This is a genomic window from Flavobacterium flavipallidum (genome assembly GCF_038289905.1).
In the GTDB taxonomy this organism is placed as follows: Bacteria; Bacteroidota; Bacteroidia; order Flavobacteriales; family Flavobacteriaceae; genus Flavobacterium; species Flavobacterium flavipallidum.
The window spans coordinates 1-57,671 of the sequence record NZ_JBBYHU010000019.1 but is presented as its reverse complement, the minus strand read 5'-3'; the positions used below and the strand labels follow the sequence as shown (position 1 = coordinate 57,671).

The window sequence follows — 57,671 nt, the reverse complement described above, 5'->3', positions numbered from 1 at the left end:
TCCACGTCTTGTAATTACTTTTTATGATTACAACAATTCATCTATCGAAAAAAATGTTAGCAATTTAAGCATCTTTGGTGATGGTATGGAAGAAGCTGTTACCTTCAGTGGAAGCACTTTAATCAATGGAAGTACGGTTTCTATCCCTTTAAAAGTAAATGCTGAAACTACCAAATTTCATTTTATTTTGAATTATGGAAGTACCAACGTAATTGTACCTGCAAATGAGGATATCATTACTTTTAATTACACCACTAAAAACATTTATGTTTCCCGTGCCTGTGGTTATAAAACCAATTTCACTTTAAACCCTGATACTTCCGACACGAAACCTTTTGAACACACCGATGCAGCAACTCCAGATCAAAAATGGATACAATATATTGCTGTAGAAAATAGTAATATTGATAACGAAAATGAAACACACCTTGCGATTTATCATTAGTAGCCTGCTGATTTTGTCTTTGTTATCAGCTCATGCTCAAGAAACTACAACAACAAACAAAGACAGCATAACCCAAGGAATTATTCCTAAAAATGCTGCTGTGGCAAAAAAAACTACAGCTGTTACTCCTAAAACGGATACAATCATAACTCCTGTAAAAAAAGACCGCTACGGACTGCGTTTAGGTGTTGATTTATTTAAACTAAGCCGTACTTTTTACGACAAAGATTATAAAGGAATTGAATTAGTGGGTGATTATCGTTGGGATAAAAAACACTTTATTGCTGCCGAAGTTGGTAACGAAAATAAAACTACCGATGACGAACGCTTGAATTTCACCACCAAGGGTTCGTATTTAAAAGTAGGTTTTGATTATAACGGTTACGAAAACTGGCTGGATATGGAAAACATTATTTCTATTGGTCTTCGTTATGGTTTTAGTACTTTCAACCAACAATTAAATACTTTCAAAATTTACAATCCTAATCAGTATTTTGGAGAAATTCCACCTTTAACTTCTGGACAAAAATACAATGGTTTAACAGCCAGCTGGATAGAAGTTGTTGCCGGAATGAAAGCGAAAGTTTTTAATAATGTATTTGTAGGTTTCAGTCTTCGCTTCAACCGTTTAATCAGTAACAAACAACCAAGTGGTTTCGAGAATCTTTATATTCCGGGATTCAACCGTACTTATAACGGTGATTTTGGTGTTGGGTTCAATTATACTGTCACGTATTTCATTCCTATGTTTAAGAAAGTGGCAAAACCAACAACTTCTAAAAAAACAGAGAAAAAATAAAAATAATAGTCTTCAAAATAATATTTGAATACACTAATTGATATTCAAAATTTATATAGAAGATTTACAAAAAAACAGCAACTTTTCAACTGTTGTTATCCTAAAAAAGAAAATGTTATCAATACTTTTTATTCGTACTGATAACATTTTCAAAACTAATACTATTTTAAAAGAATTTTTTAAATATACTGATTGATTATATTTTCAAAAAGTTCTTGTTTACCACTTTGTAATTGTAGTTCTCCGTTTTCCTGAGCGATTTTGTACAAATCCTCTAAACCTAATTTTCCATTTTCGAAATCTTTACCTTTTCCTGAATCGAATGAACTGTATCTTTGAGTTCTTAATTGATCATAAGGAGAAGAAGCAATGATTTTATCAGCTGTTAGTAAGGCTCTTGCAAAAGTATCAGCACCACCAATGTGCGCTAAGAAAACATCTTCCATATCAGTTGAGTTTCTTCTGATTTTAGCATCAAAATTAACTCCACCACCTTGCAATCCTCCGGCTTTCAAGAATACCAACATCGCTTCGGTAATTTCCTGAATGTTGTTTGGAAATTGGTCTGTATCCCAACCGTTTTGGTAATCACCACGATTCGCATCTAAACTTCCTAACATTCCTGCATTTGCGGCTACTTCAATTTCGTGTTGGAAAGTATGTTGTGCTAATGTCGCGTGGTTTACTTCGATATTGATTTTGAAATCATCTTGTAAACCATATTTATTTAAAAATCCAATAGCTGTAGCCGAATCAAAATCGTATTGATGTTTCATTGGCTCCATTGGTTTTGGCTCAATGAAGAAATTTCCTTTGAATCCTTGAGCGCGAGCGTAATCTCTTGCTTTTACTAAAAATTGTCCCATGTGGTCTAATTCACGCCCCATATCAGTATTCAATAAAGACATATAACCTTCACGACCTCCCCAGAACACATAATTTTCACCACCTAAAGCAATTGTTGCATCCAAAGCTAATTTTACCTGTCCTCCGGCTCTTGCCACAACATTAAAATCAGGATTAGTAGCAGCACCATTCATATAACGTGGGTTAGAAAAACAGTTAGCTGTTCCCCAAAGTAATTTTGTCCCTGAAGCAGCTTGTTTCTCTTTTAAATACTCTGTAATAGTAGCTAATCTTTTTTCAGATTCAGCGAAAGTAGCCCCTTCTTGTACCAAATCGTAATCATGGAAACAATAGTAATCAAATCCCATTTTAGTGATAAATTCAAAAGCTGCATCCGCTTTGTCTTTAGCTGCCTGAATTGGGTCATTAGCTAAATCCCAAGCAAAATTTTGCGTTCCAGGTCCAAATGGATCAGAACCTTGTCCACAGAAAGTATGCCAGTAAGCAATTGAAAATTTAAACCAGTCTTTCATGGTTCTCCCTGCTACTACTTGATCTGGGTTGTAGTATTTAAATGCTAAAGGATTGTCTGATTCCTTTCCTTCAAATTTAATTTCGCCGATACCTTTAAAGTATTCTTTATTACCTATTAAAGCCATTTTATTAATTTTTAAATTTATTTATTATTTATAATCTGTTCTAATTCTTTTTTCCAATTTTGGTATGCTAACAAGTAAGGTGTTTTATTTTGCAAAGGCAAATAAGTCATCACATGATCATTTTCCATAATAGTATCACCAAACTTTTTGTAATCACCATCCTGTAAACCTACCGCTCTGGCAGCTCCTACTGCTCCTGTAGTGTTGTAAATTTCAATTTCGTGACCAATTAAAGTCGCCACGGTATTTGAAAAGATTTCAGAGCGGAATAAGTTGTCATTTCCGGCACGAATTACATTGATTTGGGTATTATCCCCTTTCATGATTTCCATTCCGTACACAAAGGCAAAAGCAATTCCTTCTAAGGCTGCGCGATAAAAATGACCTTGTCCGTGTTTATTCAAATTCACATGTAAAAAATGACTGCCTATCGTCTTGTTATTAAACATACGCTCAGCTCCGTTTCCAAAAGGAATAACAATTACGCCATCTGAACCTACTGCTACTTCTTCTGCTTTTTGATTCATATTTTCATAAGAATCTGTACCACAAAGGTTGCGTAACCAACGGTATTGAATCCCTGAACCATTGATACAAAGTAGTTTCCCTACTGTTGGCTTATCTACTGTATAATTTACGTGTACAAAGCTGTTAACACGTGATGTTTCTTTTGATTTTAACTGATCTGTAACGGCATACAACACTCCTGATGTTCCACCTGTCGCAGCCACTTCACCCGGTTTCAGGATATTCAATGATAAGGCATTATTAGGTTGATCACCGGCACGATACACCACCGGAATTCCAACAGGAAGTCCTGATTCCTTAGCTCCTTTTTCATCTAAAAAGCATTGATTGGTAAAATTCTCTACAATGTCTGGTGTCAAAGAATAATCTATACCGTAGTATCTCAAAAGCCATTGAGCAACTTCGTTTTCTTTATAATCCCAAAGCATTCCTTCAGACAAACCGTTTTTGGTTGTATTGATGACTCCGGTTAATTTAAATGCAATAAAATCACCCGGAAGCATGTATTTATGAATTTTAGCATATAACTCTGGTTCGTTATCTTTAACCCAAACCAATTTAGATGCGGTAAAATTCCCCGGAGAATTCAATAAATGCGTAGCACATTGCTCTTCTCCGATTTCTTCAAAAGCATGATCTCCAATTTCAACAGCACGACTATCACACCAAATAATTGAATTACGCAAAGATTTACCCTCTTGATCCACTACCACTAAACCATGCATCTGATAAGAAATCCCAACTCCCTGAATTTTGGATGCATCAATATTAGCTTCTTTTATCGCTCTTTTAGTAGCTGTACAGCAGTACTCCCACCACATTTCGGGATCTTGTTCTGCCCAATCTTTATGATAGGCAATGATTTCCATTTCATTTGCAGGCTCATGAAGACTGATTATTTTTTTCCCTGTTACTGCTTCAACAATAGCAACTTTTACAGAAGAACTTCCGATGTCGTATCCGATATAATACATATTTATAATGATTCTCTTATGGTTATTCCTAAACTTTAAAATGGTTCCGGCAAGACTTTTATTCCATACTGTTCTGTTCCGGTATGCAAACATAATTTATTTTTTTTACTTTAAAAAGGAACTACTTCTTTTTATTGAAAAAATTATATAAAAAAGGGATTTTTTAGCAAGCTTAAATCTAAAACAGAAAAAATAACTCACAGAAAATCAAGGAATAAACTAATTAAAACAAATATAAAAGAAAAAATAATTTGAAAATTAGGTATTAAATTCTCTCAAAATAGTGTACACCAATTCTTTTGTAGGCTTTTGGCTTGCTAATTTTGCTCTGACAATTTCAAAAGTAACTTTAAAATCACAGCCTGCTTTATAATCGCTACAGCCATAAGCGGTATTTCCTTTTAAAATACTTCCTTTTTGACATTTTGGACAAGCCAATTCATCAGATGTTGTTTTTGGTGTTGTTTTCTTAGGTTCCAATACCAATTTGAAATTTTCGTCAAAACGGAGCAAACCTTCCACAATGCCACCATCGGTTTTAAAATCTTTTAAATTGACTGTAGAGCCTTTTTGAAGCAATCGTAAGTATTGATTCTCTGATATTTTTTTATCTGCAAAAGTAAATGGCAATACAAAATCACAACCTGCTTTGTAATCACCACAACCATAAGCTGATTTTCCTTTTATAAGCGTTGCCTTTTGGCATTTCGGACAAGACTCGGCTGTAATTCCTGCTGCTTTCTTCTTTTCTGTTTTTACAGCTTCTTTTTGAATACTTTCGGTGTGAGAAATATTAGCATGAATCCTTTCACTTCGTACTTCATACACCAGAGCATCCACCATACGTTTCATATTATTTATAAATGCAGTAGCTGTAAAAGTTCCTTTTTCAATATCTTTCAGTTGTTTTTCCCAAACTCCTGTCAATTCAGCCGACTTCAATAAATCATTTTGAATAGTATCAATAAGCTGAATTCCTGTTGGTGTAGGCAATACCTGTTTTTTATTTCGAACGATATACTGACGTTTATAAAGTGTTTCAATAATATTCGCTCTTGTAGACGGACGCCCAATACCATTTTCTTTCATCAATTCGCGTAAATCTTCGTCGTCAACCTGTTTTCCTGCAGTTTCCATGGCACGTAGCAAAGTTGCCTCGGTAAACTGATTAGGTGCTTTAGTTTCTTTTTGCAAAAAAGAAGGTTCGTGGGGTCCTTTTTCACCCACAACAAAACTCGGCAACAAATCAGCTTCTTTTTCTTTAGCATTCGGATCTTCAAAAACAACGCGGAATCCTTTTTTCAGAATTTCTTTTCCGGTAGTTTTAAAAGTTACATCGGCTGCTTTCCCTATTACTGTCGTATTGGCAACCAAACAATCATCATAAAAAACAGCAATAAAACGTTTTACAATAATATCATACACCTGCTGCTGATTGTACGGCAGATTATTTTGAACCCCCGTTGGAATAATCGCATGGTGATCGGTTACTTTTTTATCATTGAAAACCTTAGGCGATTTTTTGATTTTCTTCCCCAAAAGTGGTTCTGTCAACGCCGCATAATTCGTTAGGTTTTGAAGAATTCCGGGAACTTTTGGATAAATATCGCTAGGCAAAAATGTAGTATCGACTCTGGGATAAGTCACTACTTTTTGTTCGTATAAAGTTTGAACAATTTTCAGCGTCTCCTCTGCTGAAAATCCAAACTTGGTATTGCAATATACCTGCAAGCCCGTTAAATCAAACAACTTAGGAGCATATTCGTTACCATTCTTTTTTTCGACAGCAACAATTTCAAACTCACTTTCTTTTACTTTATTGGCTAGAATTTCACCGTCTTCCTTTTTTAGAAAACGGCCTTCTTCATAACTAAAAAGTGTTTCTCTGTATAAAGTTTGTAATTCCCAATATGGTTGTGGTACAAAATTTTCGATTTCTTTAAATCGATCTACCACCATAGCCAATGTTGGGGTTTGTACCCTCCCTATTGACAAAACCTGTTTGTAACCACCATGTTTTACCGTGTACAAACGCGTAGCATTCATACCCAATAACCAATCACCAATGGCTCTGGAAAAACCGGCATAGTATAAATTATCGTAATTGGTGGATGGTTTTAAGTTTTCAAAACCTTCTTTAATTGCTTCGGTTGTTAATGACGAAATCCACAACCGTTTTACCTCACCTTTGTAATTGGCTTCATTCATTACCCAGCGCTGAATGAGTTCTCCCTCCTGCCCGGCATCCCCGCAATTGATAACCAATTCGGCTTTGTCAAACAGACTTTTTACAATTTTAAATTGCTTTTGGATTCCGGAATTTTCCACCACTTTGGTTTCAAATTTTTCCGGAAGCATTGGCAGATTGTTTAAATCCCAACTTTTCCAATAGGGCCTGTAATCATTAGGTTCTTTTAAGGTACACAAATGTCCAAAGGTATAGGTTACCGCATAACCATTACCTTCATAATAGCCATCATGCTTGGTATTAGCACCCAAAACGGCTGCTATTTCACGTGCTACACTTGGTTTTTCGGCAATACAGACCTTCATTTTCCTCCTTCTAATTTAAGGGCGCAAATTAGGGATTTTGAAATTGGTACTAAAAAGAAATTATAAGCAGTTATGAACCAAAATCGATAAGCAAATTCATACTTCTGTAACTGGTTCATTTCAAAAACTTATACAACTTCACAACTTGGAAAATGGAAAATCGGAAAATTACAGGAATTAGCAATGAAACAAAGTTCATTAGCTTTTTTGTGCAAATGCATAGCTTCTTCCATTTTATCTATTTGTCTGATTACAACTTTAGGATACAATCGAATGGCTGTAATTCGACCGGAACCATCATGCAAAACCTCTAAATCAGCTTCGGCATTATCCTGATACGAAATGACTTCGATTCCATTTTGAGAACAAACATATAAATAAGACATCATGTGACAGGAAACAACGGCACTTAACATCAAGTCTTCCGGATTAAGTAAAGCGGGATCACCTTTGAATGCTTTGGCCGCCGAAACATTAAGGTTTTCTTTCCCTTCGATGGCAATTTGATGGCTTTTTTGATATCGTATCGGGGTTGAATCCCAACCTAATTTTGCTTTGAATAAATGTTTAAATGCCATAGCTAATCTTTAAAAATCAAATATAACCAAATTAACATTTGTGGACTTAATGAAAAATTAGGATTGTATAAACAGGGAAAGTGTAGCGCCTTCTTTATATTTGCATTAGCTCTAAAATCATTTCCTCAAATTATCAAAAAAACAAAAATGAAAAAACACATAAGTCTCGGAATTGTATCCTTACTTTTATTTTCTTGCAGTGCTATTAAGAAAGATGCTTCGGCAAATCAACTACAGGAAAAATATTGGAAATTAATTGAAATCAGAGGTCAAAAAGTCACGGCCGAAAATTATTTAAAAGAACCTTATTTTATTATAAAGACAAAAGACAACAGAATCGTTGGTAACGGTGGTTGTAATTCTTTTTCAGGAACCTATGAATTACAAAAAGAAACTGGCAGGATTTCAATTTCACCATTAGTAGCTACTAAAATGGCTTGTATCAAACCTACAGTTGAAAACGAGTTTTTTAAAGTGCTGGAAACCGTAGATAATTACACGCTAAAATACGACACCTTACAATTAAATAAAGCCCGAATGGCTCCGATGGCGAAATTTGTAGCTGTCTATTTAAAATAATTTACTATGCTAAACTGGAACGACCTTATAAAATTTGCCACTCTTGGCAATCCAACTCCTCCTAAAAGAGTAGAGAAAACGGCAAAAGAATGGGAAGCAGTATTAACTCCCGAAGAATTCTACGTAACGCGTCAACATGGAACCGAAAGAGCTCACAGTTCTGAAATGTGCAATTTATTTGAAGCCGGAAAATATGCCTGCATATGTTGTAAAACACCTCTTTTTGATGCTACAACTAAATTTCAAAGCGGCACAGGCTGGCCTTCATTTACTCAACCGATTGAAATTGAAAATGTAGCCTATCGTAAAGACACTAGTTACGGAATGATTCGTATTGAATGTTTATGTAACATCTGTGATGCACATCTTGGACATGTTTTCCCTGATGGACCAGCTCCAAGCGGTTTGCGCTATTGCATCAATGCTGTTTCTTTGGAAAAAATAAAAGAATAATACTTTTTTGAACCATTAAGAGATTAAGAAAAATAAAGAATTAACCCGTTGGGTGAAATTAGTTTTTGATGGTGATTTTTCGTCAGTTCGAGTGATTTTTGGTAGAAAATCGTATCGAGAACAAGAAAAATTTTATTAAAAACGGTTCTCGATACATTTTTTGTTTCGTTTCACTACGCAAAAAACACTCGAACTGACGTTTTTAATTATTTCACCCAATGGGTTAAAGAATTAAATTTTTCATATAGTGCTAAAAAATAAACCCGACAGGTTTCAAAAATCTGTCGGGTTTACTATTTTAAAAGATTCACTAAGCTTAATTTCCTTAGTCTCTTAATGGTTTAATAAAAAAATTAATCCATCAAAAACACCGTTAATCCTCTTGCACCGTGCGCTCCAAGAACTAATGATTGTTCAATATCCGCAGTTTTAGAAGGTCCGGCTATAAAAGTTCCAAAACCATAATCTAAATCTCCTATACGCTCATAAGCCTGTTGCATTGTAGGAACAATATCATTTTTATTGACAATAATAGCCAAATATTGAGGAATAAATGGAGAAACTCTCTGCCCTAAAATAGCATCAGTAACCCAAAGTCCAGAATTTTCAGCAACACCTAAATGGGCTTTTATAACTGCCAATTCTACATTTTGTAAACTATGCGGATCATCATTTGTCCATTCGGTCTCAGCAATATCAGCTAATTCCGGAATAGTTGTAATCATTCTTTTTTCAGTTGGATAATGAGCCGCTATATACCCTTTCACTTCGTCTAAACTGCTCACTTCTTCACAAAAACCACCAATACCTTTTAGAACCGTTTTATAGGTTTCAATAACGTCAAATTTTTCTAATCCTAAAACACTTAGATCAGGCAATTCATTGACTGAAGAAGGTTGATTGTTTTTTATCTTATTTAAAATACTATCTCTACTGCTCATTATTTCTTGTCTTTAGCTTCTTTTTGCCTTTTAGCATACCATTCTCTAAATGATTCTTCAGGAGCCGCTGGCATTTCCCTTTGGTTGTACCAGGCATTCATACTATTGTTTACCATAAAGGGTAAATTCTTAACTACAAATCGACCTGCTTTTCCAGCAATTTTAAACACGGTTGGATTCGCTAATACAGCCGACATTCCTTTCATAGCAACGGTTTTAGAAGTAGGTGTATAACCTTCTTTCACCAAAACCTGACGCCATTTGTACAACTGATCGTGAATATCAATTTTTACCGGACACACATTCGTACAAGAACCACAAAGCGTACTTGCAAAAGGCAAATCGGCATTCTTTTTCATGTCTAAATTTGGTGCCAAAATAGAACCAATAGGACCTGCCACCGCATTGTGATAACTATGTCCACCACTTCTTCTGTAAACCGGACAAGTATTCATACAAGCCCCACAACGGATACATTTTAGTGAATTTCTAAATTCTTCACGTCCTAATTGGGTACTTCTGCCATTATCGACAATGACAATGTGCATTTCCTGACCTTTTCTTGGTTTCTTAAAGTGACTGGAAAAAGTAGTAATTGGTTGTCCTGTAGCACTTCTGGCTAAAAGTCTCAAGAATACACCCAAATGTTTACGCTCAGGAACTAATTTTTCAAATCCCATGCAGGCAATATGAACATCGGCAAGATGTGCTCCCATATCGGCATTTCCTTCATTAGTACAAACCACAAATTCACCGGTTTCTGCAACTGCAAAATTTACCCCGGTTAAAGCTACTTTTCTGGTTAAGAAAGTATCTCTTAATTCTTTTCGGGCTGCCTCTGTTAAATATTGCGGATCGTTATTTCCTTTTTCTGTTCCAAGATGTTCATTAAAAGTATTACTTACATCTTCTTTTTTAAGGTGAATTGCAGGCAATACGATATGACTTGGTGGTTCTTTTCTTAATTGAACAATAAATTCTCCTAAATCAGAATCAATTACTTCAATTCCATTATCGGCTAAATATTCATTCAAATGACATTCTTCGGTAAGCATGGATTTGGATTTTACCATTTGGGTAACCCCATGCTTAGCAATGATAGAATGTACTATTTTATTGTGTTCGTCTCCATCGGCAGCCCAATGAACGATGATTCCGTTTTCTTTTGCTTTGGCTTCAAATTCCTGCAAATAATGATGCATGTTTGAGAGCACATTGAATTTTATATTAGACGCTGTCTCTCTCAATGCCTCCCATTCCGGAATATTGTGCGCTGCTCTATCTCTTTTTGAACGAACAAACCAAAGCGTTTCATCATGCCAGTTTACACGTTCAACGTCTTTATTAAAAACCGACGCTGCATGACTATGATCTATTGTATTTTCTTTCATATATGTGAAAGTTTATTTTTATTATCAAAAATTAAATCGACTAAGATTTCTATGCATTTGTTAGAAACAAATTTATTAATCGTAGCGATTTATTTTGAGTTTAATATTTCTGCAATATGAATTACTTTAATATTGCTTTTTTGTCTTTTTAAAATTCCTTCTAAATGCATTAAGCATGACATATCACCTCCTGTTATATAATCAACCTGATGGGATGCATGATCTCTCACTCTGTCTTGTCCCATTTTTACAGAAACTGCTTCTTCAGTTACACAAAAAGTACCTCCAAAACCGCAACATTCGTCTTTTCTGCTAAGTGAAACTAAATCCAAACCTTTTATTTTACTTAATAATTGTTCCGGTTTAGAAAAAGGAGCTGCATTTAATTCACTCATTTGCGACAATTTCAATCCTCTTTGACCGTGACAACTTTGATGCATTCCTACCTTATAAGGAAAATTTCCTTCAATTGATTCTACTTTTAATACATCGGTTAAAAATTCCGTCAACTCATACACATTATTTCTGATATGTGTAGCAGCAGCTTCATTCTCTTTAGAATGAAGGTGATCCTTCACATGCAGGGTACAACTACCTGATGGACAAACGATATAATCAAATTCAGAAAAGTTAGCCACAAAATTAGTATCACATCCGCCAGTTAAATGCGCATAACCGCTATTGGCCATTGGCTGACCACAGCAAGTTTGATCCATTGGAAAACTAACTTCACATCCCAATTTCTCTAATAATTCTAAACTAGCAATACCTACCTGAGGATAAAACTGGTCCACATAGCAAGGTATAAAAAGTCCAACTTTCATATGCAAATATTTTTTTAGGGATCTGTAAATCTTATTACTTCATTTAATATTTTGAAAAAATTAAAAGCGTTGTTCTTTTACAGATATTTTTTATTGTTTAACACTATAATTAAAATTGCCTATCAATATTCTTTGTTGTTGAATGATGATAGGCAAATTTAGTATTAATGTTTGTAAAATTTTAAATCAATTAGGTCATTCTGAATTGGTTTTGTATTCCAATTATCATGAATGGCTAAAGCGGCACCCAGCGAACTCGCCTGTGCCATTGAGGCTGCATAAACTTCCATTGTTGGGTAAGCTTCGGCTAGCAAATTCATGTAAATCGAATTTTTACTAAAACCTCCATCAACAAAAACTTTCTTTACAGGACTATTGTGAATTACTAAATTAGTAGAAACAATTTGCTGAGCAATTAAATCCAACATTAACTGATGGTAAGCTTCATCGTAATTTTCAAAATCTGAAAGTACTCTTTCATTGAAAGGACAATCTTTTAGAATAGCACTATCACCCTTAGTATACTGTTTGAATTTAGTTCTCAGTTTAGTAATAATGTCTTTATCATAAAGAACGTGTTTGTATGAATCAATTGGAGCATCAAAATGTTTTGCCAATTTTACAGACTGAATTTCGTGTTCATTTCCTGCAAACAAACGCGAAGCCTTAACGGGTTTACCTTTATAATGTAAGAAACACAGGCAGTCATTTTGTAATTCGTCAAAAGTTAACTTTTTAGCATTAAAAGGATTCATGGTAATCACCCAAGTACCTGTTGACAACAATACAAATGGATCTTCAAAGTTGATAATATAAGGAATCAATGCCGAAGAACTGTCGTGTAACCCAATCCCAACTGAGATGTCACCTTCTATATAAATAGCATCTTCAGAATTATGAATTGGAGGCAATTTTTCTGTTATCCCTTCCTTTTTAATCCATTTATGGTATTTCATTCTGTTAAAATTCCACAAATTTGTATGACAACCAATGCTGGTAATATCCGTAAATCCTTCTTTGGTTAAAAGAAAACTCATGTATTGCGGCAAATGCAAACAGTGTTTTACTTTATCGAAAACTTCCGGGTTTTCATTTTTCAAACGGTAAATTTGCATTCCTGAATTCAAACTTCCTAAAACCGGAGAAGCCGTTTTCACTGCGAAAACTTCTTCTCCTTTATATTTAGAATAAAACTCATTTTTAAGACTTTCAGGATATGGTTTTAGATAATTGTACAATGGAGTCAAAGGATTTCCTTCTTCATCAACATATACAAAACTTGCACCATAAGTACTAAAATTAACAGCTTTCAAGTTAAATTGAGTTTGAGATTTCATCTGTTCCCAACAACCTAAAAACCATTCCTTTAGCGCTACAATATCTTCGCATGGAAAACCGTCTTCATCAACTGTTTCAGGAAGGTTTACTGAATTTTCCCAAACAATTTGATAGCTTTCATTAAACAAAAAAGCTTTTTTATTGGTTTTTCCAATGTCGAAAATGGCTACTGCATTCATTAAATATCCTTTTATTATAATCCTGTTGCTACAGTTTTCAATCCTCTTGCTCCAATTAAAGCATCACGTACTCCTAACTCACGGTATAAAGCAACTGGATTAAGAGCTGCACCAGCACGTAAACGAGCCTCAGCAACTAATGCACGAACATCTGTACGGAAAGCATTTTGTAAAATTTCCTGAGCTTTAACTACGTCATTTTCTTCTTGTGCAATTTCCAATGCTTTTCTATCAACAGAAAGAGCCTGAACATAAGCAATCATGATCGCTTCTACAGATTGTAATAAATCTTCCATTGGATCTTTTACGTTGTGAGAAGCATCGATCATCCAACCTAAATCAGTTGCATGGTTCATTCCTCTTGCATCCATTCCTTCAACTAATTCATTGAAGATTAAGAATAATTGGTAAGGTTTTAAAGCTCCGGCAGTTAAATCGTCATCTCCGTATTTAGAGTCGTTAAAGTGGAAACCTCCTAATTTATCTTCCATCAACAAGATAGAAACAATTTGCTCAATATTAGCATTTGGAAGGTGGTGACCTAAATCAACTAAAGTTTTAGCTCTGTCTCCTAATTTTTTCACATAAGAATAAGATTGTCCCCAATCAGCTACAGTAGTAGAATAGAAATTAGGCTCAGCACATTTGTACTCTAAAAATAATTTCCAGTTAGCAGGCATAGCCTCATAAATTTCCTGTAAACTTTCTAAAGTATTCTCATAAGCTTTACGGAAGTTTAATTGTCCAGGGAAGCAAGATCCATCAGCTAACCAAACTGTTAATGAGTCAGAACCTAACTCAACACCTTGCTGTATTACATCAATATTGTGTTGCACCGCTTGTTTACGGATTGCTTTGTTTACGTTTTGTAAAGAACCAAATTTATAAGAATAAGCACTATCAGCCTGATCTTGGAAAGTATTAGAATTAACAGCGTCAAACTTTAAACCGTGTTGTGCTGCTAACGCTTTGATTGCATTACGATCTGTTGGGATGTCCCATGGAATGTGTAATGAAATTGCTCCAGAAGCTTTGTTTAAAGCGTGTAACAAACCTACATCTTCGATTTTTTCTTCTAAAGAACGAGGTTCACCTCCACCTGGGAAACGTCCAAAACGAGTTCCTCCTGTTCCTAATGCCCAAGATGGGATAGCAATTTGGAAATCGATTAATTTATTAATGATGTTTTCGCTTTCTGCAATTTCAGAAGCAGTGAAAACCAATTTATTTTTATGAGCTGTATAAAGCCCCTCATTATGAGCTGCAATTTTATTAGAATCTAATATCATGATAATTATATTTTTTAAGGTAAATAGAAAACTTCTTTAAGCGACACACTTACAGGAGAATTATCCGGATTAGCATCCATTATATCACCCATGTATTTCCACCATTTTTGCATCTCAGGATGTTGAGGCAATTCGTCTAAACGACTTGGATCTTCAATTTTTAAAACACCAAAAAGGGCATGTGTATCTTCGTCAAAAAAAATAGAGTAATCTTCTACTCCTACGCTTTTTAACAAATCGGCTAATTCCGGCCATAATTCATCATGTCTTTTTTGATATTCCTGAACCTGACCTTGATGCAACTGCATTTTAAATGCTACTTTTTTCATAAGCGGAAATTATTGTGGTAGACTCAAACAATTTTTGAAAACCCTAAATTGTTATGAATAATTGTTTTTAAAATAGAAGGAAAAAAATTAAAAAATCAGTAATCAGATTAAGAAAAATCTAACGCCCGAAACAAATCGGACGTTAGATAAATCAATCTAAAAACTAACATCTAAAACTATCTATAAAAGCCCATAGCAACACCACCATCAACATTTAATGCATTTCCTGTAGATTTGCTTAACAAACCTCCTACGAAAGCATAACATGCATTAGCGATATCGTCTGGCAATATAATTTCATTTAATAAAGTACGCTTAGCGTAGTAAGCTGGCAATTCAGCTACAGTAATTCCGTAAGCTTTAGCACGACCTTCAGCCCATCCACCTGACCAAATGTTTGAATCAGAGATTACAGCATCTGGGTTTACAGTATTTACACGGATTTTATCAGCACCTAATTCAGCTGCCATCAAACGAGTCAAGTGAGCCTGAGCCGCTTTAGCCGATCCGTAACCAGGGTTGTTTGGTCCTGCAACAACTGCATTTTTAGAAACGATGTTTACAATATCACCACCGAATCCTTGTTTACGCATTACTTCGATTCCAGCTTTAGAAACAATAAATTGTCCTTTAACCAAGATATCGTATAATCTGTCCCATTCTTCTAATGAGTGCTCAGCAATTGATTTAGAAATACTGATACCAGCATTGTTTACTACAATATCAACTCCTCCAAATGCTAAACAAGCAGCATCTAAAGCTAAAGCTGTACTAGCATCATCAGTTACGTTTAATAAAGTACTAGAAACGGCATCTCTTCCGAAAGTTTTCGTAAAATCAGCAGTTGCACCTTGTAAACGCTCTTCGTTAATATCATTGATAACAACACAAGCACCTTCTTCAGCAAATTTCTTAGCAATAGCTTTTCCAATACCACCGGCAGAACCAGTAATTAAAGCAACTCTTCCAGATAATGCTTTTGGTTTTGGCATACGTTGTAATTTAGCTTCTTCTAACAACCAGTACTCGATATCAAATGCTTCTTGGTGAGGCAACGAAGTATATTCAGAAACTGCTTCAGCACCTTTCATTACGTTAACTGCATTGATATAATATTCAGAAGCTAAACGAGCCATTGTTTTATCTTTTGCAAAAGTAAACATACCTACACCTGGGTATAAAATAACCACTGGGTTTGGATCACGCATTGCTGGTGAGTTTGATTTTTTACAAGCATCGTAATAATCAGAGTACATTTGACGGTAAGCTTCAAAAGCAGGAGTTAACTTCGCTTTGATAGCATCAACGTCTGATAAATCTTCGTTTGGTGCTAATTCAATTACAAGAGGACTGATTTTAGTTCTCAAGAAGTGATCAGGACAAGAAGTTCCAAGAGGAGCTAATTTTTCTAAATCATTTGAGTTGATGAATTCTAAAACTCTTGCGTCATCAGTATAGTGACCAATCATTTTACGCTCAGAAGAACAGAAACCTCTCAAGATTGGAGCCACTTTAGCTGCTTGTACTTTACGAGCATCAGCCTCTAAACTTTCGATTTTTTGACCTCCAAAAACTGGACGTGTTTTCCCGTAGTTAGACTCTAAATATTCAGCACATTTTTCAATTACTTCAAGAGTGTTTACATAACTTTCGTAAGCGGTATCTCCCCAAGTAAATAAACCGTGAGAACCTAACATGATTCCGCGTAATTTTTTTCCGTTTTTCTCAGCTTCTTCTAAACAAGCTCTCAATTGAAGCCCTAAGTCGAAACCTGGACGTTGCCATCCAACCCATCCAATCTCACCATTGAATAATTCTTCAGTGATTTTTGCACCGTCCTTAGCAGCAGCAATAGCGATAGCAGCATCAGGGTGTAAGTGATCGATGTGAGCAAATGGTAAGAAACCGTGTAATGGCGTATCGATAGAAGGCGCTTTTGAAGCTAAATCAAAGATACAGTGGTTGAATAATTCTACCATTTCATCTTCAAATTCGATTCCTCTGTAAACGTTTTCTAAGTTGCGTAATCTTTCTAAATAAAGAGCAGCACAACCTGATTTTGTTAATGTTCCAATGTCACCACCAGAACCTTTAATCCACATTACCTCAGTCGCAGCTCCAGTTAATGGATCTTTATCGGTAATTTTTACAGATGTGTTTCCTCCTCCATAGTTCGTTAATCTCAAATCTGCTCCTAATAAATTAGAGCGATAAATAAATAGTGCTACTTCATCTCCTGCTAATTCAGCAGCCTTAGCATCATCCCAAAGGTAACTTACGTGTTTAAAAGTCATTGTATTTGTATTAGACATTGTTATATAAATTTTTAAATTGTTATTTTATATTTATAAAGAGTTTCCAAAACCTACCAAAACGATTGATAAAAACATCAAAGCGATACCAACAAAGAAAACTTTATATGTTTTATCTGAAACGCCTTTCCATTCTTTCAAATAAAATCCCCAGAAATTAGCAGTCAATATGATTGTTGACATATGTAAAATCCAAGAACTTGCTCCATTTCCTAACTTACTTTCTCCCATTCCGTAGAAGAAAAATTGTAAAAACCACATGGTTCCTGCAATACCAGAGAACAAAACATTTTTAGCAATTGGTGTACTTTTATTAGTATAATCTCCAAAAGTTTTATTTTTAAAGTTAAGATACATACACCAAATAAAGTTTACCGTTAAACCGCCCCAAAGAATTACGATATAAGTCACATTATTTTGAAATAACGGATTAAATCCTTGAGCAACTGCTTCATCAGCCATTGGCTTTCCTGCTTCAATTCCGAAATTGAAGAAAGAACTTAAAATACCTGAAATAATCGCAATGATAAGCCCTTTTACTAAATTAAAATCTTTGTCTTTATCTTCATGACCTACAGCAAAATCTTTTTCTTTAAGCGTACCTGCTTTTCCTAAAAAAGCAATACCTATTATACAAACCAAAACTCCAATCAAAACCATTTGGCCTCCTGTGTTTTGTAACATATCTGTAAAAGACACTTTTCCTTCAGTAGGATAAAAATTATAATAAATTGAAGGCACTAATGCTCCAAAAGCAGAGCAAAACCCTAAGGTTATTGAATTCCCTAAAGACATTCCCAGATAACGAACACCTAAACCGTAAGTCAATCCACCAATACCCCAAATCAATCCCATTGTATAAGTAACTGTTTTAATAGAAGAATCAGTATTACTTATAATATCTGCAAAACCAGGAATAGTTAAATAAGCAGCAATAGGCGGAACAATTAACCATGAAAAAAATCCTCCTACAATCCAGTAGCTTTCCCAAGCCCAACCTTTTACTTTCTTAAAAGGCATATAAAAACTTCCGGAAGAAAAACCTCCAATTGAGTGAAAAAGAATACCAAGAATTGATTCCATAAATAAATTTGAGTTAAAGGTTAATTAATAGAAGTGTAAAATAAAAAAAAAGGAAATTTAAAACTGTCCTGTACAGTCCTTGTATTAACACTATTTATGCTTTTTTTACACATTTATTACAGATTAAATACTAATTGTTAAAATTAAACATGAAAAATACTGCACATTTTCAAGAGAAAACAGCAACATAAACAAAAAACATTATCGATAAATTACAAAGACCCTCTGAGTATCAATTTAAAAGGATTTTCAATATGCTCTTTTGAGTTATTTAACACCAAATTAGCCGCCGTAATACCCATTGTTTTAAAATCGGTAGAAATTGTGGTGAGTCCGCTCATGATATAGTTTTTCAATGGCGTTTCATTATAAGAAATCAAACCTACCTGCTCCCCGAGTTTTAGGTTTAAACTAATAATTTTATCTAAAATCTTCACTAAATCTTCTTCCATCAAATTAATATAAACCTCACCTTCATTCACCTTTTCTTCATCAAGATTGTGAACTATCTTAAAGTTAAAAGCATAGTTGTAGCAAAAATTCTCAAAGCCTTTTTCTATCTCTTTTGGAAAATAACTATTGGCAGGAAAAACTAATTTTAAAGTATGGTATTTACTTAATGGTTCTAAAGCTTTGGATAAAGCATTATAGATATCCTGTTCAAAATTTTCGTAGACTGCAGCAAATTCACCAGTAATACCTCGAAGTTTTTTCCCCACCAAGACTAATTTGTCTTTAGGTATTTCATCAATTAATTTTCTAAATGCATCTGATTTTTCTATAAAGTGAGGAATGATAACATAATGAGTATATTCACTTTTTTGTTGTTGCAATAACTTTTTAAACAAAGCATAATCATTATTATAAACATAAAAATCAATCGCTGCCTTATCTCCTAATGTTTCAACAAAAGCATCATATATTATTTTTTTATGTGCGCTCAATTTATTGAACATCAAAAAAATCTTTATATCCTGCGAAACATCTGTATTTGCTATAAAATATCCTTTACCATGAAAAGCTTCTAAAATCCCCATCTTTCTTAGGATATTATAACCTTTTTCGATAGTAACTCTCGAAATTTCATATTGAAAACTGAGTTCATTAATTGACGGCATTGCATCACCTTTTTTCAAAACGCCCTGCTTTATAGCATTCAATATAGCATTAACCAGCTGTTGGTACTTGGGCGTTGCTGAAAACTCATCAATGGTAAGACTATCTATCTTAGAAGTTTTTTTCATTAATTCTAAAACTAAAATTAGAAAACAGACTTCAAATATAGTGAATATAAAAAATTCTAATTCTTATTTTTTTTTACCTAAAATCAATACTTCCTTTTTAGCCATTCTTCAGGAACTGGAATAATACAAATATTCATGCTCTTGTTATCTTCACTCAGCATAGCCGATTGTATCTGGATTTTAGTACCATCAGGACTCATCGTAGGATGCGGATGATCGGCCGCAGTAGTTTTATGACCAGTAGAAAGCAATAGCATCTCGTGAGTGTGACGATCGATCAGATAAACACTTCGCGAAAAATCATCCCCCACTGCCCATCGACCATCTGGTGAACCACTTACATGCCACAAACCGCTTCCTTTATCAGTTTGACCTTCTATTCTCATTTCTCTTGTACGCAAATTCACGATAGCCAGTCCTGTAGGTTTTTCTCTGGTTCCCGAAGCTCCCCAGGCAGCTTCCTGACCGGGATTAGCTCCGCCAACCGCTGTACCAGTAGTATCAGCAACCTGAATTTTACGATGTCCCATAATTGCCATAGCCACTTCATCTTTGCTAATTACGGCTTCGTGAGTTACCCATTCGTATTCCGATTCAGGATATAACGGGCGAAGACCTGTTCCGTCACTCATAACTCTCCAAGTGCGTTGTGGCGATTTCCCTCCCGTTTCCCAGCAAAAAACAATTTCGCCTGGCATCCATGGATTCGTTTGTATATGCCCTATTTGAAATGGAACAGAAATTACATATTTAATTTCGCCTGTATGTACATTCATTGCTGCAATTCCTGCTGGTCCTGCTCCCATATTTCTGGGACCGTAATTTTTTTCCAGTTTTGTATCAGCAGGCAAATGCCTTGCGGCCTCTTCTTTTCCTACTCTAAAATAAGCCCAGTTTTCATCTCCATCCAAAGCCAAATCTCCTCCTGCACCCATTTCAGGTTTTGTTGAGCCACAAACTCGCTGATAATAATTGGCTTTTTTCAATTTTCCCTTCTTACTATCAGCAAATAATTTTGCTAAATCGACCTCTACAACTTGCATCGATGTAGGCCTGTTTTTCAAATTATTATCTTTTTTCTTGACGATACTATCCAACGGTTTTCTCATAAAGAAAAGTTTCATACAATTGCGCGCCACATTTAGCATTCCGGTATAGCCACCTTCTGTTACCTGAACCATTTCGCCTGTTTTTTCATGTACAGCCATTGCTTCACCTTTAGCTCTATTAGATCGAAAAATAAGCCATTCTCCATCCGATGTCCATTGATTATGTGTTTGATAAATTTTACTATCGCCCATTGGTTTGCTGGTAAGGAATGTGAGCATCGTTCCTGTAACAGGATCTTTTACTACTTTTTTTTCCGATGGAAAACGCTTTCCTATTTGTGCATTGGCATTAGGCATTAAAAATAAAAAACTACTCAAAATGCTAATAATAGTAAACTGTTTCATATATGATAGTATTAAAAGGTTTTGTTTTTTTCGAGCTTTAGTTTGTTCCTCTTTTATAGGTTGATTATCTTTTTACAAAAAATCCAATACCCATTAGCATTCTAAAAACGAACAAAGTGAACACTAAAAAAAACGGTTTAACAAGCCAATGCTTTTTCTAAGTGACTAATGACAAAATTTATTGATAATTCTATGCAATTTACAAATTGAAGACTAATATTCATCCTGCACCATCCTGTATAAAATATTTCAAATAAAAAAAACCAGTAAAATGATTCTTTACTGGTTTCAATTTTATTAAAAAAACTAAACTTTAATACTTCACGATTTTATTTTCTCCATTTGCTAAAGAAACATTGACTGTATTTTCTTTCGAAGAAAAATCAATCTTTTTAACGGTTAACAATTCTTTATTGCTCCATTTTTCACCTGACTTTTTCCACAACATCAAAGTTGCGTAAATACTATTTTCTTTTTGAGAAGCATTATTTTTAATAAGGTTGATAACCGAACTTTCATTGGCTTCCGGATGTAAACCTTTAGCCTGAACTACTTCTGATTTATCCCAACCTAAAAGCGGAATAGTTGCCAATTGGTATTTTCCGTTATCAATAATGGTAACTTCATATCCTTTTATTTTTCGAACAGTCGTTTTGATTTCACCATTTAATTTTGGCAATGCATAATGTCCTAATCGCATCGAAATTGGTGTAGTACTATTATTTTTATCAACTCTCAAAATTCCGTTTGCCAAAGGAATATCTGCTAAATTAAATTTCACATTTGCATCAGTTTCTAAAACAACATCACGATAGTAAATTCCGTCTTCAAGCTTTTTAAAATTGTATAATCGAAATGCTTCCCATTTATCCGATTTGTTTTTAATGACATAATTCATCGCTACTTCTCCATTTTCGCCATCAGCCTGCCAAAGAAAAGCACTGTTATAAGAAAGTCGGTTATAATTTTCTGTCGAACGAAATTTTTGCCAATCGTCTTTAACCTTTGCATGACACCAGGCTCTTACTTCTGAAGCACCAATATTTGGATAATCGGTAATCAGAATTTCAGAAACGCCTTGGAATTTATTATACACTTTATCTTTTTTGAATTCGTTTTCCCAGGCTCCGTTATTTTCTTTGGCTGTCCAAAACGGATTATCATCAGGAATCAATAAGCCAAAAAAGATTTTCCCCATCCAATACACACTCCCACGACAGCTGTAAATCTGTACGGCAGGTTCGAAAAGTCCATAAACCCCAAGCGTAGGAACATTATCTTTCATAAAATCAGGATGTGTAAAAAATTGCTTAATCACACCGGAAGCTATTCTTCGCATCCAGCCATAATTAACAGAAGAATCTTTTTGAAATCCCATCAATGGAAACGGAATCACAGCACCCACTCTATAACTCATGCTTCTGCCCCAAACAATCATTTCGCCATTTTGACTAAATAAATAGGGATAATTATTGTTTAAATCGGCAAAGTTAGCTTCAAACTTAGCAGCATATTCCGGATAATGTTTCTTTCCAAAATATTCTGACCACATCATACCATACATCTGAAAAGCCCACATGCTGTAATAATCATAAGCCGGACTGTCGTTGTACCAACCGTTTCCTCGATAATCTTTTAGTGATTTTTCTAAATATTCAACCAATAATTTTTCGTTTACCGCATAACCCTGTTGCTTAAAGAAACTCAATACAAAAATGTTGAAGAATTTCCAGTTTGAATCCACCGTTGGTCCATCTCCATAGCTTAACATACTTTTTGCCAAAGCGTCTTTTTGTTCCTGCGTTAAAGGATTCCACAACACTTCCGGATTGGTCAATAACGAAATAGACAAAGCACCAAATTCCACTAAATTCTGACTTGGACCGCCATTTTTAGACCGCGGAACAATATAGGAAGCACTTTGAGGATTAGTTAATTGCGTAATTTGGTGTCGGTAATAATCGGCAACTTTGATGTTATTGATTACCAAATTTGGATTTTCTTTCAAAAGCGGAGCCGCAATAAACAAAGTCCGGCACAAACCTTCCAACTTTTCTGTTGGCACTTTCCCCTCATCCTGCGGATAACTTTTTCCTTCCTGTTTAGGAAATTTCATAGGATCATCAAGCGAATGAATATAACTAAAAGCTCCTTCTAAAAGATACATAGCAGCATCTTTCCAATGTTGCTTTGTCATTCCGGTTTCAGGACTTAATTTAAAATCGGGATTTTTTATTTCGAAAACAGTATTAGCTGATTTTGATTTTTCGGACTGTGCGAATATTGGTAAACCCAATAAAAGTAACAGAACTAAAAGTTGATGTTTTTTCATATATTAATAGAATTTTATTGATGGTTGTTTCAAAGATAAAAAGTCAATTCAACAAACCGAACTACTCCCTACCAGTTTGTAAATTATGCAAAAAAAGGAAAGCACATAGTATGAATGTACTTTCCTTCTAATTATATTTAATACTCTTTTACTTCACAGGATTAATTCCTTTGTGAGAAGGAACAACTTGTTTAATAGTTCCGTCTGCATTGAATTCTAAATTATCAATACATACTTCACGATGGAAACCTGCTGCGTCTCCCATACTGATTCCGGTAGGGTATGAAAAACGATGATACACAATTTTCCATTCGTCTTTTTTAGGTACTTTTATAACCGAATTGTGCCCGGTTGCATAAATTCCTTCCACTTTATTACCCTGAATAACGATGTTATCTTTTGGCATTTCAAGTGGTCCAAGCGGAGAATTTGAAATAGCATATCTTACTTTATAATTTGGACTTCTGGTATCGTCTTCACTCCAGAAAAAGTAATATTTTCCGTTTCTGTAAATGACATAAGTTCCTTCGCGGAAGCTATTGTTTACTTCGATAATTTTTGTTGTTCCCGGTTTTAATGAAACCATGTCCGAATTCAATTCGGCAACAGCCATGTACATATTCCCCCAGTACAAATAACTTTTACCTGTTTTAGGATCGGTAAAAACGTCGGGATCAATTTCCTGACCGTCTTTTATACCTTCGGGTCTGCTGGCTACAATTGGTTTTCCACTGTCTTTAAAAGGACCTGTAGGATTATCCGAAACCGCAACTCCTACTTTTTGCGCTCCTGTATAATAATAGAAATATTGGTACTTTCCTTTTATTTTTTTCTCCACAATACATGGCGCCCAGGCGTTTCTTCCTGCCCAAGGGACATCTTTTTTAAGGTCTAAAATGGTTCCTTCTTCTTTCCAATCCACTAAATTATCAGATGAAAAAGCTTTGAAATAATAACCGCCCCAACCATCAAATCCGTCCGTTGTTGGGTAGATATAATATTTGCCTGTTTTCTCTGCGTACAAAACTTCAGGATCGGCATGATAACCTTCTAAAACCGGATTATTATTGATTTGAGGATAAGCTGCAGGCTTTCCCCATTTAGCTATTAATCTTTTTAATTCCGTACGGGTGATTGGCAAAATCGTTCCGTGACGCGGGTGAAAATCCATTGAAATATCATTATCAATTACCGTGAAATGTTCTAAATCTTTGGTTTTAGTAAATTGATATTTCCCTTTCATGTACATATCATACATTAAGATATATTCATCCGAATGATTCAATTTGAATACACTTGCTCCCTCAACAGCTTCTTTGGTTTGTTGCAAATAATTATCATTTTCTGTCCAGTTTCCGGATGTCAAATCAGTGGTTGTTGCCACTTTAATTCCCGGCGTATTGGTTTCAGTTTTATAAAAAAGATGATAAACACCGTCTTTTTCGATAATATCTCCATCAATACAAGCATTTTTAGACTTAGGAATAAATAGCACTTTTGGCTCAGAATCTAAAGCTGTAAAATCTTTATTAGCATATGCGTAATAAATAATATCCGGACTTCCTTCATGCATCAAACTAAAGTAAATCATGTATTTACCCGCTTTAGCATCATAAATGGTTTGCGGTGCCCAAACTCTTTTTAAATTTTCATTTCCTGAAAATGTTTTCTGAAAATTTATTTTACTGCTTTGCCAGTTTACCAAATCGGTACTTTTTAACAAAATCATACCACGGTTGCTGCTCCATCCCTTTGACGAAGTCATATCGGTCAAAACCATATAAAAAGTTTTACCATCAGCTCCACGTAAAATATGCGGATCTCGCACACCTCCCGTTTCACTGATAATTTTACTGTCGATTACAGGCTGGTTATTATTCAAATGGTAATAATGATAACCATCGGCGCTTATGGCGTAACGTACTGCTTCTTCTTCAACAGCATTGCCTGTGAAATACACAAATAAATAAGCGGTTAAATCTTTATCAGCAAGTACTGGTGGAACTCCGCTTTTGTTTTGAGCCTTCGAAAGTTGAAATAGTACTAAAAAAAAGACTATGCCTAAATGTAATTTTCTCATTATTTTTTACTTTTTAATTTATACAAAACCGAAGCATGCGCATTTAAGCTAACAGCAACTTCATCTTTAACCGCTCCTATTTTTTTCCCTGTCCACATATCAATAACCTCAGCATTTTTAATACCCAAATCAGCTAAACGTACTACAACTTTATCAGAAGTATTGTCTGAAATATTGAACAGCGCTAAGTAAATGCTTCCGTCTTTTGGATTTTTTGAGGTCACTGCTACTTTTCTGTCTTTTTGAAAAAGTTGTTTAACCTGAGTTCCTTCGCGGTGCATTTTTAAAACTTCAGCATTCGTCAATAATGATAATGTAAAAGCATCGTTACTAGGCATATCTCCTCCAAAAAACAACGGAGATTTGAAAATGGTAAAGAAAGTCATTAAAGTATATTGCTCGTCTTTTGTTAAACGAGACATTCTGTCTTCACCACGTTCTCCTCTTAACGAAATTCTTCCTAACGGAATCATATCGCAATCAGGCCAAGTTCCAGCAGCAATATGCGGATACCATTTTTGAGCAACCTCCATTAAATGGGTGATATGCGGCCATGTATCCCAAACATCATCCACCATACGCCACATATTTGCGTGAGAACTTACGTGAGCAGCTGCCGAAATTGGCGTTTCTCCAGGTGAAGTACTTAAAACTATTTTGCGTCCGCATTTGTCGATTGCTTTTCTAATCAGGTTGATTTCTCCTTCGTGATACGGTCTTGATAAATCATCTATTTTGATAAAATCTATACCCCATTGTGCGTACAATTCGAACAAAGAATCATAATATTCCTGTGCTCCCGGTTTATCGGCAAGAATAGTATAATTGTCTTTCAACCATTCGCATTGTAATTCTGTTGTATAAATTTGGTCGGCAGTGATGCCGTTTGCTCCTTTAATTGGCAATTTTTCTTCCACCGCTTTTTTAGGAATTCCGCGCATAATGTGGATTCCAAATTTCAATCCTTTGCTATGAATATAATCAGCTAATGGTTTGAATCCCTGTCCTTCTTTTGCAGAAGGAAAACGGTTTAGTGCAGGTAAATATCTCCCGTATTTATCCATTACATAACGTGGATCTTTTTGATTGTAGCCTCCCGCCTTATCATTTTCCACAAACCATCTGATATCTACTACGATGTACTCCCAACCTGATTTTTTTAAATTTTTGACCATATAATCAGCATTGGCTTTCACCTCATGTTCTTCAACCGTTGAGCCATAACAATCCCAGCTATTCCATCCCATTGGTGGAGTTTGAGCCCATTGCTTGAATTCATCCTTCTTGAAAGCTGTTTTTTGGGCATTGGTCGAAACCGATACTAAAACAACTCCTAGTGCCAGAGCAATTTTATTCTGTAATTTCATTTTTTGGTTTTTATATGTGTTAATATTACACTTCAAATATAACTAAGTTATTTCACTATAAAAAATAACCTGTTTACTATAAGCAAACAGGTTAATACTTTTAAGAAAACTATTTTATTGATTCTTTTCTACTTAAAAAAAACAACTTATTTCACATTAATAGTGACCTCAACAGTTTTTAACCAAGGGCTTGAAAATTGAACTTTGATTGGTTCATTTTTGCCGTTTGACTGAATATAAGCTAAAATATGTCCGTTAAAAGCACGTTGTGCATTATCGGTATAATCGGTCATGTCGCTGTTATTTCCAGCTTCCAGACCTAATAAAGATGCATCACCACTCACGATTTTACATGTAATTTCATTGTCAGCAATCATTACAGGAATTCCATTTTCATCTACTAATTGTAGCATAATTTCGGCAACTCCTTTGTCTTTGTTAATCACTTTATCGGCAGTTTTTACGACAATAGCCTGCGGTTGTTTTGAAGAAGTGATAACATAACGACTCACTTCTTTATTATTCTTATCTAAACCTACTGCTTCCAGTTTTCCAGATTGAAAAGGAATATCCCAAGAAATAATTCCCACTTCAGAATCATAATTTTTAACTTCTCCAACCACTTTTCCGTCTAGTTCCAAACGGGCTTTTGCAGCATTTGTATAACAAACTACTTTTACTTTTTGACCTTCGTTATAATTCCATAATGGCCATGCATCCATAGAAAGATCTTTCTTGTTTGGATTATTAGAAAGATAAGTTCCAATGTAAATCATTGGTTTCTCTGACCAAAGTGACTGACGGAAATAACCTCTAGGTTTAATTTGTCCGGCAAAATCAACTAAGCCTGAATAGAATCCTCTTGATGGCCAACGACCAGATTCTCCTAAATAATCAATACCAGTCCATAAGAATTGACCAAAAATATGTTCGTTATTTTTTACTGATAACCAAGCTTCATAATCATGACGGTTTTCGCTACCAAAGATGACACGTTTTGGATATTTCTTGTGGTCTGACTGATATTTACTTTCTGTATAATTGTAACCTGTAATATCCAAAGCTCCCGGATATTCGGTTTCATTAGACATCGCTACACCGGCTAAACCTGCCGTTGTAGGACGGGATTTGTCGAATTTTTTCACAGCAGCAACCAAACGTTTTGCAATAGCACCTAAACGCATCGCATCCGGAGCATCTTTTTTATAACCTCCGTAAGCCGCTTGCGAGAATCCTGTATCGCCACCTCCTGCTAAAACAGGGTGCGAATACGGATCATTAGGATAATCTACTTCGTTACCAATACTCCACGCAAAAACAGAAAGGTGATTTCGGTCACGACGCACAAAATCTTCCAAATCTTTCTCAGCCCAATCAGCAAAAATATCAAACGAACCTTCAAATCCAGGTGTTCCAACATTCCATCCTTCTAACCATTTGCGTTTAGGGAATTCCCATTCGTCATAAGCTTCGTTTAAAACTAACAATCCTAATTGGTCACACAATTCATAAAAATCAGGTGCCTGAGGATTATGACTCGTACGCACTGCATTTACTCCAATTTCTTTTAAGGTTTTCAATCTTCCTTCTAAAACTTCGCGAGGAACTGCCGAACCTAATACTCCCGCATCATGGTGCAAACAAACTCCTTTTATTTTCATCCATTTACCATTTAAAGCAAATCCTTTATTAGCATCGAATGTAAAATTGCGGAAACCTGTTTGAGTTGTAGAATGATCGATAACTTTACCGTCTTTCAATACAGTCGTTTTTAAACTGTACAAATTAGGATTTTCTAAATCCCATAACTTAGGATTATTCACTTTTATTTTTGCAGCAATTTTTCCTGACTGATTAGCAGCAATTGCAACAGTATTAGAACTTTTGGCTACTGTTTTCCCATCTTTTGCAATCAATTCGTTAACAACAGTCAAATTTGATTTTTCAGCTGAACCATTTTCTACCTCAACCTCAACATTTAAAGTTCCTGAGTTTTTACTTACTTCAGGATAAGCATACACGCCCCATTGTGCAATATGCACCGGATTAGCATACACTACCCAGACGTTTCTGTAAATTCCGGAACCAGTATACCAACGTGAATCGGCACTCTTGCTATGATCCACACGAACTGCAATCGTATTTTTTTCTCCATATTTAATATAAGGAGTAGCGTCATAAGCAAAAGAAATATATCCGTTAGGACGTTTTCCTAAAGAATGTCCGTTAACAAAAACCTCACTTCGATTGTACACCCCTTCAAAATACAAGAACACTTTCTCTCCTTTTTTAGCTGATGGTACATCCATAGTTTTTCTGTACCAAGCAATTCCTCCGGGTAAAAATCCTGTTGCACTAGCCAAAGTTGGACTCAACTGTCCTTTAATACTCCAGTCATGAGGAACAGCTACAGTTTGCCATTTGCTATCATTAAAAGAATTATCCTTAAAGTCTTTATTGTCTTGCAGAATAAATTTCCATTGATCATTAATTTTTTGAGAATCTCCAAATCCTATTTGACTGAATGCAGAAGTGCAAGAACAAACCAGAAATGAGAGAAAGATTTTTTTTGTTGTTAACATAAATTATATTTTTTAATAAATAAGAAGGCACTATATCATCCTAATTTTCATAAAGCCTACTTTAAAAAAGCAAAGAAATGATTAAATCGTAATAGTTAAGAGGGGTAAAATGGTAAATCAAGTACTATAAAATTACCCAAAGTTATCTTTTTTGAATATAGTACTCCATTTTATTTATAAACACCTACATAAGTAACTACTGCTCTTGCCGGAATTTCAAAATTATCTGCAGCTACATCAGTTCCTTTTTTCAAACTTTTCAATTCCGAAGTAACATAAGGAGTCAATGCATTATTTACCAATGTTCCTCCTGCAAGATTTAAATTGTATGTTCTTGCCGAATTACTAAAATTAACCGCAACGATAACCAGTTTTTTATTTGCTTCATCTTTGTAAGCTGTTAGCATCACATCGGTAGTAGCAGCTGCGTTATCTAAATTAGGAATCTGAACCCTTTGCATTCCCGGTTTTACAAAGAAAGAGAAATTTCCAAAAGCCCAAAGAATTTTAGAATCCCTAACATAGCCATCGTATTTGCAATAGTTAGCATCTCCGGCACCTTTTGTAATTCCGTCATCAACATGAACCAATCCGTCTTTGTAATCACCGCGACTTACAGCAGTCCACCATTGCCATGAAGTTACACCTCCAATAGAAATATCAGTACTGATAATACGGGCTACCCAAAGCGCAGTTTGCATTCCTAAATCCCTTCCCGGACCAGCTCCACCTGGTAATTCGGCAGTACCAGGACTTTCAAGAATAGAATATTCCGATGCCCAAACACTCAATCCTGGAACACTTTGCGCTCTTGTTGCAACAGCTTGTCTTGACGAAATTAATGTGCTTATTGGCCATGCCTGCCAGTAACTGTGTCCTGAAATTGTTTTCTTTACATTAGTCAATCCGGCAATATTTTTAGTCGAATTCACTCCAAAGAAATAATCAATTTGATTCGAACGATTTTCTTTTCCGCTTACTGTTTTATACAATGGTTCGAAAGCACCTGCTTCTCCCACAACAATTTGTGAACTCAAACCTTTAGCTTGTAATTTTGGAGCCAAGGTATTTACCAAACTATAAATATTAGCATTTGATGCCGGAGAACCTTCTTGACCTGAACCATCCCACTCGTATTGTGGTTCATTAAACGGACTCACATAATCGATGGTTAAATCATGTACTGATTTTAATTTATCAATAGCATTTACCCAGAAATCAGCTAATTCAGGCATTTTACCATCTTTTAAATTATAAAAAGTGTTAATGCTGGCATGCGCTTTTCCGTTTTGAGTTAAATAAACCGGAGCACTATTAGTAAAAGCCAATAATTTATCTACTCCACGTTCTTTAGCGGCTTTCATAAACCATACCTGCCCTGACTGCTTACTCATATCATAAGTTACTCCATCAGTAGTAAAACATTCTGTACGTCTCCATTCGTCTGAAATATCACTAGCTTCTCCTTGTTCAGTACTTCCTGCTCCAAGGTTAAAACGCCATAATGACAAACCAATTCCTTTTGGATTTCCGTCAGCATCTACTTCTTTGCTAAACAACAAATCGGCAATGGCATTTTTCTTTTCTGTAGGCCAGTTTTTTCCAATATTATTACATTGCCAGGCATCAGAAGCTCCAAAACTTTCCATTGTTTGCAAATTTGCATCCAAATTAATTTTTAATTCTCTTGTAGTTTCAACAACTGGCTCTGAGTTTTCATTGTTATCCGACGAACAGCTAATGAATGCTGTACTCATTGAAAGCAAGCCTGCAAACAGCAGGCTTACATTATATTTTTTTATCAAATTCATATTAATAATTTGGATTTTGTTTAATGATACCACCACTTAAATCGATTTCTAACTGAGGAATTGGCCAAACCAAATGTTTCGCTGGATCAAAATTGATTCCTTTGTCTTGGGCCTCTTTTGTATTAGTCGTTTCATATGGATCTGTCGAATTCAAATTGTATTGCACAAAAGTTCCATTAGGTCCCATCAAAGATTCGATAACCGGTCTTCCTGTACTTGGGTCTTTTTCTCTTCGAATATCAAACAAACGTAATCCTTCAAAAGCCAATTCTAAACGACGCTCTTTATAAATTTTTCTCAAAAGATTTGGACCAGCCATTCCTACTACCGGATCTAGACTTACACGCGCTCTTACCACATTGATATCGGCCATAGCGCCATCAGCATCGTTTAAATGATAATTTGCTTCCGCTCTTGTTAAATACATTTCGGCCAAACGAATCAATGGCACATTTAATGGTAAGTGTCCGTCTTTTTTATCTAATGCTCTACGGGTAGCAATTGGAATATAATATTTACGACATATACGTCCTGATTTATTATCATTCAAACTGAATTTGTGTGTTGGATTCAATACCTCATCACCATAAGCCGCTTCACCCCATTTCGTAATAGTACTTCTACGACGAATTACGTCACCTTCTGAAATATAAGCGTTTTCCAAATCACTTGTAGGCATACACCATCCCCAACCATCAAGTACATCGGCAGCATCATTACTTGGAAAGTTCTTTTTGTCTTCACCTCTGGCTCCTGACAAAGTTGGTAAAGCACAACCTAAATTTTTATCCTGAACACTTGAAGACTGTGCTTCAAGAATAGACTCTACTCCATTATGGTTATTAACATCCCAAATGTTTAAGAAATTTGGTTCTAATGAAAAAGGTCCTTCCGTAATTACTTTATTAGCATATTGTTTAGCTTCGGCCCATTTTTCCTGAAACAAAGAAACACGTGCTAATAAGGCATAAGCTGCCCATTTATTGATTCTTCCGTTTCTGTAAACTTCAATTGTCTCTAATTTTTCAGCTGACGCTTTAAGATCAGCTTCAATTTGAGCATACACTTCTGCGGCAGTACTACGCGCTAATTTCAAATCACTAGTTCCTAAAACAGTTGTATACAATGGAACTCCACCGTAATTGTTCACTAATTCATAATAACAATAAGCTCTAACAAACAAAGATTCTCCCTCATATTGATTTCTTTGAGATTCACTTATTGGTGCCTGAGCCATTCTTGCTAATCCAATATTACAGGATTGAATGGTATAGAAATGCGCAGTATACATACTGTTCATATCACCCATATTATCAGGAGTAATAAAATATTGTGAAGACGGTCTATGAGCGCCACTATCCTGACCGGTATTCCCCATCCAGGCATCGTCAGTTGACATTTCGTTAGTTACCCTTGGTGCAATTAATGTCCACCAATCATTAGGTAATAATAATCTATGGGTCAACTCATTTACATAATTCTCACACTCCTGTGCTGTTTGAAAATAATTTTCTAAAGTTTGAGTTCCTCTGGCATCTTTCTCGATAAAATCACTACAGGAAACTGCAAACGCAGCAAAAGCTATTATTGATACTAATATTTTTTTCATTTTCGTTTTTTAATTAAAATGCTACATTAAGCCCCATCAAAATAGTTGGTTGAACTGGGTAATTCCATCCGCCGAAACCAGAACCCAAAACACCTCCACCTACTTCAGGATCTACACCTGAATATTTAGTCCATGTCCATAAATTTTGACCTGATAATGAAATTCTCAATTTATCAAATCCATATTTGTTATAAAGAGAATAACCTAACTGAAGGTTTTTCATACGCAGGAAAGAACCATCTTCTACATATAAAGAAGAGAATTTTGTAAAGTTCTCATTGTTGTCATCTTTAGAAAGTCTAGGAATAGAATTAGACGTTCCTTCGCCATGCCAAGCCATTTGATCTAATCCGCCAACTTTGTTTGTTAAACTAGCTCCATTGTATAAGTCAGAGATATTTTGGTTTACCAAATCATTTCCGATACTAGAATAGAAATTAGCTACTAAATCAAAGTTTTTGTAAGCAAAATTCAAGTTCAAACCAACATTGTAATCAGCCCAAGGAGAACCAATTTTTGTACGGTCTTTATCATCTAATTTTCCATCACCGTTCACATCTTTAAAACGAATATCACCCAATTGAGCATAAGGCTGTAATTTAGTCCCGTGCTCATCAGTATGAGCGTTTAATTCCGTTTGATTTTGGAACAAACCATCCGCTACATATCCGTAGAAATAACCTGGCTCTTCACCCTGAACAGTTAAAGTTCTATTACTTGCACCGTATAATTTTTCTCCATCAGTAGATAAAGAAACCATTTTAACATTAACAGTAGTAAAAGTCAAATCGGCACCATAAGAGAAATCACCTTTTTTATCTTTATAAGACAAAAGCAAATCGATTCCGTTAGAACGCATCGAACCAACGTTAGTCCAGATAGTTGCATAAGAAGGGAAACCACTATAAGTAGGGAACTGTTTTACAAACAACATATCTTTAGTTGTTTTTTGGTAATATTCTAATGTTCCTGAAATTTTGTTTTTCCAAAGTCCGAAATCAAGACCAAAGTTGATATCTTCTACAATTTCCCAACGAATATCTTTGTTGGCCATCGTTGAAGGATAAGAAGTGTCAACCACATTACCATCAATAACATAATATCCTTGTCCAATATTAGACTGATAAACTGATGCTGGTAAATTTTGGTTACCTACTCTACCCCAACCTGCTCTGAAAGTCAAATTATTCACTACCGAACTAGCATTTGCCATAAAATCTTCGTTAGAAATTCTCCATGAAGCCGAAGCAGCAGGGAAATTAGCCCACTTATTTTCAGCCATGAATTTTGAAGAACCATCACGTCTAAATGAAGCTGTTAGATAATATTTGCTATCGAAATTATAAGACAAACGTGAAATATAAGACATCAAAGAACTTGACCAAGATGTTCCGCTACTGTTACGGTTTTTAGTTGCCGCACTTACTTCTCTCATTGATTCAGAGTTATTAGGCACTCCTTCTCCATATCCCCAAACATCGGATGAATCGTAGTTTTCCATAGTAAGACCACCCATCAAACTTACGTTGTGCTTATCAGCAAATGTTCTTGAATAAGTTGCTGTAGATTGCCATGTCCAATCCACATTTGTTGTAGCTTTTCTTTCCACACTATTGATTTCTGCTTTTTCGTGAGCAGCATCAATCACGAAATCAGGACTGAATTTATTCCAAACTTTGTTACCAAATTCAATAGATCCCTGAGTTCTAACAATCAAACCTTTAATTGGCTCGTATTGTAAATATGCATTGGAATTTAAATTATACAAATTCGTATAATCATCGTATCTTTTTACAGCAGCAACCGGATTCCATACATATGAAGGGGAACGTGCATAAATACTGTATTCATTTTCAGTTCCGTTTAACTGATCAGCTGGTTTATAGATAGATGTAATCGGATCTATCTTAACAAAATCTGCCCAGTTACCTGGTGCTCCCCAAGTTTCATAACGAGGATTTAAAGTTACACCCGCCGAAAATTTATCGGTAAATTTAAAATCGTTGGCAATTCTGGCAGTCAATCTTTTCCATCCTCCAATTTCATAAAAAGAATCTGAATTATAATAGTTTAAGCTAATTGCATAAGTGTTTTTTTCAGAACCACCTGAAAGACCTATAGAAGCATTAGTTACCGAGGAAGTTCTGTCAATTCCTGCTCCCCACCAATCTGTAGTTTTTCCTCTGTACTGTTCAGCATTAGGCAAATACTCGGAATAACCTGAATTAGTATAAGCCGTATTTAAAATATTGGCATAATTCTCAGCACTTGCCATATTATACGGTCTATTCATAATTTGATAACCCGTACTCATGTCAACAGTAAACTTTGTTTTACCGGCTTTACCTTTTTTAGTTGTAATCAAGATAACCCCGTTTGATGCACGAGAACCATAAATAGCACTTGCCGAAGCATCTTTAAGTACATCCATCGATTCAATTTCGTTATTACTAAGGAAATTTATACTGGTTCCCATTGGGATTCCGTCAACTACATAAAGTGGATCAGTACTTAAGTTTACCGTAGATATTCCACGAATCAAAACTCTAGGTTGAGCACCAGGCCCACCTGCTCCGGTAATTTGAACCCCAGCCACTTTTCCTTGTAACGATTCAGTAACATTACCTACAGTCATGGTTTGTAATTCTTTTCCTTTTACAGAAGCAATCGAACTGGTAACATCTTTCTTTTTTACCGTGGCATAACCTACCACAACAACTTCATCAAGAGTTTGATTATTGTCTGTTAGAACTACATCAATAGTGTTTTTTTGTCCAACTGTTATTGTTTGTGTCGTAAAACCAATAAAAGAAAATTCAAGTTGAGCATCCTTATTAGGAACAACGATTGCAAATTTTCCATCAAAATCAGTAGACGCAGATGTTTGTGTTCCTTTTACATAAACATTTACTCCGGGAATAGGCACAGCCGATTTATCCTTAACAGTTCCTTTTACTGTTATTTGTGCAAAGGTTGCCGCACTGCATAATACAGCTATAAGCAACCCTATAAATTTATATTTCATATCTAAGATCATTTTTAATTAATGTTATAAGCTATAACAAACTATTTTTTAGTGATAAAAGCTCTTTCTAACTCCGTATCTAAAATCACTTTATAAACTCCTGCCGCAGCTGAATAAGAGCCATTTCCATTTTCACCCGGAGACATAGTAGCAATTCCATTTTTGATTAATCTCCATTGTGGATTCCACCACTGACCTGTAAAAGTAATTTTCATAGTTGATCCCGTAAGCGTAGCCTCTCCAACTAATTGATATGGATTATCTGGATTATTAACTAAATGTAATCCTGTTTGAACCCAGCCATTCCAAGTATCCCAATTTGCGTCCTTAACACCTTCACCACAAATACTCACAAAAGGTTTTCTCAATGCTTCATTGTCATGCCATACACCGTTAGCTACATCGGCCCAAACTTTAGAAGTTGGAGTGTATTTTGTTACGGTATAAGCTAATGTGCTTGGATTAACTTTTATTTTATAATAACCTTTTGTAGGCAAAACAATAGGAGAAGAAATTACATCATCGACTAAATTTCCTGAACCATTTAATCCAAAACAGTGTGGAGCAAAATCTGATTCCTGTCCTAAGAAATACACTTCTTTATTATTGGTATCTGCATAATATTTGAATTCGAAATCCTGTCCTGTCTTTTCATGGAAATACATTGGTACTCCTACTGCATCAGTAGCAAGGTTAGTTCCTTTAGGTTGGTCACATAAATAAATAGCCGGATATTCATTAGTCGCTACCACATTAATATTTAAAGTACCTTCGTTTGGTTTAGCAAACTTATCTCTGGCAGTAATACTCAAAACATAAGAAGCTGCTGTTACAGGTAATGTATAGGTTTTATTAAATGTATACGATTGTGGAGCTCCTGTAAGTTGAACGGTCTCGTCAATTCCCAAAGCAGCACATTTTACCTGTATGAAATCAATTCCTGAATCATCATTCACCACAAAATTCACAGGTAATTGATTACTGGATGATAATAAAACTACAGCTCCTTCTTTAGGCGTAATCATACTAATTGCCGGAGCGCTAAACTCCCCATCTAATCGCAAATTAATATTTTGATCTATCTCATTTCCTGAAACATCCGTTATGGTTAATTTGATCACAAAAGCTTCCGAAACGCCTCTATCGGCAGGAACTTCAAAGAAGTAACTTAAATCATAAGTGGTTAATAAAGGATCTGTTGCAAAATTGATCACTTTATCTAATGCTAATTCTGGGATTTGAATTCTAACATTCTTTAAACCTAAATCATCGGCCAAAGTGGCTTTAATCTCAAACTTTCTGTTTGGGGCTCCATATATTTCTGTTGTTGAAACAGCAACCGTTGGATTTTCCGAAGCAGGAAAATCCGCTTCATCATTTTGACATCCAGTAAATAGGATGGCAAAAAATGTAAGCAAAAATAAAAATGAGAGTTTTTTCATGTAATTTTCTTTTTTTGTGTTGTTTTAGTTCTCTTTTTTAAACAACTCTGTTTGGTTTTTAATGGTTATAGAATTTTTTTTTCAAGTTAATTCTGTAATTCAATTACTTCCTTATACTTTTCATAAGCTTAATTTTCATTTATTGGGTTAATAAATCTGTTAGTGGTAGTTTGTATTTTTATGATAATTTAACTTAAAGGAATCCAACCTTTCAAATTATAAAATCATGAGAAGAGCAAAGAAATAACTAAAAACAGCGCTTTTAAGGGGGTAAAATGGAGAAAAAACGAGGTCAAATTGGAAAACAATAAGGATATATTCGCCAAAAAATCGTTTTTAACAAAAAAATACTACTTTATTTATTAGATACTAAAATTAGAGTCTGTATTTTTAGAAATCAATAAAAAAATCCCAATCTTATCAATAACAAGATTGGGATTACAAAAAATGTTTTTTTAAATATATCTATTTGATAATATTCAAATCTTTATTAAATGAATCTTTATATTTTTTGACATACAACGAAGGTGTCATTCCAAATAATTTCACAAATTGTTGACGGAAATATTTTTGATCTTCAAATCCAACTTCTGCGCTTGCCTGTGAAATATTTACATTTTCGGTAAGCAATAACATTGCTGCTCTTCTTAAACGAATCGAGCGAATAAAAGCATTTAAGGTTTCTCCCGAAATAATCTTGATTTTTGTGTACAGAGTACGATGGCTCATTCCCATTTCAAGTGCGAAATTTTTAATTGAGAAATCCTTATTTCCCATATTAGCTTCAATAATATCAATACATTTATTTAAAAATTCCTGATATTCGGCCGGTACTTTTTGGACATTTTCTTTCAAGGTGATACTGTCTAAGAAATACTTCCTCAAATTTCCGCGATTCTTTAATAAAGTATCCACACGAGCTACAAGCAAATCATCATCAAAAGGTTTCGTTATATAATCGTCTGCTCCATCGGTAATACCTTGTAAGTGGGTTTCCGGATTATTTGCTGCTGTCAATAAAATAACTGGTATATGCGATAAATCTTCACTTTCTTTTATTTTTTTACATAACTCTAAACCATCCATAACTTCCATTGCAATATCAGAAATGACAATATCAGGCATGTGTTTTTTAGTCAATTGTAAACCTTCTTGCCCATTAACAGCGCTATATACCAAATGACTTTTTGAAAACAACTGAATCAAATAATTTCTAATCTCAACATTATCATCAATTATCAACACCGATTTTTTTTCAGTAAGCATTTTTTTATTAAGCTCTTCATTAAGTGCTGTCTCAACTGACACATCATTTTCAACATAATCGGCAATCAAAATTTCTTCTGCTAATACACTCATTTTTTGAACTATTGGATTAATAGGCAAATCATCAAAATGCTCCTGGCCTTTTAATAATGTCAATGTAAAACAACTTCCTTTACCTAATTCACTTTCACAAACAATTCTTCCTTTGTGCTTGTCTACAAAATACTTCACAATGTACAATCCAATACCAAAACCTGTACTTACTGTAACATTTGAATCTAGTTGTTTGAATTTTTCAAAAATTGTATCAATATTTGGCTGTGCTATACCAATTCCTGTATCAGATATAACTACAGAGACTTCTTTTTCCGTTTGAATAAGTTTAAAGGCTATGCTTCCGCTTTCGGGAGTGTATTTAAAAGCATTAGAAACTAAATTAAATAATGAGATCTCAACTTTCTCATAATCCCCAATAACAAGAAGAGTCTCTTCCGGAATTTCAATTGTATAATTTATCGATTTATCCCTAGCCTGTGTGGTAAAACACTGACATACTTCGTTACATAAATCATTCATGTTAATTTCTGCCAATCGTAATACATCTGCGTCATTCTCAGCCTTTCGAAAAAGCAACAATTGATCGACCAAACTCAATAAGCGTCTGGCGTTTCTATAAGCAATATGTATATCACCTTTTGAAGTATCATTCTGAGTATCTTCGTTTTTAATTATTTTTTTCAAAGGATTAATAATTAATGCAAGTGGTGTACGGAATTCATGAGAAATATAAGTAAACATCGAGGATTGTTTCGCAGCTATTTCTTTCTCTTTTTCTCTTTCTAATTCCGCAATTTGGACTTTAAATTTTAAACCCTCTTTGTACTTACTATATCGAATATAATTATGAATTATAGTTCCTCCAATTATCAAATACAAAAAATAAGCCCACCAACTCCTGTACCATGGTGGTAATACTACTATTCTAATTAAAGTTTCTGCCTGACTTAATCCGTCTTGAAAATTAGCAGTTTTCACCTTAAAAAGGTAAGTTCCTTCGGACAGATGGGGATAATTAGCTTTTCTATTTTGTCCGGCAATACTCCATTGATCATCCCAACCATCAAGAAAATAAGCATAATTAATTTTATCAGCCCCTGAATAATCTAAAGCGACAAACTCAATAGATAATGTCGTTTGATCATATGGCAATCTAATTTCCTTTATTTGATGGTCTTTAGTCCATTCTGAAATTAAATCTGATTTAGTTGCAATAGGCTCGTTATTTACATTTAAATCCGATAGAAGAATCCTTATATTAGAAGATTCTTCTTTTATCATTTCAGGATAAAACAAATTAAAACCATTGATTCCTCCAAAGAAAAACTCTCCTGTTTTTAATTTTAAACCAGCATTAAAACTAAATTGATTACTTTGTAAACCATCATTTTTAGAAAAATTCTTAAAAATTTTTGTCTTGGTATTCAATCTGCTTAATCCATTGTAGGTACTCATCCATAAATTTCCCTTTTTATCTTCTACTATTCTCAAAATAGTATTCGAAGCTAAACCTTCAGCAGTCGTAAACCTTTTAAAATCGTTAGTTTTTCTATCAAACAATAACAAACCTCCCTCTTGTGTTCCAACCCAAAGTTGTCCTTTTATATCTTCGTGTACAGCACGAACTGGATAACCTATATTAATTTTTCCCTGTTTTCTTTTAACAAAATCAATCCATACTATTGAAGTATAATTACCTCCCCATAGTTTACCATCACTAGTCTCTGTCAAACACTGTAAATTATTAATCCTCCTATCATAAAGTTGAAAAGCATTCTTCGTACGATTAAAAAGGTACAAAGAGCCTTCATTAGTAGCGCTAGCCCAAAGATTTTTTCTGGAATCTTCATAAACAAACCAGATGTTTTTCTCTACTTGTTTTGTATAAGGATTATAACAAGAATAACGACTTATCGCATTAGTCTTAGGATTTATTCTATTAACACCTCCAGCCCACGTTGAAAGCCAAATTTCTTTATTGCTATCACAAATAATATTAGTAATAAAGTTACTCGAAATAGAGTTCGGAGAATTTAAACTTGCGTTATATAAGGTATAAGTATCCGTTTTTCTATTCCAATAACGTAATCCTGCTCCATCAGTTCCAATCCACATATTGTGTTTTTCATCCTCACAAGCCGATAATATGAAATTTTGAGTCAGGTTATTATCTTTATCATTGTATTTAATATTTTTAAAATATTTGGGAGCACTACTAATCATACTGATTCCGCCACGTAGTGTACCCAACCAAATATTTCCAAAACTATCTTCATAAATACTCCAAATTGAAGGACTTTTTACAATTTGTTGCGAATTAATATGATTATACGAAACTACTTTTTTATTGACTTTATCTAATCTGAAAACTCCCCATCCATCAGTAGCAATCCAAAATTGATTTTTTCTATCTTTAAGTATATTTGAAACAATACATTTATTAGAAAAATAATTTTTAGAAATGGAAAAAGTAGATGTATTAAAAAGAAAAAGACCTTCATCGGTTCCTAACCAAAGATTTCCATCCTTATCTATTTCCATACATTTTACCTCCATAATTAAAGGAGAAACCAATGTCATTTTATTCTGAGAATAATTATATCTGCAAATCCCCAAATTTCTAACATAAACCCAACAAGCAGTTCCCTTATTATTATTTTGAATTGCTATCGCATCGTAGTTAAGTACTTTTTTATAATTAGAAATTGGAATTTTCTGTCCTGTAAATGCCCCATTTTCAAATACAATTAAACCTGAATTTTGTGTAGCCAATAGAACCATTTCATTCGAAACAGCTTTTATTTGATGCACAACATTTTTCAAAACTATTTCAGTGCTATTCTCCTTTTCTTTATATGTAAGAGTATAAAACAAGGCTTTAGATTTATCATAAACACTGGCTCCTTTATTTCCGCCGACCCAAATATTTCGTTTTGAATCTCCTTCTAAAGAATAAACCGTATTAGTTGATAACGAATTTTCATTGTTAATTTCGTTTCTAAAAACCTTAAACGTATAACCATCATAGCGATTCAAACCGTCATATGTTCCAAACCACATAAATCCATCAACATCCTGATAAATCGTTGTCACTGAATTATTAGATAACCCTCCTGAGATATCCAGGAATTTAACCGAATAATCCTGTGATACACTTATAAAAGGAAAAAAAAACAGCGCTAACAACAGAAGTAAATATCTCAAAATAAAAGATTTAAACATTAAGTAACTTAATTATAATTGAACTGCACAAGATATAATAAAATTAGTTAATCTCATAAATTCATTATTTTTTAAAACTAAAATATTACAATTAAACCAAACCATTTTAAAGTATAAAAAAATGTGGAGTCAAACGAATTCGACTCCACATTTTCACATTTAAAACTATTATTTTCTTTTACCAGAACTTCACGTATAAAGCTGCGATAATTAATAATGTAATAATGATTAATACTGTTGTTTGCGGTTTTACCTTGAACATTTCAGTATCCAATTCAAATGCTTTAGGATTTACTTTTGGTCCGGCAAAACTCACTCCAATCATCAATAACATCGTAAACATGAATGATAATCCCATACAGATGTGGAACGGAATTTCGAAAGCTCCTTTCCCGTTAGCATAAGCTGTATATAAGAAAGTTTCGTTTCCAAATAATGCAGGTGCATATTCATTAAACAATACTGACAATAAGAATCCTGCTAATACCCCAACAATTGCAGCTGTTCCTGTAGTTCTCTTCCAGAACATACCTAAAAAGAACATCGCAAATACTCCTGGACTAATGAATCCTGTATATTTTTGGATATAGGTAAATCCTCCTACTCCACCAATTCCTAGTACGTCATTCCAAGTAAACAATACTGCCAAAACCATTGAAGCAAAAACAGCATAACGACCAATGTTTACCTGAGCTCTGTCTGAAGCTCCTTTTTGAATGTATTTTTTATGAACGTCTAAAGTATAGATTGTAGAAATACTGTTTACTTTACCTGCCAATGAAGCTACAATTGCAGCAGTCAAAGCCGCTACTGATAACCCTTTTAATCCTGTAGGCAAGAAAGTCAACATCGCCGAGTAAGCTCCGTCTTTTCCTCCTACTAATTGTGGTAAATGACCTCCTTGGTATAAAACATAAGCTGCAATACCAGGCAACATTACAATTACAGGCATTAATAATTTTAATAAACCAGCAAATAAAATACCTGTACGGGCTGTAGTCAAATCAGCTCCAAGCGCTCTTTGCGTGATGTATTGGTTACATCCCCAATAGTTCAGGTTGATAATCCAGATACCTGCTAAATACGATAAAATTCCTGGAAAAGTAAGGTATTTATCAATTTCTAACTGTGTAGAAGTAGCAGTAGGTCTAGGAATAATCATTTTGAAATGCTCCGGAGCTTCCTGCATCAATACGTTGAAACCCGCAATAGCATCTTTACCAACTCCAAAATATTCTCCTACGGTTGTTAAAGCGATATAAGAAGTAACCAAACCTCCAATAATCAATACTGCCACCTGAATAACGTCAGTATAAGCAACCACCTTCATACCTCCAAGAGAGATAATCAAAGCAAAAATTGCTAATCCTAACATGATTGCGTGAAGGTATTCACCTCCTGCTAATCCGTTAATAGCTACAGCCCCTAAATATAAAATAGAAGTCAAGTTTACAAAAACATACAAGAACAACCAGAAAACCGCCATAATCAAAGCTGTCGTTTCATTGTAACGAGTTGTTAAGAATTGTGGCATGGTGTAAATCTTGTTTTTCAAATAAACAGGAATAAACCAAATTGCAATAATAATCAAAGCGATAGCAGCAACCCATTCGTAAGCAGCAACTGCAATACCTAAGAAGAATCCTTCCCCACTCATCCCGATAAACTGCTCGGCAGAAATGTTAGAAGCAATAAGCGAAGCTCCAATAGCCCACCAGGTTAAAGTTCCTTCGGCTAAGAAATACGCCTTAGCATCGTGTTCGTTTTTTTCGCGCTTGCGGTAGATGATATATCCGTAAATGGATACAATCAAAAAGTAGACAATAAAGACTGCATAATCTGCAAATTCGAGACTTGAGCTCATAAAAATTGGTTTTTAATTGATTAATATTTAGTTTTTAGATTAAATTGATCTTTTCAAATTCTTCTAAATTTATCCTAAAACTTTGTTTTCTTTAAGAATAATTCAGAATCAACAACGAAAAACTTTCGAATTTCGTGAAAAATGTAATCATAAAATCATACTTCAATTTTATTATAATATATTTTTTGCGAAAAACGAAATCCAAAAGTAAAATAAAAATACTTATTTACACTATTTTTTTAAGTGTCATATAAACATTTAACTTTTAAAAAAAACATAATCAACTAAAAAACAAATAATTAAAAAAAATAAAACAGCATTTTTTTTTCAAAAAATATATCTATTTTCTGAAAAAATCAATTAATTCACTGGTTCTAATAAAGCATCTTGATTTCCTTCAAATCATATTCAGCTAGAATATCGTCTTCTAAAAGAACCATTAACTTCCCTCTTTGAGTAACTCCACGAATAATTCCCATAAAAGGTTTATCTTCTCCTACAACAAAAGGCATTGGAACATTTTTCTTAAAAAGCAATTTTAAATATTCATCCCACAAAATTTGAGAATTCAATACAAGCAACTTATAATTGTGCTCTAATCGCTCCGTAATCTGATAAACCAATGCTTCTTTATCAAACAATGAATTTGCAATAACTGCCATAGAAGATGCCTTAGGTAAATATTCAAAATTCGTTTGATTCACATTCAAACCAATACCAATAACAGAAGAAATAGTACCATTACTTTTAAAACTATTTTCTATGAGAATACCTGCCAGTTTAAATTTATCTGACATAATGTCGTTAGGCCATTTAATACTTAAATCTTCAATATCATAAGTTTTCAACACTTGAACTACCGCTAATGCAGTAGCTACATTCAGCTGATATATATCATCTAGCTTTATAGCTAAGTCTTTAACAAAAACACTCATTATCAAATTCTTAGATTTTTCAGATTCCCAAACTGCACCCATCTGACCTCGGCCTTTCGTTTGATTTTCAGCAGTAACAACAGTATAATTTTCAAGCTCTTCAGTTGCCGATAATCCTTTCAGAAAATCGTTTGTAGAATCTATGGCATCGAGTTTGATTACTTTCATTAGTAATTATTTTTGAAACATTATTTAATATTATGTTAAGGTTCAAAAATAATCACAAAAAATGGTAACTTTACACACTTATTATAAAAATAATTCATGGCAAAAAAGACTGTAAATAATGATGCATTATTAGCAAACATTATCAAAGGAATAGAAGAAGTTAAAGGAAATGATATAGATATTCTCGATCTTAGAGAAATAGACAGTGCCGTTTGCGACTATTTTGTTATTTGCAACGGAAATTCAAACACTCAGGTTAACGCTATTGTTAACTCCATTCAAAAAATTGTTTCTAAAGAAATCAAAGACAAACCATGGCATGTTGAAGGTACTGACAATGCTGAGTGGGTTCTTATGGACTATGTAAATATTGTAGTTCATGTTTTCCAAAAACAAATCAGAGAATATTACAACATTGAAAGTTTGTGGGGAGACGCAAAAATTACTACAATAGCTAACAAATACTAAAAAAATGGCAAAAGACAATAATCCCAACCCTAATAAATTTAGAATAAGTCCATGGTTAGTGTACACAACCATATTGCTTATTTTTTTATTTATCAGTTTTGTAACTGGTAGCTCTAACTTACAGGAACCAGCACAACTAAAATCTTCTAACATAGATAATATGTTAGCTAACGGAGAAATAAAAAATGTCATAATTTTCAATAATAAAGATGCTGAAATTTATCTTTCCGAAAAAGGATTAAAAGATCCTGCAAATAAAAAAGTAGCCAAAGATATTTTTGACAGACCAAACAAAGGCCCTCACTATACAATAAAATTTGGTGATTTAAAATCGTTTCAAGAAAAACTAGACCTTGCTAAGACTGAAAAAAAACTTGTTGACTATGATTTTAAAGAATCTAGCAATTGGTCTGAAATTCTTATAAGCTTACTACCTGTAATCATTATTATTGGAGTATGGATTTTCATTATGCGCAAAATGTCAGGTGGTGGCGCTGGAGGTGGTGGACAAATTTTCAGCATTGGAAAATCAAAAGCTAAACTTTTTGACGAAAAAACAGATGTTAAAACTACTTTTAAAGATGTTGCCGGTCTAGAAGGTGCAAAAGAAGAAATTCAGGAAATTGTTGAATTCCTTAAAAACCCTGAAAAATACACCAATCTTGGTGGTAAAATTCCAAAAGGAGCTTTGTTAGTAGGACCTCCTGGAACTGGAAAAACCTTATTAGCTAAAGCGGTTGCTGGCGAAGCTCAGGTTCCATTTTTCTCTTTATCAGGTTCTGATTTCGTAGAAATGTTTGTTGGTGTAGGTGCTTCCAGAGTTCGTGATTTATTCAAGCAAGCCAAAGAAAAATCACCTGCCATCATTTTTATTGACGAAATTGATGCTGTGGGTCGTGCTAGAGGTAAAAACAACATGTCGGGTGGAAATGACGAAAGAGAAAACACCTTAAACCAGTTACTTACTGAAATGGACGGTTTTGGATCAAACTCAAGCGTAATTGTATTGGCAGCAACAAATAGAGCTGACGTACTTGACAAAGCTTTAATGCGTGCCGGACGTTTTGACAGACAAATTTTTGTTGACTTACCAGATGTACGTGAACGTGCTGAAATTTTCAAAGTACACCTAGCACCATTGAAAAAAGTAGAAGGATTAGATTTAGATTTCTTAGCTAAACAAACCCCAGGATTCTCAGGTGCAGATATAGCAAACGTATGTAACGAAGCTGCATTAATTGCTGCCAGAAACAACAAAACTGCTGTTGACAAACAAGATTTTCTTGATGCTGTTGATCGTATTGTAGGAGGATTAGAAAAGAAAAACAAAATCATCACCCCTGAAGAGAAAAAAGCAATCGCAATACACGAAGCAGGTCACGCTACTGTAAGTTGGATGTTGGAACACGCCGCACCTCTTATTAAAGTAACCATTGTTCCTCGTGGACAAAGTTTAGGAGCTGCTTGGTATTTACCAGAAGAACGTCAAATTGTTCGTACTGACCAAATGCTTGACGAAATGTGTGCTACTATGGGAGGTCGTGCCGCTGAGAAAGTAACTTTTAATAAAATTTCTACTGGAGCATTAAGTGACTTAGAAAAAGTAACACGTCAAGCTAGAGCAATGGTTACTATTTATGGATTAAATGACAAAATTGGAAACGTAACTTATTACGATTCAACAGGACAAAACGAGTACAGTTTCTCTAAACCATACTCAGATGAAACAGCTCAGGTTATAGACAAAGAGATCTCTTTATTAATTGAAAGTCAATACCAAAGAGCCATTCAAATCCTTGAAGAAAACAAAGATAAATTATATCAACTAGCTGATATACTTATCGAAAAAGAAGTAATTTTTAAAGACGATTTAGAGACCATTTTTGGAAAAAGAAATTTCGATAAAAATCTGGAAGAAATAGTCTCTTAATAAGACACTTAACATAAATAATTTAAAATCTTAATTCAAAACCTCGTTTTGAATTAAGATTTTTTTATCTTTGAACGGTTACAAATAAAACATTAAGTACCCTACAAAAATATGAGTCTTTTTAGAAAACTTTTTGGTTCTAGTGCTTCGCCTTCAGATGAGGAAAAAGAAAGTCAGAATAACAACTTCTTTCCTGACAATAACATTTCTGTTGATGAACGATTTATCTACAATTTCAAAAAAAATGGAGGTAAATTTTTATACTGTGAAAACAATCAGGAAGTAAAAGATCAATTTGAAAACATCTTAGAAGAAAACGATTGGTTTGAAACCGAAGTACTTTGTTACGATCCTAAACTTTTTTACCTTTTAGACGAAAACAAACTTTCATACAACAAACCTTCTAATCCTAAATTTTTATTATCTAGTTGTGAAAATTTAATTGCCGAAGAAGGTTCTATCCTTTTTTCATCAAAACAAATCAAACAACACAAACCAAACGAGTTACCTACTAACATAGTAGTTTTGGCAACAACGAGCCAAATTCTTGCGATGAAAAGTGATGGACTTAGTGCTATTAAAAAGAAGTACGAAAGAGACTACCCTACCAATATTACCGCTATTAAATATTTTGAAAAAGCGAAAGAAGAAGACTTTACTCAATATGGCAGTTCTGCTAAAAATCTTTATTTATTGCTTTTAGAAGATCTTTAAAATGAACGAAACCCTAAAAAGATCAATATCAGGTGCTATTTACATTATATTATTATTAGCTTCTATATTATTCTCAACCGAAAGTTTCTTTATACTTTTCGGCGTTTTTTTACTCATAGCTGTTTATGAATTTTGCAATCTTACGCAAGTCAGGAAAACTATTCCTTTGATTGCGGCTGCATTGGTATATATAACAATTACACTTATTAGTCATTATAATAAGTTCACAACTGAAACGATTAATCAATATTTAGCTGTCCCTATTGAAATCACAATCAACATTCAGCAACTCAATATCATCTTACTCGCAACAACTTTAGTTGTTTCAGTAAAATGTATTCTTTTTCTCTTTTATGACAGTGTTCAAAAAATAAGTACTTCCTCAAAATACCTATACTTATTTGGCTATATAACTTTACCTTTTATTTTCATAACTAAAATTTCATTTGGTATCAAAGATTACAATCCTAAAATTATTATAGGTTTGTTTCTTCTTATTTGGACCAATGATACCTTTGCATATATCGTTGGAAAATCCATTGGAAAACACAAACTTCTCGAACGCATTTCCCCTAAAAAAACTATTGAAGGTTTTCTTGGAGGCATACTTTTCGCCATTTTTGCTGGATATTTAATATCTAAATATTACATAAAACCAAAAACTGAATTTAGCGAACAATCCATTTTAATTTGGACTTCGATTGCTGCTATTGTTGGGATTTTTGGAACTATTGGCGATTTAATTGAATCTAAATTCAAACGAATTGCCGGTGTAAAAGACAGCGGAAACATCATGCCGGGTCACGGAGGTGTTCTAGATAGACTGGATAGTGTTATATTTGTAGCACCAATAATATTTTTATTTTATCAAATTTTAAATTATGTTTCATAAAGAAGGAATCCCATCAATTTTTTTAGGTTCAGTTTTTACCATTACAGTACTATTACTTGCGGATAAATTCATTGATATCACTTGGCTCAGAATGCTGGTTCAAATCTTTGCTTTCTTAGTTTTAGTTATCATTTTACAATTCTTTAGAAACCCAAAAAGATCTGTAATTATAAACGATAATCATATTCTAGCCCCTGTTGACGGAAAAGTGGTGGTAATTGAAGAAGTATACGAAGGAGAATATTTCAAAGACAAACGTTTACAGGTTTCTATTTTTATGTCACCTATCAACGTACACGTTACGAGATATGCAATGAACGGAATCATCAAGTTCAGCAAATACCATCCCGGTAAATTTTTAGTTGCTTGGCACCCAAAAGCAAGTGAAGAAAACGAAAGAACTACAGTTGTTGTTGAAAACAATACATTTGGAGCTGTTTTATACCGTCAAATCGCTGGAGCTTTGGCACGTCGAATTGTAAATTATGCTCAAGAAGGCATGCAGGTTGTTCAGGGAACTGATGCAGGATTTATCAAATTTGGTTCAAGAGTAGATTTATTTTTACCTTTAGGTACTCCTGTTGAAGTAGTACTTAATCAAAAAGCAATTGGAGGAAAAACTATTATTGCAAAAAAATAATGGCAGAAAAAGATTTAGATACCCGATTTAATGAAGCTGTTGAAAAAGCTTCCAAAATGACTCAGGCGTCTTTACCTCAAGATGTGCAGCTAAGACTCTATGCTTTTTACAAACAAGCTACTATTGGTTCTATGGAAATTAGACAAACTTCTAATTTTCATTTAAGAGATGCCTTCAAAATAAATGCTTGGATGCAAATCAGCCATATCTCAGCTGATGAAGCAAAGGAAAACTATATCGAAATTATTAATTCTCTTTGAAAATAATACAACACATGAAAAAGCAGCTTTTATTAATTCCAACTAGTCTACTTTTTTTAAGTTTTTTAATTTCATGCAACAATAAAAAACTAACTGAGGTTGTCGAAGTTCCGCTACCTACAGCTCAGGAAAAAATAACCATTGGAGTTCCTGATGATGTAAAAGCAGATCCAGGATCTTTCTTATTAGACAAACTTCCGTATTCTTATGATGCTTTGGCTCCAAGTATCTCTCCTTTAACATTAGAAGTACATTATTCTAAACATTATTTATCGTATACTAACAACCTCAATAGAGCAATTGAAGGTACTGAATACGAAAACATGTCTATTGAAGACATTTTAGCCAAATTAGACATCAATGACACCGAACTAAGAAATAATGCCGGTGGATTTTACAATCACTCCTTATATTGGAAATCTATTGGACCAAATGCTGGCGGCACTCCTAAAGATACGATAGCCTCTGTTATTGATAGAGATTTTGGTTCTTTCAATGATTTCAAAACGGCTTTCGTTGAAGAAGCAAGTTTGCAATATGGTTCTGCATGGGTATGGCTTGTTGTTGACAAAGCTGGAAAACTCCAAATTACAAGCTCTCAAAATCAAGACAATCCTTTGATGAGAAATGCAACTGTAAAAGGCACCCCTATTCTTGCCTTAGACCTATGGGAACATGCTTATTATTTAGGATATCAATATAGAAGAAAAGCTTACATTGACTCCTTTTTTAATATCATCAACTGGGATAATGTAAATGAAAATTATAAAAATTCATTTATTAAGAAATACTAATGGTATTTAATACCAATAAAAAAATGCCGTTGTTTACTACTAGAGTAATCAGCGGTATTTTTTTTCGAAAAATTACTGTTTTCATTTCAAAACTGCATTTTCAAAATCATAAATAAATAGTAATATTTATTGGGTTTGTTTCCTTTTTCATAAATTTGACAAAAATATACACCCTTGAATAAAACGCTATTTTTCATCTGTTTTAGTTTGTTTTTTATTACTTCTCTACAAGTAAAAGCACAAACACCTAAAAAAATAATTATAGAACATTCCGATTTCGCAGATGTCAATCAAACCGAAATGCCCGATGCTTTCTTGCTAACCGGAAATGTCGTTGTCAACCATGACGGTGCAGTACTTAGCTGTAATAAAGCTTATTATTTTCAAAAAGAAAATTACATTAAAGCCTTTGGAAACGTCCAATTGGTTCAGGGTGACACCTTATATTTAAACAGTAAATATGCTGAATACAGTGGTAATGCAAAAAAAGCTTTTGCAACCGGAGATGCTGTTTTGAGTTCACCTAATGCAACTTTAAAAACAGATACAATAAATTTTGACCGTAATACTCAGGAAGCTTATTATAACACCAAAGGAATTATCAACAACAATGAAAACACTCTCGAAAGCAATTCGGGAAAATATTATGTTGCTCAAAAGAAATTCCAATTCTTAACAGCAGTAACCATTACTAATCCTAAATATGTCATTAAATCTAATCATTTAGATTATTATAGTAATTCCGGTCATTCCTACCTTTTTGGTCCCTCAACAATAACCAGTAAAAACAACTACATCTATACCGAAAAAGGATTTTACGACACTAAAAAGAATCTGTCCCATTTTCTTCGAAAATCCTACATTAAGTATGATAATCGATTAATTGAAGGAGACAGTTTGTATTATGATCGTAACAAAGAATTTGCATCGGCAACTCGAAATGTAAAAATCACCGATACAATTAATAAAGGAATTGTAAAAGGCCATTATGCCGAAATTTTCCAGAAAAAAGACTCCATGTTTGTAACCAAAAGAGCTGTTGCTATCAATTTGGTAGACAAGGACTCCGTTTACATCCACGGAAAAAAATTAATGATTACTGGTAAAGAAGGAGACCGAATTATTCGTGCTTTCAACAATGTTCGTTTTTACAAAACGGATATGAGCGGTAAATGCGATTCGATTCATTCCAGTACCAAAATTGCTCTAACAAAACTCATTGGAAATCCGATACTTTGGAATGGTGAAAGTCAAATTACTGGAGATGTAATGCATCTCATAGGTGACAAAAAAACACAAAAACTGGACTCGCTCAAAGTCCTCACGAACACTTTTATTATATCCAAAGACACCTTAGGAACCGGATACAACCAAATAAAAGGTATGAATCTCAACGGTAAATTTGAAGACGGAAAACTTCACGATGTAGACATCATCAAAAATGCCGAAGTAATTTATTTTATGCGAAATGACGACAAAGAACTCATTGGTATCAATAAAAACGTAAGTAGTAAAATCAATATTCTTTTTGACAAAAATACTATCGAAACCATTACTTTTTTTACAAATGTAGATGGAGATATCTATCCCGAAGAAGAATTGGATGAACACGATAGAAAATTCAGAGGATTCAAATGGCGCGCTGATGAACGGATTAAATCAAAAGACGACATCTTCCCTCCAGAAGAAAATCAATACAATGAAAAAATGATTGAGGAAACCAAGAAGGACGAAGCAAAACCTAATGTTCCAATGAAAATTAGAAAAGAAACCCTCAATTACGACAAAAAGAAGAAAAAAAAGTAATCAGTGTTCAGTTTTCAGAAAACAGTTTTCTAAACATCATTTATACATAATAACAAATAATAAAATCCGTGATTATGCAAAAAATGTTTGCGAACTTTGCGGTAAAAATAACGTGAATAACGAATTCTTAAAATATCAGGCACAAACTTCACCTTACCCACTGGGAATGGAAGTTTCTCATGCCATAGGTTCCTATATCTACGACACCAATAATAAAAAATATTTAGACTTTGTTGCCGGAGTTTCTGCCTGTACTTTAGGGCATCAACCTCCGAGAGTCAACCAAGCAATTAAAGATCAATTGGACAAATATTCGCATGTAATGGTTTATGGTGAATATTCACAAAGTCCAGCTGTAGAATATTGCAAACTAATGGCATCACTCCTGCCCGCTCCTTTGGACAAAACTTATTTGGTTAATTCAGGAACGGAAGCTATTGAAGGTTCCTTAAAATTAGCCCGAAGAGTTACTGGAAGAAGCCAATGGATTTCATGTTACAATGCTTATCACGGGAACACCATGGGCTCGATGAGTGTGATGGGATTTGAAGAGCGCAAACAAGCCTTTCGTCCTTTAATTCCGGATGTAGATTTCATTACCTTTAATAACGAAGCCGATTTAGAAAAAATAACTACTAAAACTGCCGGAGTATTACTCGAAACCATTCAAGGAGGTGCCGGTTTTATTGAACCGCAAAACGATTACTTAAAAAAAGTACGTGCCCGTTGTACCGAAGTGGGTGCAATGTTAATTTTGGACGAAATTCAGCCTGGTTTTGGAAGAACCGGAAAATTATTTGGCTTCCAAAACTACGATATTGTACCTGATATTGTTGCCATGGGAAAAGGTATGGGAGGCGGAATGCCGGTAGGTGCTTTTACTGCTTCTTCGGCTATGATGGATTTATTAACTGAAAACCCTAAACTAGGACATATCACAACGTTTGGTGGACATCCTGTCATTGCGGCAGCCTGTCTGGCGACTTTGAAAGAATTAACTGAAACCGATTTGATGAAAGAAGCTTTAGAAAAAGAAAAACTTTTCAGATCGCTTTTGGTACATCCTTTGATACAAGAAGTTAGAGGAAAAGGATTAATGCTGGCTGCAATGACTGCAACAGCTGAAATCACAAATGAAGTGATATTAAGATGTCAGTACAAAGGATTAATATTATTCTGGTTACTCTTTGAAGGATGCGCTATCAGAATTACACCTCCTTTAACCATTTCTAACGAAGAAATACGTGAAGGTTGTGCTATTATACTCGAAGTTATGGACGAAGTTCAGGCTTCATTAAAAAAATAAACGAACAACTTCCTTTGTTAATTAAATTGTTCACAATAATTCATTTTTTTCTTCGAAATTAATCCGAATGATGCCTAACTTTAAACAAGGCCAAATTCTAAAAACAGAAAGTATGCAACTAAGCGAAGAAGAAGAAGATTATAACTTATCTCTATCCAAATTTGAGTCGATGTTAAAAACAAACAAAGTACTCTTTTTTGACTCTGAAGAATTTGAAGAAATCATACTTCATTATCTCGATACAGGTAAGGCCGCTTTAGCTAAAAAAGCGCTTAAATTAGCATTAGACCAACACCCTAAGTCTACAGGCTTAAAACTCGTTCAAGTTGAAATGCTGGTTTATGATGATAAATTGGATATAGCCGAGAAATTACTCAATGAACTATATGCCATTGAACCGCACAATGAAGAAATTTATATTCAAAAGGCAAATATCTGCTCAAAAAGAGATCAGCATGAAAAAGCCGTTGAATTACTAAAAATTGCTTTACAGTACACCGATGATTATGCCGATGTGTATAATTTAATTGGGATGGAATATTTATTCATGGACAATCTTGAAATGGCCAAAGATAGTTTTATCAAATGTCTTGAAGAAGATATCGAAGACCAATCGGCACTTTATAATGTTGTTTATTGTTTTGAGTTTTTAGACCAAAATAAAGAAGCAATAAGTTTCCTAGAAGAATATATCGAAAAAAATCCATACAGTGAAATTGCCTGGCATCAAAAAGGTCGTTTGCATTACGGCTTGAAAGAATATGAAAGTGCAATTAATGCCTTTGAATATGCTACACTTATAGACGACGAATTCCTTGGCGCTTTTATGGAAAAAGCCAAAGCCTTAGAACGTTTGGGTAAATTAGAAGAGGCAATCGAAAGCTATACCAGAACAATAGAACTTGAAGATGCTACTTCCTATGCCTTATTAAGAATTGGAAAATGCCATGAAAAATTGGGAAATAAAGGAGAAGCACTTAAGTTTTTCAATCAAACCGTACACGAAGATCCACTTTTAGACAAAGGATGGATTGCTATTACTGATTTTTACATCCGTGAAAACAACTTCCAAAAAGCCCTGTTTTATGTTAACAAAGCCTTAGCAATAGACAATCAAAATCGTTTGTACTGGAAAATATACGCTTCTATCAACAAGCAAATGAACTTTTTTGAAGAAGCTGAATTTGGTTATCGAAAAGCAGTTGAATTTGGTGATTCTGAATTAGACACTTGGTTATTCTGGGTTGACATTTTACAGTTTTTAGGCGAATTTGAAACTGCTATTCACACCTTATTACAAGCAGTAGATTATTTCCCGGAAGAAAGCCAAATTGAATACCGTTTGGCAGGTCTTTATTTTATGATTCACGATGATAGAAAAGCTAAAATTCATTTAAGCACCGCTTTAAGATTGAATTTTGACAATTATATCCTGATAGAAGACTTGTTTCCTGTAGTTTGGGACACTAAAATGGTACAAAATTATATTGAAAAACATAACAAACAATAATGACTCAAAATTCTAGAAAACGCTTTGGCTTACTAGGGCGTAATATCAGTTATTCCTTTTCTAAAGGACATTTTACAACAAAATTCGAAAAAGAAAAACTTCAGGACTATACCTATGAAAATTTTGATATTCAGGAAATCACTGCATTTCCTGAAATCATCAAAAACACTGACCATTTGAGTGGTTTAAATGTTACTATTCCCTACAAAGAAGACGTAATTGCTTATTTAGATAAACTTTCTAAAAAGGCTAAAAAAATTGGTGCTGTCAACACTATAAAGTTCACCAAGAAAGGCAAACTAAAAGGTTACAATACCGATTATTATGGATTTTTGAAATCCTTAGAACCTTTATTAGAATCACATCACAATAAAGCATTAATTCTGGGAACAGGCGGTGCTTCAAAAGGAGTTGCTTTTGCATTAGAAGAATTAGGTATCGAATATAGTTTTGTTTCCCGAAAAGCATCAGAAAAAGCGATTGATTATGGTCAAATCAATGCAGAAACTTTCAAAGAATACCAAATTATCATTAATTCAACACCAATTGGCACAAGTCCAAATATAGAAGCCTGCCCTGAGATTCCTTACGAATTCTTTACCGAAAAACACATTGCTTACGATTTAATCTACAATCCGTCCGAAACCCAATTTTTGAAAAATGCAAAAGTAGGCGGAGCTAAAACCAAAAACGGTTTAGACATGCTTATTTTCCAAGCTGAGAAAGCATGGGAAATTTGGAACAAATAAATTACTTTTTAAAAGTTACCCATAACTACATTTCGGGTATAATTGTAAATTTTACATTAAAAATTACAGTTATACCCGATTTGGCATTATTTATGAATGATAAGACTGAAAAAATCATATCTACTACAACTCATGAATTTAAAAAAACTTTTGTTCCTTTCAGGACTTTGCTTTTTGTTTACTTCTAAAATTGCTGCCGAAATAACGCTACCTAAAATTTTAGGCCATAATATGGTTTTGCAACAAAAGAAAAAAGTTGCAATATGGGGAACAGCCAGCCCAAAAGAGAAAATAATGGTTTCTTTTGCAGGACAAATCAAAAGGACAAATGCCGATAATTCCGGAAACTGGATGGTAAAATTAAATCCATTAAAAGCATCTTTTGAGCTCCGAGAAATGACAATCAAAGGAAAAAACACAATTGTTTTGAAAAATATTCTTGTTGGCGAAGTTTGGCTTTGCTCCGGACAATCTAATATGGAATACGCTATGCGTAAATACAGCAATTACGAAACCAAAACCAAAGGGTATCATCCACCACAAGATGATTTAAGCAAAGCAAACAATACTAACATTCGTATTTTTCTTGATCGTAGAAAATATATGAACCCAGATCCGGAACATTTGGGCTGGGATGCAGCCATGGGGCGTCCTTTAGTTGATTTTTCGGCTGTAGGCTATTATTTTGCAAAAGATTTATATGAAAAACTTCATGTTCCAATCGGAATGATTTCAGCGGCCATTCCCGGAAGCCGAATCGAACCTTGGATTCAGTCATCAAAACTAGATTTTGAACCCAAATTAAAAAATGGAAAGAAACTAGATAATTTAAGCAAAGACGATGGAAATAGTGGTCAATTTTACGAAACCATGATTAAGCCTTTAATTCCCTATACACTTCAGGGTTTTTTATGGTATCAGGGCGAATCAAATTGTTTTCTAAACGAAAACATACGTTATGCTTACAAATTAAAAACCCTAATTAAAAGCAGACGCGACGACTGGAAAGACAACGAGCTGCCTTTTTATTTTGTCCAAATTGCACCTTACAATTATTCAGCTTCAAAAGACCGTCCCTTAACGACAGAAACACTACCTGAATTTTGGGAAGCCCAGGGCCTGAATTTGAAATTAAAAAATACAGCCATGGCGACCATTACCGATTTAAACGACACCATAACCGAATTACATCCTGGATACAAATGGGAGGTAGGCCGTAGATTAAGTCTTATTGCTGCTAACAAAACCTATAATCAAAAAGAGGTTGTTTACTCAGGACCTGTTTTTCAAAAAATGAAGATTGTAAACAACACTATCGAGATAACTTTTTCAAATACTGGAAGTGGTTTAAGTAGTCGTGACAGCAAACCGCTCAACTGCTTTAGTATTGCCGGTGCGGATGGCAAATATGAACCTGCTAATGCCGTAATTAAAGACAATAAGATAATAACATCCTCTTCAAAAATAAATCATCCTTATTTTGTCCGTTTTAGTTGGAACGAAGCGTCACAATCGAATTTTATTAATAAAGAAGGACTTCCTGCTGTTCCTTTCAGAAGTGATAATCCTTGGAAAAAGCTTTTCTAAGTTTTATACTAAAAAATCAAAAATCCCATTTTGAAAATATTTCAAAATGGGATTTTTTATTCAAATCACCTAACTTTATACTTAAGAATTAGCTTCTCTTCTGAAACCTTTAAACTATTCTAAGATATAAACCTTTATATCTCCATTTAGAGGAGTCAGAAAAATTGATTTTTTTCTATTCAGATTATCCAATCTTTTTGCTTAGTCCCCAACTTTTGAACCTGATCCGATCCAATCTTTTTGCTTAGTCCCCAACTTTTGAACTTGATCCCAGACAACCTTCCAAATAAAAATAAGAATTATTTAAAACAAAAAACCCTATCCAAATTGGATAGGGTTTTCAAAGAAAGGCGACGACATACTCTCCCACAAACTGCAGTACCATCTGCGCAGGCGGGCTTAACTTCTCTGTTCGGGATGGGAAGAGGTGAGCCCCGCCGCAATAACCACCTTAAGG

Annotated in this window: 41 protein-coding genes and 1 rRNA gene (1 of these 42 running past the window's edge); 16 read left to right on the top strand and 26 right to left on the bottom strand. The window is 34.3% G+C overall.

Going from position 1 to position 57,671, the window contains the following annotated elements:
- Positions 1-445: the 3' portion of a DUF6452 family protein gene (locus AAEO59_RS10295; RefSeq protein ID WP_341700652.1), read on the top strand. 92 nt of this gene lie to the left of the window's left edge; only the last 445 of its 537 coding nucleotides appear in the window; its start codon lies off the left edge, out of view; it ends in the stop codon at positions 443-445.
- Entirely contained in the window at positions 417-1,244 is an 828-nt protein-coding gene (locus AAEO59_RS10290) for a DUF6048 family protein (RefSeq protein WP_341700651.1), read from the top strand. Before AAEO59_RS10295 ends, AAEO59_RS10290 begins: the two co-directional genes overlap by 29 nt.
- 179 nt (positions 1,245-1,423) lie before the next feature.
- On the opposite strand, the gene xylA is transcribed toward AAEO59_RS10290, so the two are convergent.
- The 4 genes from xylA to AAEO59_RS10270 all read right to left on the bottom strand — a co-directional run bounded on the left by xylA (position 1,424) and on the right by AAEO59_RS10270 (position 7,382).
- Entirely contained in the window at positions 1,424-2,749 is a 1,326-nt protein-coding gene (gene xylA, locus AAEO59_RS10285; RefSeq protein WP_341700650.1) for a xylose isomerase, read from the bottom strand.
- A gap of 17 nt (positions 2,750-2,766) precedes the next feature.
- Complete coding sequence (locus AAEO59_RS10280; protein WP_341700665.1) at positions 2,767-4,251, bottom strand: xylulokinase; 1,485 nt, start codon at positions 4,249-4,251, stop codon at positions 2,767-2,769.
- A gap of 258 nt (positions 4,252-4,509) precedes the next feature.
- On the bottom strand, positions 4,510-6,804 hold the full coding sequence (locus AAEO59_RS10275) for a DNA topoisomerase 3 (protein WP_341700649.1): 2,295 nt from the start codon (positions 6,802-6,804) through the stop codon (positions 4,510-4,512).
- A gap of 128 nt (positions 6,805-6,932) precedes the next feature.
- Positions 6,933-7,382 (bottom strand): OsmC family protein, encoded by a 450-nt coding sequence (locus AAEO59_RS10270; RefSeq protein WP_341700648.1) that lies wholly within the window; start codon positions 7,380-7,382, stop codon positions 6,933-6,935.
- A gap of 147 nt (positions 7,383-7,529) precedes the next feature.
- On the opposite strand from AAEO59_RS10270, the gene AAEO59_RS10265 reads away from it, so the two are divergent.
- Together AAEO59_RS10265 and msrB are read left to right on the top strand one after the other, a co-directional pair.
- Positions 7,530-7,961: an META domain-containing protein gene (locus AAEO59_RS10265; RefSeq protein WP_341700647.1), complete on the top strand. Its 432-nt coding sequence runs from the start codon at positions 7,530-7,532 to the stop codon at positions 7,959-7,961.
- Positions 7,962-7,967: 6 nt separating this feature from the next.
- The gene (msrB, locus tag AAEO59_RS10260; protein WP_341700646.1) at positions 7,968-8,414 is read left to right on the top strand and encodes a peptide-methionine (R)-S-oxide reductase MsrB; all 447 of its coding nucleotides are present in this window, start codon (positions 7,968-7,970) and stop codon (positions 8,412-8,414) included.
- A 353-nt stretch (positions 8,415-8,767) separates the two neighbouring features.
- On the opposite strand, the gene AAEO59_RS10255 is transcribed toward msrB, so the two are convergent.
- From AAEO59_RS10255 to AAEO59_RS10155, 21 genes are all read right to left on the bottom strand, one after another.
- The gene (locus tag AAEO59_RS10255) at positions 8,768-9,355 is read right to left on the bottom strand and encodes a LutC/YkgG family protein (RefSeq protein ID WP_341700645.1); all 588 of its coding nucleotides are present in this window, start codon (positions 9,353-9,355) and stop codon (positions 8,768-8,770) included.
- Positions 9,355-10,746 (bottom strand): lactate utilization protein B, encoded by a 1,392-nt coding sequence (locus tag AAEO59_RS10250; protein ID WP_341700644.1) that lies wholly within the window; start codon positions 10,744-10,746, stop codon positions 9,355-9,357. The genes AAEO59_RS10255 and AAEO59_RS10250 overlap by 1 nt, the downstream gene beginning before the upstream one ends.
- A gap of 89 nt (positions 10,747-10,835) precedes the next feature.
- Positions 10,836-11,570, bottom strand: coding sequence for a (Fe-S)-binding protein (locus tag AAEO59_RS10245; protein ID WP_341700643.1), 735 nt, complete (start codon positions 11,568-11,570; stop codon positions 10,836-10,838).
- 164 nt (positions 11,571-11,734) lie between these two features.
- Positions 11,735-13,087, bottom strand: a complete 1,353-nt coding sequence (locus AAEO59_RS10240) for an FGGY-family carbohydrate kinase (RefSeq protein WP_341700642.1) — start codon at positions 13,085-13,087, stop codon at positions 11,735-11,737.
- A 14-nt stretch (positions 13,088-13,101) separates the two neighbouring features.
- Entirely contained in the window at positions 13,102-14,376 is a 1,275-nt protein-coding gene (locus tag AAEO59_RS10235; protein ID WP_341700641.1) for a TIM barrel protein, read from the bottom strand.
- A gap of 14 nt (positions 14,377-14,390) precedes the next feature.
- Complete coding sequence (rhaM, locus tag AAEO59_RS10230) at positions 14,391-14,705, bottom strand: L-rhamnose mutarotase (RefSeq protein ID WP_341700640.1); 315 nt, start codon at positions 14,703-14,705, stop codon at positions 14,391-14,393.
- Between the two features lie 176 nt (positions 14,706-14,881).
- Complete coding sequence (locus tag AAEO59_RS10225; protein WP_341700639.1) at positions 14,882-17,017, bottom strand: bifunctional aldolase/short-chain dehydrogenase; 2,136 nt, start codon at positions 17,015-17,017, stop codon at positions 14,882-14,884.
- Between the two features lie 33 nt (positions 17,018-17,050).
- The gene (gene rhaT / locus AAEO59_RS10220; protein WP_341700638.1) at positions 17,051-18,100 is read right to left on the bottom strand and encodes an L-rhamnose/proton symporter RhaT; all 1,050 of its coding nucleotides are present in this window, start codon (positions 18,098-18,100) and stop codon (positions 17,051-17,053) included.
- A gap of 212 nt (positions 18,101-18,312) precedes the next feature.
- Entirely contained in the window at positions 18,313-19,344 is a 1,032-nt protein-coding gene (locus AAEO59_RS10215) for a GntR family transcriptional regulator (RefSeq protein ID WP_341700637.1), read from the bottom strand.
- Positions 19,345-19,427: 83 nt separating this feature from the next.
- Entirely contained in the window at positions 19,428-20,798 is a 1,371-nt protein-coding gene (locus tag AAEO59_RS10210; protein WP_341700636.1) for a TolB-like translocation protein, read from the bottom strand.
- A 313-nt stretch (positions 20,799-21,111) separates the two neighbouring features.
- The gene (locus tag AAEO59_RS10205; RefSeq protein ID WP_341700635.1) at positions 21,112-23,130 is read right to left on the bottom strand and encodes a DUF2264 domain-containing protein; all 2,019 of its coding nucleotides are present in this window, start codon (positions 23,128-23,130) and stop codon (positions 21,112-21,114) included.
- Positions 23,131-23,278: 148 nt separating this feature from the next.
- Complete coding sequence (locus AAEO59_RS10200; RefSeq protein WP_341700634.1) at positions 23,279-25,210, bottom strand: family 43 glycosylhydrolase; 1,932 nt, start codon at positions 25,208-25,210, stop codon at positions 23,279-23,281.
- Positions 25,210-26,577 carry a glycoside hydrolase family 27 protein gene (locus tag AAEO59_RS10195; RefSeq protein ID WP_341700633.1) on the bottom strand — a complete coding sequence of 456 codons (1,368 nt, stop codon included), beginning with the start codon at positions 26,575-26,577 and terminating at the stop codon, positions 25,210-25,212. The genes AAEO59_RS10200 and AAEO59_RS10195 overlap by 1 nt, the downstream gene beginning before the upstream one ends.
- A gap of 146 nt (positions 26,578-26,723) precedes the next feature.
- Positions 26,724-29,159 (bottom strand): sugar-binding domain-containing protein, encoded by a 2,436-nt coding sequence (locus AAEO59_RS10190; protein ID WP_341700632.1) that lies wholly within the window; start codon positions 29,157-29,159, stop codon positions 26,724-26,726.
- A 170-nt stretch (positions 29,160-29,329) separates the two neighbouring features.
- Positions 29,330-30,970, bottom strand: a complete 1,641-nt coding sequence (locus tag AAEO59_RS10185; RefSeq protein WP_341700631.1) for a glycoside hydrolase — start codon at positions 30,968-30,970, stop codon at positions 29,330-29,332.
- A gap of 1 nt (position 30,971) precedes the next feature.
- Positions 30,972-32,579: a RagB/SusD family nutrient uptake outer membrane protein gene (locus AAEO59_RS10180; protein WP_341700630.1), complete on the bottom strand. Its 1,608-nt coding sequence runs from the start codon at positions 32,577-32,579 to the stop codon at positions 30,972-30,974.
- A gap of 13 nt (positions 32,580-32,592) precedes the next feature.
- A complete protein-coding gene (locus AAEO59_RS10175) occupies positions 32,593-35,604 on the bottom strand; it encodes a SusC/RagA family TonB-linked outer membrane protein (RefSeq protein WP_341700629.1) in 3,012 nt (1,003 codons plus the stop codon).
- A 41-nt stretch (positions 35,605-35,645) separates the two neighbouring features.
- Positions 35,646-37,046, bottom strand: a complete 1,401-nt coding sequence (locus AAEO59_RS10170; RefSeq protein WP_341700628.1) for a hypothetical protein — start codon at positions 37,044-37,046, stop codon at positions 35,646-35,648.
- Between the two features lie 465 nt (positions 37,047-37,511).
- Entirely contained in the window at positions 37,512-41,573 is a 4,062-nt protein-coding gene (locus AAEO59_RS10165; RefSeq protein ID WP_341700627.1) for a hybrid sensor histidine kinase/response regulator transcription factor, read from the bottom strand.
- A gap of 196 nt (positions 41,574-41,769) precedes the next feature.
- Complete coding sequence (locus AAEO59_RS10160) at positions 41,770-43,455, bottom strand: sodium/sugar symporter (RefSeq protein ID WP_341700626.1); 1,686 nt, start codon at positions 43,453-43,455, stop codon at positions 41,770-41,772.
- Between the two features lie 374 nt (positions 43,456-43,829).
- Positions 43,830-44,558 carry a biotin--[acetyl-CoA-carboxylase] ligase gene (locus AAEO59_RS10155; RefSeq protein WP_341700625.1) on the bottom strand — a complete coding sequence of 243 codons (729 nt, stop codon included), beginning with the start codon at positions 44,556-44,558 and terminating at the stop codon, positions 43,830-43,832.
- 96 nt (positions 44,559-44,654) lie between these two features.
- Here AAEO59_RS10155 and rsfS point away from each other — a divergent pair, with 96 nt between their 5' ends.
- From rsfS to AAEO59_RS10095, 12 genes are all read left to right on the top strand, one after another.
- The gene (rsfS, locus tag AAEO59_RS10150) at positions 44,655-45,026 is read left to right on the top strand and encodes a ribosome silencing factor (protein WP_026715516.1); all 372 of its coding nucleotides are present in this window, start codon (positions 44,655-44,657) and stop codon (positions 45,024-45,026) included.
- Between the two features lie 4 nt (positions 45,027-45,030).
- Positions 45,031-46,956, top strand: coding sequence for an ATP-dependent zinc metalloprotease FtsH (gene ftsH / locus AAEO59_RS10145; RefSeq protein WP_341700624.1), 1,926 nt, complete (start codon positions 45,031-45,033; stop codon positions 46,954-46,956).
- 111 nt (positions 46,957-47,067) lie between these two features.
- Entirely contained in the window at positions 47,068-47,670 is a 603-nt protein-coding gene (locus AAEO59_RS10140) for a lactate utilization protein B/C (protein WP_341700623.1), read from the top strand.
- 1 nt (position 47,671) lies between these two features.
- A complete protein-coding gene (locus AAEO59_RS10135) occupies positions 47,672-48,562 on the top strand; it encodes a phosphatidate cytidylyltransferase (RefSeq protein WP_341700622.1) in 891 nt (296 codons plus the stop codon).
- Positions 48,552-49,202: a phosphatidylserine decarboxylase family protein gene (locus AAEO59_RS10130; RefSeq protein WP_341700621.1), complete on the top strand. Its 651-nt coding sequence runs from the start codon at positions 48,552-48,554 to the stop codon at positions 49,200-49,202. Before AAEO59_RS10135 ends, AAEO59_RS10130 begins: the two co-directional genes overlap by 11 nt.
- Positions 49,202-49,462, top strand: a complete 261-nt coding sequence (locus tag AAEO59_RS10125) for an acyl-CoA-binding protein (RefSeq protein ID WP_341700620.1) — start codon at positions 49,202-49,204, stop codon at positions 49,460-49,462. The genes AAEO59_RS10130 and AAEO59_RS10125 overlap by 1 nt, the downstream gene beginning before the upstream one ends.
- Before the next feature lie 14 nt (positions 49,463-49,476).
- Positions 49,477-50,256, top strand: a complete 780-nt coding sequence (locus AAEO59_RS10120; RefSeq protein ID WP_341700619.1) for a superoxide dismutase — start codon at positions 49,477-49,479, stop codon at positions 50,254-50,256.
- Between the two features lie 174 nt (positions 50,257-50,430).
- The gene (locus tag AAEO59_RS10115; protein WP_407934930.1) at positions 50,431-52,062 is read left to right on the top strand and encodes an OstA-like protein; all 1,632 of its coding nucleotides are present in this window, start codon (positions 50,431-50,433) and stop codon (positions 52,060-52,062) included.
- Positions 52,063-52,174: 112 nt separating this feature from the next.
- Positions 52,175-53,368 carry an aspartate aminotransferase family protein gene (locus AAEO59_RS10110; protein WP_341700618.1) on the top strand — a complete coding sequence of 398 codons (1,194 nt, stop codon included), beginning with the start codon at positions 52,175-52,177 and terminating at the stop codon, positions 53,366-53,368.
- A 112-nt stretch (positions 53,369-53,480) separates the two neighbouring features.
- Positions 53,481-54,878, top strand: coding sequence for a tetratricopeptide repeat protein (locus AAEO59_RS10105; RefSeq protein ID WP_341700663.1), 1,398 nt, complete (start codon positions 53,481-53,483; stop codon positions 54,876-54,878).
- Complete coding sequence (locus tag AAEO59_RS10100; RefSeq protein ID WP_341700617.1) at positions 54,878-55,627, top strand: shikimate dehydrogenase family protein; 750 nt, start codon at positions 54,878-54,880, stop codon at positions 55,625-55,627. The genes AAEO59_RS10105 and AAEO59_RS10100 overlap by 1 nt, the downstream gene beginning before the upstream one ends.
- A 132-nt stretch (positions 55,628-55,759) precedes the next feature.
- Positions 55,760-57,214 (top strand): sialate O-acetylesterase, encoded by a 1,455-nt coding sequence (locus AAEO59_RS10095; protein ID WP_341700616.1) that lies wholly within the window; start codon positions 55,760-55,762, stop codon positions 57,212-57,214.
- Between the two features lie 345 nt (positions 57,215-57,559).
- Here the strand turns inward: AAEO59_RS10095 and rrf are convergent.
- Positions 57,560-57,668, bottom strand: a 5S ribosomal RNA gene (gene rrf, locus AAEO59_RS10090).
- Between the last annotated feature and the right edge of the window lie 3 nt (positions 57,669-57,671).

What these genes read in the sequence shown, in the direction of transcription:
- AAEO59_RS10290 (WP_341700651.1), top strand. Translation starts at nt 417, where the DNA reads ATGAAACACACCTTGCGATTTATCATTAGTAGCCTGCTGATTTTGTCT.
- xylA (WP_341700650.1), bottom strand. Translation starts at nt 2,749, where the DNA reads ATGGCTTTAATAGGTAATAAAGAATACTTTAAAGGTATCGGCGAAATT.
- AAEO59_RS10280 (WP_341700665.1), bottom strand. Translation starts at nt 4,251, where the DNA reads ATGTATTATATCGGATACGACATCGGAAGTTCTTCTGTAAAAGTTGCT.
- AAEO59_RS10275 (WP_341700649.1), bottom strand. Translation starts at nt 6,804, where the DNA reads ATGAAGGTCTGTATTGCCGAAAAACCAAGTGTAGCACGTGAAATAGCA.
- AAEO59_RS10270 (WP_341700648.1), bottom strand. Translation starts at nt 7,382, where the DNA reads ATGGCATTTAAACATTTATTCAAAGCAAAATTAGGTTGGGATTCAACC.
- AAEO59_RS10265 (WP_341700647.1), top strand. Translation starts at nt 7,530, where the DNA reads ATGAAAAAACACATAAGTCTCGGAATTGTATCCTTACTTTTATTTTCT.
- msrB (WP_341700646.1), top strand. Translation starts at nt 7,968, where the DNA reads ATGCTAAACTGGAACGACCTTATAAAATTTGCCACTCTTGGCAATCCA.
- AAEO59_RS10255 (WP_341700645.1), bottom strand. Translation starts at nt 9,355, where the DNA reads ATGAGCAGTAGAGATAGTATTTTAAATAAGATAAAAAACAATCAACCT.
- AAEO59_RS10250 (WP_341700644.1), bottom strand. Translation starts at nt 10,746, where the DNA reads ATGAAAGAAAATACAATAGATCATAGTCATGCAGCGTCGGTTTTTAAT.
- AAEO59_RS10245 (WP_341700643.1), bottom strand. Translation starts at nt 11,570, where the DNA reads ATGAAAGTTGGACTTTTTATACCTTGCTATGTGGACCAGTTTTATCCT.
- AAEO59_RS10240 (WP_341700642.1), bottom strand. Translation starts at nt 13,087, where the DNA reads ATGAATGCAGTAGCCATTTTCGACATTGGAAAAACCAATAAAAAAGCT.
- AAEO59_RS10235 (WP_341700641.1), bottom strand. Translation starts at nt 14,376, where the DNA reads ATGATATTAGATTCTAATAAAATTGCAGCTCATAATGAGGGGCTTTAT.
- rhaM (WP_341700640.1), bottom strand. Translation starts at nt 14,705, where the DNA reads ATGAAAAAAGTAGCATTTAAAATGCAGTTGCATCAAGGTCAGGTTCAG.
- AAEO59_RS10225 (WP_341700639.1), bottom strand. Translation starts at nt 17,017, where the DNA reads ATGTCTAATACAAATACAATGACTTTTAAACACGTAAGTTACCTTTGG.
- rhaT (WP_341700638.1), bottom strand. Translation starts at nt 18,100, where the DNA reads ATGGAATCAATTCTTGGTATTCTTTTTCACTCAATTGGAGGTTTTTCT.
- AAEO59_RS10215 (WP_341700637.1), bottom strand. Translation starts at nt 19,344, where the DNA reads ATGAAAAAAACTTCTAAGATAGATAGTCTTACCATTGATGAGTTTTCA.
- AAEO59_RS10210 (WP_341700636.1), bottom strand. Translation starts at nt 20,798, where the DNA reads ATGAAACAGTTTACTATTATTAGCATTTTGAGTAGTTTTTTATTTTTA.
- AAEO59_RS10205 (WP_341700635.1), bottom strand. Translation starts at nt 23,130, where the DNA reads ATGAAAAAACATCAACTTTTAGTTCTGTTACTTTTATTGGGTTTACCA.
- AAEO59_RS10200 (WP_341700634.1), bottom strand. Translation starts at nt 25,210, where the DNA reads ATGAGAAAATTACATTTAGGCATAGTCTTTTTTTTAGTACTATTTCAA.
- AAEO59_RS10195 (WP_341700633.1), bottom strand. Translation starts at nt 26,577, where the DNA reads ATGAAATTACAGAATAAAATTGCTCTGGCACTAGGAGTTGTTTTAGTA.
- AAEO59_RS10190 (WP_341700632.1), bottom strand. Translation starts at nt 29,159, where the DNA reads ATGTTAACAACAAAAAAAATCTTTCTCTCATTTCTGGTTTGTTCTTGC.
- AAEO59_RS10185 (WP_341700631.1), bottom strand. Translation starts at nt 30,970, where the DNA reads ATGAATTTGATAAAAAAATATAATGTAAGCCTGCTGTTTGCAGGCTTG.
- AAEO59_RS10180 (WP_341700630.1), bottom strand. Translation starts at nt 32,579, where the DNA reads ATGAAAAAAATATTAGTATCAATAATAGCTTTTGCTGCGTTTGCAGTT.
- AAEO59_RS10175 (WP_341700629.1), bottom strand. Translation starts at nt 35,604, where the DNA reads ATGAAATATAAATTTATAGGGTTGCTTATAGCTGTATTATGCAGTGCG.
- AAEO59_RS10170 (WP_341700628.1), bottom strand. Translation starts at nt 37,046, where the DNA reads ATGAAAAAACTCTCATTTTTATTTTTGCTTACATTTTTTGCCATCCTA.
- AAEO59_RS10160 (WP_341700626.1), bottom strand. Translation starts at nt 43,455, where the DNA reads ATGAGCTCAAGTCTCGAATTTGCAGATTATGCAGTCTTTATTGTCTAC.
- AAEO59_RS10155 (WP_341700625.1), bottom strand. Translation starts at nt 44,558, where the DNA reads ATGAAAGTAATCAAACTCGATGCCATAGATTCTACAAACGATTTTCTG.
- rsfS (WP_026715516.1), top strand. Translation starts at nt 44,655, where the DNA reads ATGGCAAAAAAGACTGTAAATAATGATGCATTATTAGCAAACATTATC.
- ftsH (WP_341700624.1), top strand. Translation starts at nt 45,031, where the DNA reads ATGGCAAAAGACAATAATCCCAACCCTAATAAATTTAGAATAAGTCCA.
- AAEO59_RS10140 (WP_341700623.1), top strand. Translation starts at nt 47,068, where the DNA reads ATGAGTCTTTTTAGAAAACTTTTTGGTTCTAGTGCTTCGCCTTCAGAT.
- AAEO59_RS10135 (WP_341700622.1), top strand. Translation starts at nt 47,672, where the DNA reads ATGAACGAAACCCTAAAAAGATCAATATCAGGTGCTATTTACATTATA.
- AAEO59_RS10130 (WP_341700621.1), top strand. Translation starts at nt 48,552, where the DNA reads ATGTTTCATAAAGAAGGAATCCCATCAATTTTTTTAGGTTCAGTTTTT.
- AAEO59_RS10125 (WP_341700620.1), top strand. Translation starts at nt 49,202, where the DNA reads ATGGCAGAAAAAGATTTAGATACCCGATTTAATGAAGCTGTTGAAAAA.
- AAEO59_RS10120 (WP_341700619.1), top strand. Translation starts at nt 49,477, where the DNA reads ATGAAAAAGCAGCTTTTATTAATTCCAACTAGTCTACTTTTTTTAAGT.
- AAEO59_RS10105 (WP_341700663.1), top strand. Translation starts at nt 53,481, where the DNA reads ATGCAACTAAGCGAAGAAGAAGAAGATTATAACTTATCTCTATCCAAA.
- AAEO59_RS10100 (WP_341700617.1), top strand. Translation starts at nt 54,878, where the DNA reads ATGACTCAAAATTCTAGAAAACGCTTTGGCTTACTAGGGCGTAATATC.
- AAEO59_RS10095 (WP_341700616.1), top strand. Translation starts at nt 55,760, where the DNA reads ATGAATTTAAAAAAACTTTTGTTCCTTTCAGGACTTTGCTTTTTGTTT.